This is a genomic window from Cellulophaga geojensis KL-A (genome assembly GCF_000568425.1).
Lineage (GTDB): Bacteria > Bacteroidota > Bacteroidia > Flavobacteriales > Flavobacteriaceae > Cellulophaga > Cellulophaga lytica.
Genome location: NZ_ARZX01000007.1, coordinates 1 through 57671, shown reverse-complemented (window position 1 = coordinate 57671; position 57671 = coordinate 1). Strand labels below are relative to the sequence as shown.

Below are 57671 nucleotides of genomic sequence, written 5' to 3'. Positions count from 1 at the left end.
TATTAGACATTACGTAGCTTTTTAAATTCCTATTTGTTAACTGTTACTTGTAAGCTTAGTTCTTTTAGTTGTTCATCATCAATTGCAGCAGGAGCATCTATCATAACATCTCTACCGCTATTGTTTTTAGGGAAAGCAATAAAGTCTCTAATTGTTTCTTGTCCTCCTAAAATAGACACCAATCTATCCAAACCAAAAGCTAAACCTCCGTGTGGTGGTGCTCCATATTGAAAAGCATCCATTAAAAAGCCAAATTGCTCTTTAGCTTCTTCTGGTGTAAAGCCCAAATGTTTAAACATTGTAGCTTGCGTTTCTTTATCGTGTATACGTATAGATCCTCCTCCAATTTCGTTTCCATTTAAAACCAAATCGTATGCATTGGCTTTTACAGCACCTGGATCTGTATCTAAAAGCTCTAATTGACCTGGTTTAGGAGATGTAAACGGGTGGTGCATTGCATGGTAATGCCCTGTTTCTTCATCTAACTCTAATAAAGGAAAGTCTATAACCCACAATGGTGCAAACTCATTTGGTTTACGTAAGCCCAAACGTTCTGCAAGTTCCATACGTAAAGCACTTAGTTGCGCTCTTACTTTATTTGTTGGCCCAGAAAGCACACAAACCAAGTCTCCTGGTTTAGCACCTGTTCGTTCTGCCCATTTAGCAAGATCTTCTTGGTCATAAAATTTATCTACAGAAGATTTAAAAGAACCATCATCATTGCAACGAGAATAAACCATACCTAAAGCACCAACTTGCGGACGCTTTACCCAGTCTATTAATTTATCTATTTCTTTTCTAGTGTACGCGTTACCACCTGGCACAGCAATACCAACAACTAACTCTGCATTATTAAAAACACTAAAATCTTTATGTTGTGCTATATCATTTAGCTCGCCAAATTCCATTCCAAATCTAATGTCTGGTTTATCATTACCATACAAGCGCATAGCATCATCAAACAACATTCTAGGAAACTTATCTACTTCTACACCATTAATCTCTTTTAAAAGGTGGCGTGTTAAGTTTTCAAAAATGTTTAAAATATCTTCTTGCTCAACAAAAGCCATTTCACAGTCAATTTGCGTAAACTCTGGCTGGCGATCTGCTCGCAAATCTTCATCTCTAAAACATTTTACAATCTGAAAATATTTATCCATACCACCTACCATAAGCAACTGCTTAAAGGTTTGTGGTGATTGTGGCAAAGCATAAAACTCACCCTCGTTCATACGACTAGGAACCACAAAATCTCTAGCACCTTCTGGTGTAGATTTTATTAAATAAGGTGTTTCTACCTCTATAAATCCATTATTTGACAAAAAATTACGCACTTCCATAGAAACCTTACTCCTAAAAATAAGATTGTTTTTTACAGGGTTTCTACGAATATCTAGGTAACGATATTTCATACGTAAATCTTCACCACCATCAGTTTCATCTTCAATTGTAAATGGTGGCACAATAGCCTTGTTTAAAATAGTTAATTCAGATACTAGAATTTCTATTTCTCCAGTAGGCATATTAGGGTTTTTAGAAGCCCTTTCTATTACCTTACCTTTAACTTGTATTACAAACTCACGCCCTAATTTTTGGGCACGCTCCATCATTTCTTTACTTGTACGTTCTTCATCAAAAACCAACTGAGTTATACCGTAACGGTCACGTAAATCTACCCATACAATAAAACCTTTATCTCTTGACTTTTGCACCCAACCAGAAAGTGTAACCTCTGTATTTATATGAGTTGCGTTTAATTCTCCACAATTGTGACTTCTATACATTTTTAATAGCTAAAGTTGAAAGTAGCAAAGGTATAAAAGTATCTCATTAACTTAAAAACTATATGTGATTTAAAAAAATAGTATGTAGTAAGAAAAAAACTATAAATAAAAACTTAAATTACATGTGTTAAAAACTAACATTTGTTAATTTTTTATTTGTTTATGTGACAAAAATGTCATTATCTTGTCATATAACTAATAAAACACTTAATTAAATGAAAAATTATTTATCAAGAAAACTACTTGGTTTAGTTTTCCTTGTTTCCCCTTTGTTTGCTATGGCGCAGGGTGAGATAAGTGGAACAGTAACAGACCAAAACAATGAACTTTTACCAGGAGTAAACATCATTATTAAAGGAACAACAACCGGAACAACCACAGATTTTGATGGTAATTACAGCATTACTGCAGAGAGTTTTCCTGCAACATTAATTTTTTCTTCTATAGGCTTTAATACCAAAGAAATTGTTGTTAACGCCGCAGGTAAAGTTAATATGACTTTACAAGAGGGTTTGGCTTTAGATGAAGTAGTATTAACAGGTAACAGATCTAAACCTAGGACTATTTTAGATTCTCCTGTGCCAATAGATAATATAGGCGTAGCAGAACTTACAAGTAGCGGAAAACCTACGGTAGATAGGATGCTTACTTTTAAAGTACCTTCATTTAATGCACAAACACAAGCAATTTCTGATGCAACAGCGCATTATGATCCAGCAGATTTACGTGGCTTAGGTCCTAGTAGAACTTTAGTTCTTGTTAACGGAAAACGTAAAAACCAAAGTGCACAGGTTTACTTAAACAGAACACCAGGTAAAGGTGAAGTTGGGGTAGATCTAAAAAGTATACCAACTGCTGCTATAGAAAGAGTAGAAGTATTAAGGGATGGTGCTTCTGCACAATATGGTTCTGATGCCATTGCCGGTGTAATTAATATGGTATTAAAGAAAAACGCCAAATACACAACAGTATCTGCCAGAACAGGTATTACGTCTCAAGGAGATGGCTTTAACTTTGCTGCAGATGCTAACACTGCTTTTAATTTTGGTGACGGCGGGTTTATAAACCTAACATTGGGTTACTATAACCAACAACTAACAAACAGAGCTGGTTCTCCTGGTATTGCAGATTTACCTGCAGATGCTAGACCAAATGAAATACAATGGGCTACTGAAAATCCTGAATTAGGAATGAAAGTTGGACAGCCAGATTTAGAAAAAGGAGATTTATTTGTTAACCTGGGACATCCATTAGGTGAAAATGCAGAACTGTACTCTTTTCATGGATACTCTACCAGAAAGGGACGTAGTTTTGCATATTACAGAGCTCCTTACTGGAGAAGAGGCGTTGCTGATTCTGAATTTTTAACAAGGTCTGAAGATTTTGTAGGTTACCAACCAAGTTTTGAAGCACAAATTGATGACCACATCAATGCCTTAGGTGTAAAGTTTGATATTACAGACACTTTTAATGCAGATGCAAGTGTTACTTATGGCTCTAACAGTGTAAATTATACTGTAAATAACTCTGTAAATCGTGACTATTTAGCTGATAACGGAACTTCACCTAGAACTTTTAAACCAGGTGGATATACATTGAGCAATGTTGTAATGAACCTAGATTTTGCTAATGCTTTTACAGAGCAATTAACATCTTCTTTTGGGGTAGAATACAAAAAGGAATATTATGAAGCAATTGAAGGAAACCCTTTATCATATTACAAAGGCGGGTCTGATTCTTTTGCTGGTATTAAGCCAGACGAAGCTGGAAAGTGGAACAGAGATAATATCGCTTTTTATGCCGGATTAGATTATGATATTACCGAAGATCTTTTATTAGGATTAGCTGGTAGATATGAAGACTTCTCAGATTTTGGAGACAACTTTTCTTGGAAAGTGTTTGGCCGCTATAAATTAGGAGACAAAGGTGCTATTAGAGGCTCATACAGTACTGGCTTTAGAGCCCCAACCTTACACCAACGTTACCTAACAAATAGCCAATACATTATTGTTGATGGTTCTCCAGAGCCTGTATTACAAGGAACACTTGCTAATAACAATTCTGCTGTACAAGCCTTAGGTGTACCTAGTTTATTTGCTGAAACTTCTAGAAATATTTCTGCTGGTTTTACGTATAAAATAAATCCTAAATTTTCTGCATCTATAGATTTTTACCAAATACACGTAGATGATAGAGTACTATTTTCTTCACAAATTGGTTATGATGGAGATGATGCAAGTACAAACCCTGTAGAACAAATTCTTATAGACAATAATGTGGTAGCTCTTCAGTTCTTTATTAATGCTGGCGACACAAAAACTACGGGAGCAGATTTTGTACTTAATTATAGAGGTATAGATATGGGACAAGGTAGATTTAATGTGAGTTTAGCTGCCAATGTTAACGAAACTACAATTGATGCTATTGAGACTCCTCAAGTTCTTGCAGATAATGGCTATAATATTTTTACAAGAGAAGAAAAAGGTTTAATTACAAATTCTAGACCTAGGTCTAAATTTATTTTAGGTATGGATTATGACACTGATAAATTTAACATTGGCTTAAATAATACTCTTTTTGGTAAGGTAACTGTTACTGCTCCAGAAACAGGAGGTATAGATCAAGATTTATCTTCTATGTTGGTTACAGACTTAAATTTAAGCTACAAAGTAACAGACAAACTTAGTTTTACTGGTACTATTAATAACTTATTTGATGTTTACCCAGACAAAACTTTAGCAACTACAAATACAGCTGAAGCTGGTGGAAGATTTCAGTACTCTTCTGAGGTACAACAAGGTGGACAATTTGGTACTAACTTTAGCTTAGGAATGAACTACAGTTTTTAAAAAAATTTAAACTTTAAATTTAAAAGCGGCCTATGAGCCGCTTTTTTTATCGTTGTATGTTAAGTATTAAAAATAATTAAATACCTGATTATCAGAGTTTTGTATCTTTAATGTAAATTTAATGTTAACTTAAAGCGTATTTATTGTAAAATAAAATGTATCTTTATATCGTTAATGTTAAGAAATTAAAAATTAAAACCTACATATCATGAAAAAAATAGCACTAGTATTCGCATTTATATTCTCAATAGCAATAGTTAACGCACAAAGTACAAAACCAGTTTTTGAAAAAGCAGATAACAAAGTAAAAGCAACTTATTTTCACTCTAACGGAGAGGTTGCACAAGTTGGACACTTTTTAAATGGTAAATTACACGGTGAGTGGACTATGTTTAATGAAGAAGGTAAAAAAATAGCAACGGGTAATTATACTGAAGGTAAAAAAACCGGAAAATGGTTTTTTTGGAATAAAACAGAATTAAACGAGGTAGATTACAAAAACAGTAAAATTGCCAATGTTACAAAATGGAATAACGAGGGAACATTAGTAGTAAACTAATTACTACTTAAATAAAACCCATTAAAAAACCCAGAGAATTTAAATTCTCTGGGTTTTTTATTTTTTGTTTACTTATTAAACAAATAAATGGCAATCTTTACAGTCTTTAATTTCCCCATAATACGTTTGTCTATACTTGTACAAGGTTTTTACAGGAATTCCTAAAACGTATTTCTTTACGTAGGTTACTTTAGCCGCAAGTTGCCCCATTCTTTTGGTGTATCGCTTTTCTACTTTGCTTTTTCTTTTGACTTGTATAATCTTCATAATTGAAATTGTTTACCAACAACATACATTTATACGAACCAAATGCAAGATAAAAGTGTTAATATTTTGTTATAACACAAAAATAAAGCCACTATAACGATATAGTAACAACTTAATTTACAAATACTTACTTTTATAAAATGAAAAACTAGCACCAAAACAAGGTGCTAGTTAAACAAACTAAAAAACGATATTTATAAACGTATGTAAATACCTTACTTTAAAATCCACATTTGTGAATTAATATTATCACCAGTAGTAAACTGTCTATTAATAGCTTCCTCTAAATTTTTAGGGTTATTAGTAGACTCACTTGTTGGGTACAACCATCTTTTTGGTATTCTAGCTTCGTTTAATGTTCCGCCTCCGTCTACATTAAACTCCGGATAACCAGTTCTACGCTGGTCATAAAACATTTGCCAACCAGTATTTAAAAACAACGCTATGTGTTTTTGAGTTGCAATACTCTCTATAGGGTTTGTAGCATTAAGTTGCACATTTGGGTTTGCCAAATAATCATCAGTATTTGTAATACCATAAAATTCCATAGACGCCTTAATACCCTCTGTATAATACGCAGAAGCATCACCAGAAATCCATCCTTTAGTTACAGCTTCTGCTAAAATAAATTGTAGCTCTGCATAACCAATTAACAAGCTAGACTCATTAACAGGGTCATTATAATACCTTGGAGCAATTCTAGATGCATTACCAGCTACTGCCTTTGCTGCGTTATCACTAAAAACAGCACTACCATATAAGCCTCCATAGGCATTAAAATCAGTTTTATCTAACGCAGAGGCACTTGGCATTTTTTCTGCAAAAACAAATAACCTTGGATCTTCTAAATTTTTCAACTTATTTACAAAAGACTCTTCTAAATAATATGCAGTTTGCAAGTTGTTGTTGTTAAAAAATGGGTAACGGTTGTTTTGTATGTTTACAAAAGTTAATGCACCGTTGTCATCATTAGAACTAAACAAAGGATATTTACTTGGGTTATCTACAACCTCTTTAAACCTACCCACAACGTTTAAAGATGCAACATCTGTTTTATTAGATAACATTAACAAAACTCTTAAGTAGTAAGAGTTAATTAACTTTTGCCATTGTAGTTTATCACCATTGTAAATTACATCACCCAAAATAAGTTCATCATTAGCAGCAAGCTCGTTAGAAGCCGATTTTAAATCTGTTAACACCTTTAAAAAAATTTCTTCTTGTGTGTCATATACAGGCGCATAAATTTGTTCATCTACGGCAATAGCCTGGCTGTAAGGAACATCACCAAAAACTAATGTAAGCTCTGTTATAAAGTACGAATTAAAAAACTTGCCCAAAATAGCATAAACCTCAGACTCTGCGTTCTGGCTCTCTTCTATCATTTTATGAACTTGCTTTATATTGTCATAATTAGCAAAAGAAGCTTGTTGCCAATTGTAGTATTGATTTTCATTAACACCGTCTGTAAATGCTAAATATCTACTTGCTAAAGCACTATTTAAACTAACAGTATTAAATGCTAGTGTTTGAATGTTAGTTAGCAATAAATCTGGACTAACTGCTGTTGCTCTGTTAGGATCATCTTGCAACTCTTCTATATCTGTACAACTTACTGTAAAGAAAATTGCACATAAAATGTATATACTAAATTTTTTCATTATGCTTTTATTTAAAATTTCACATTTAAGTTAAGTCCAATATTCCTAGTTGACGGAGCCTGTAATGCATCTACACCAGAATCTGGATCTACATTTGGCACATCAGAATTTAACCAAAGGTTACGTCCTATTAAAGACAAACTAAACTCATGTATAGGTGTGTTTGCTAATGCTTTTTTTGGAAAGTTATAGGTTAGTGTAACCTCTCTAAGCTTTACAAAAGACTCTTTATAATAGTGGTAATTTTTATTTTGACCATTACTAGTTGTCTGCATAAAGTTAATGTAGTTAACAGCAACGTCATTAGGAGCATACGTACGCGTATCACTAGTAATATTACCATTAACATCATAAGTTGCTGTGCCGCTTACAACCTTTACTCCCGGAGCTACATAAGAACTAACACCGTTATTAGCATCATCTCTAAACTGGTTTACTGTACCTTTGTGTTTACCGCCCCACCACATTTTTTGATTTGTAGTAGAGTAAATTAAACCTCCTATTCTACCATCAAACAAGAACGATAAATTAAGATTTTTATACTTAAATGTATTTGTAATACCGTACGTCCAGTCTGGATCATCATCACCAATATATCTCTGGTAAGGATCTGCAACAGGGAAACCATTTTCATAAATAACCTCTCCGTTAGCATTAGTCTGGTATACGTTAGCATAAATTTGATCTGTACGTTCACCAACTTTTATAAAGCCTTCTGTCTGCTCTCTATCTCCGTAAATTTCTTCTTGAAATCTTCTAAACCTACTAAAGTTTACAAGCATATCCCAACTAAAATTAGCTGTTTGTATGGGTTTAGCATCAAAAACAAACTCTAAGCCCTTGCGCTTGTACTCATCTCCATTAAGTAAAATACTCTCATACCCAGATCCTTCAGAAATTGGACTATAAATTAGGTTATTATAATCTTTAGCTTCAAAATAAGCAACATCTAAACCTAAACGATTATTAAACAACCTAACATTTGCACCAACCTCCCAAGTGTCTGATGTTTCTGGCTCTAAACCAGGAGAAAGCAAGCTAGATCCAAAAGATGCTGACGTATTACCGTTCCACGTTGTTCCCTTATCATAAGCTTGTATATAACTATAAGGATCGTCTCCTATTTTACCTTCTGACACTCTAGACCAAGAACCTCTTAATTTTGCAAAACTAATAGCCTGTGGCATATCAAAAAGGCTAGATAAAACTAAAGATCCAGATACAGATGGGTAAAAGAAAGAATTGTTTTCTTTTGGTAAAGTAGATACTTTATCATTTCTACCAGTTATAGATAAGTAAAATGCATTGTAAAAAGACATATCTACAAAACCATAAATACTCTTTATAGCTTCTTCTTGCTCTAAGTTAGATGCAATATAACTTGCTCCAGCATTATTAGCCAAATTGTAAAAACCAGGAATATTTAAACCATCTGTTTGCGTACTTGCAGTTGTAGATTTACGATAGTAATTAGAGTAAGCAACTTCACTTTTTAGTGTAAAATTATCTGAAAAGTTCTTTTCAAACTTTAAACCAAAATCTGTAATAATATCAAAATATCTACTATCTGCATTGGTAAAATTACCAAGAGATTTATTGCCATAACCCACATAACTTTTAGGCTCTTTATACGTTCTGTTTAAGCTGTAAACATTTATACCGCTTGTGCTTTTAACACTTAGTTCTGGCGTAATATTATACTCAAAGGCAACATTACCGTAAACATTATCTTTATCATAACCACGCTCATACTCATATGCCTGAAAGTAAGGATTGTTATAATATGACACATTAAAATGTCTTTGTTGGTACCCCTCTTGTCCCTCTCTCCAATAATTACGCAAATCTTTAACATCTACATCTACACCTGTCCACAAAACCAAATTGTACAAATAATTTGTTGGTCCGTAACCAACCTCAGGAAAATTATCTGTGTATTGCTTATTGTAAGTTAAGTTAGAGCTTACTTTAAAATTATCTGACGGGTTTAATGTACCACCAATTGTAAAAGAAGTGTTCCCCAAATCTGTATTAGGAACAATACCCTTTTGGTATACATTAGACACAGACATTCTATAACTAGCTTTATCATTACCCCAATTTACACTTACGTTATTGGTTTGTATAGAGCCTGTTTGAAAAAAATCTTTGATATTATCTTCACCTCTAGATGTAAACGGAATTGGAATTAAATTACCAGCAGCATCTGTAGGACTATTGTATTGCGTAGTTTCAAAAAAACCGCTTGCTGTACTTGGATCTAATTGATCTACTTTAGGACCCCAAATCCAGCCACCACCTTCAGAGCCACTACCTAAACCGTTAATATATGCGTATTGCCCTTGGTTACCGTTACCGTAAACTGTTTGCACATCTGGTACTTTAATAAAAGAAGGTTGAAAAAGCACTGAACTATTAACTGTTACAGTTAACCTTCCTTTTTCTCCTTTTTTACTTGTAATCATTATAGCACCATTTCTACCAGCAGAACCATAAAGAGCAGATGCAGTTGCACCTTTAAGCACGCTAATACTCTCTACATCATCAGAATTAATTTTCCAAATATCTGCAGAACGGTCTGGTATACCATCTATAACAACTAATGGTGTTGCGCCTCTTAAGCTAATTTCTGGATTCTGAAATAAGTCGGTAGAGTTTTTAATATTTAAACCAGCTACTTTACCCGTTAAAGAATTTACCAAGTTAGGCTCCTTTGCTTTTTCTAAAGAAGCTCCTTTAACTTCTTGTACAGCGTAACCCAATGCCTTTTTTTCTCTTTTTATACCCAAAGCCGTTACCACTACCTCTTCTAATGCCGCAGCATCTTCTAAAAGGGTAACATTAATTACTGTAGCATTTAAAACCGTAATTTGCTTTGTTTTAAACCCCATTGATGAAAATGTAAGCACATCTCCCTTTGCAGCATTAATGGTATAATTACCATCAAAATCTGTTGTTGTACCATTTGTAGTATTAGCAACTACAATGCTAACACCCATTAATGGTGTATTGCCCTCATCTACAACACTACCCGTAATAGTTTGTTGTCCGTAGCTAAAACAGCATACAAACAACATTACAATAAACGTAATTCTAAAATTCATTTTCTTTAATGTTAAGTTAAATTGGTTATTAGTTATTGTTTATGTACCAAGTATTTAGCACATTATTTGGAGTTTCTAATACTATTTTTAACATCTTGCCCGTATGCTTTTTAAGCGATAGCGTAGTCTCTTCACTAGTCAAACTCACTGTTACCTCCTTTGTGTAAGTATCTTTTTTTCCTTCTTTAAATTGATTTGTAGTAGAAGTGTAAATTGTTCCTTTTACATTTTTATCTGAATTATTTTTCCAACGGATAACAATTTTATCGCCTTCTTTAACAGCTGATAAACCATAAGCATCTACCTCGCCTATAAAAGGAGTACCATCTATTTCATAAGCAATATCTTTAGAAACATCAATATTTAAAAAACGAAGCATAGTTGGGTAAATGTCTGTAATTGCTAAGGTTTCATTTTTAAAATAACTGTTAGTGTTTTTCTCATTAGTTACAATCCAAGTAGCACGCTCCCTCTCTGTTTGCCCTCCATGATGGCGCCCATCTTTAGGACTACGACCATGGTCTGTTGTAACTACCAATAACCAATCTTCATTAAACTTAGCTTCACGTATTTTAATAGCATTCCATATTTTGCCAACCAAAGCATCTTCATATGTAATTGCATCATCTAGTTGCGGACTATCACCCAATCCGTGGCCAACATCATCTGTATACTCTAAATACACCCAAGACAAGTCTGGTGCATCAGTTTTTATATACCTAGCGGCCTCAACAGCCACATCATTATCAATTTTTTTAATGTATTGCTTGTAAGTATCATGCGGATAATTAGTGGTGTCTAATTCAAAACCATCAAAAGCATAATCTAGCTCTACATTTTTTGTTTCAGATTCACCCTCAATAAGTTTTGTTCTGTTATCTAGCCAAGTAGAAAAAATAGCTGTTTTTTTAGACGGATATTGATCTTTAAATACCTTAAAAATTGTTGGGTAATTGTAATTTGGTTTTTTAATACTGTTACCATATACATTGTGTTTATTAACCCAAGTACCTGTAAGTAGACTGTTATAACCTACTGCAGAAATTGTTGGTGTTTGTGAGTAACCTCCTTTTTTACCACCCACATATGCTTTAGTATAACTACCAGTATTGGCTATACTATCTAAAAAAGGAGTTGGAGCTTTTTGCAGCATATCTGTAGAAATACCATCTACTATAACAAACACTACTTTTTTATTATTTATAGGCTTGCTAGTTTGTTGAGTAAAACCTACCTGCACAACTAAGCACATAACAAATACTACATATTTAATTTTATTCCCCATTTTTTTAGATTGATTGGTTACACTAAAATCCGGGTCAAAAGTATTTTTATAAATTATAAATTGAATGAATGTTCAATTAATAAAACTTTAAATAAATGTTAACTTGCACAGGCAAAGCAAGGCTTGTAATTATCTTAAAATGTTACATTTGCCTAAATAAAAATCTTACATGGGAAGAAAAAGTGTATCTGTACAAAGACGAAAAGAAATTATAAAAGCATTTTACAAAGTTGCAAAAGACATAGGCTTAGAAAACACCTCTATTGCTAAGGTTGCAGAACATTTAAGCATAAGTAATGGCTTAATAATGCACTATTTTAAAACTAAAGATGAGCTATTAATTGGCTTAAATGAGTTTATATTAGAACAGCATTTAAACATTGTACAAAATGACGAAAATGGTGAAATTAACTCTAAACAAAAACTTCACAATCTAATAACATCACTTTTTTCTAGAAACTGGAACAAATATTTTGATGATGGAGTTTTTTATAGCTGCTACGCCCTAATTTACAGAAAAAAAGATTTTAATGATAGCTTTAAAAGCTACCTACAAGCGCTACACACGGTTTTACACAATAAATTAACAGAAGCAAAAGAGCACCAAATTATTTCCAACACAAACATTGATGAAATAACAGAAGTAATTTTTGCCTTAATAGATGGTGCTTACTATTATTTGGGACTTTTTAATGAAAAAACAGAAGATTACAAGCAAAAAGAGGCTATTTATATTAAGTATGCGTTAAATATACTAGAATTTAAAAACGAGTAAACGTTTACTTAACAACCTTAACAATAGCATAGAGCCCAATACAAGCCCATACAGCGTTAACTACAACATTAGGAAAGTCATTTAACGCAAAACCATTAATAATTAAGCAAACGGCACCTAATATATTTAAAATATGGTATACTTTAGATTTAGATGATAGTTTACCTATGCTTAGCAACAAGTAAGACACTACAAACAATAAGGCCCCGAGCCAACCTATTATAGAAAACATAGATTTGTAATTTTAAGACTGAAAAGATACAGGAAAAATTAAAACAACTACAAACTATAAAATTGCAGAAACTATATAAAAGCAAAAAACCTCAACTATTTCTAGTTGAGGTTTGTTTTGCTCCCCCTCTTGGGCTCGAACCAAGGACCCTCTGATTAACAGTCAGATGCTCTAACCAACTGAGCTAAGGAGGAATGTTAGCAGACATAACGTCTGTAAGCGGGTGCAAATATATAAGCTTTTTTAATATCTACAAAACAAAAAATAAAAATTTATATAAATTTCTTTATAATATTCCAGATGTCGTTTCCAAACACAATTGCCATAAGACCCATAAGTATTACAAAACCAATAATTTGTCCTTTTTCTAGTACTTTTTCACTAGGCGGGCGGCCAGAAATAATTTCATACAATAAAAACATTACGTGTCCACCATCTAATGCCGGAATAGGTAAAATGTTTAAAAAAGCTAACCATACAGAGAACATTGCCATAAAGTTCCAAATAAATGTCCAGTTCCACTGTTTTGGCATCATTTCTACAATACCAATAGGCCCTTTTACTTGTTTGTAAGCTCCTGTTTTAGTGTTAAAAATAACCTTAAACTGTCTAATTTGTTTTGTTAGTACTTCTATAGTTTTGTTAAATCCTTCTGGTATAGCTGCACCAAAACTATAGCTATCTGTAACAAATAAGTCTTCTCTGTTTAACACAACACCTATTGCTGCTTCCTCAGGAACGGTCATTTGCAATGTTTTTGGTTGCCCATTACGTAAAACCTCTAATTCTATTTCCTTTTCTGAAGACTTTTTAATCACACCAACAAACTCATTCCAGTACACTGTTTTTTGTCCGTTAACAGCAACAATTTCATCTCCTTTAAGAACACCTGCCTTTTCTGCTACCATACCAGACACTACACTATCTATAATAGCTTTTTGTCTGTAGCCTAAAAAGTTTCTCCCTTGTGTACTAAAAACAGCTTCTTTACCTTCTGCGCTTAATGGCACGCTAATTTCTTTACCGTCTCTTTTAACAGTAACCTCGTCTCCTAAAATAATATCTAATACGGCATCTGTAAACTTTTTACTTTTTTTACCATCTATAGCTAAAATTTTATCTCCTGTTTTTAATCCTAATTGTTCTCCTATAGAATCTATTAAAATCCCGTGTTTTAAACTATCTGCAGGTATATACGTATCTCCGTTATTAAATAACAACATTGTATATATAAACCAAGCTAAAAAAAAGTTTACAGTTACACCACCCAACATTATAATTAAACGTTGCCAAGCCGGCTTACTTCTAAACTCCCATGGTTGTGGTTCGCTTTTCATTTGCTCGGTGTCCATACTTTCGTCTATCATACCAGCAATTTTAACATAACCACCTAAAGGCAACCATCCTATACCATAAACAGTATCGCCTATCTTCTTTTTAAAAAGTGAAAACTTAACATCAAAAAACAAGTAAAATTTTTCAACTTTAGTTTTAAAATATTTGGCAGGAATAAAATGCCCCAGCTCATGCAAAATAACAAGTACTGATATAATTAAAATGAACTGTACTATCTGAATAAATAATTCCATTAAATCTCTTTTAGTTTTTAAAAACGAACAAAAGTACACTTTTAAGCGCTCTTACAAAAAGATATACCTATAACGGCATCATTTTTATGAATTATTTAATAAGCTAGGGTATTGATTTTTACCTATGCCTATTGTAAATTTGCATAAAAAATTATGGGAGCGTTTTTTAGCAAATTTAAAGTTTTTGGCATTGTTCTTTTAGTAATATCTGCCATAATAATTACCTTATTTTACAACGCTTTAAAACCAGAAGTTAAGCTGCCTATTTACCAGCCAGCAGATTTTAACACAGAACTTGTAGACTCTACACTTTTACACAAAAAAAAGTACCACACTGTTGCTAACTTTAAACTTACCAACCAAAACGGAAAAACTATTACCCAAGATAATTACGCAAACAAAATTTATGTAGCAGATTTCTTTTTTACCACCTGCCAAACCATTTGTCCTGTAATGACAAAAAATATGGTAAAAGTACAAGAGATTATAAAAAATGATGATGACGTAATGCTTTTATCTCATTCTGTTACTCCTGAAATAGACTCTGTTGCTCAGCTAAAAAAATATGCCCTTAAAAAAGGAGTTATTGACAGCAAATGGAATTTAGTGACAGGAGACAGAAAAGAAATTTATGATTTAGCCCGCAAATCCTATATGGCAGCTAAAACAGACCTTAATAATCCTTACAGTATGGTACACACAGAAAACTTTGTTTTAGTTGATAAAGAAAAACGTATACGTGGTACTTATGATGGCACAGACAGTAAAGAGATTGAGAAACTTATTGAAGACATTAAAATTTTAAAAGCATCATACAAAGACTAATTTTGATGTTAAAGAATATAAAAAAGTAATGTAGAGTTCTGTTATTTTGCTTTTTTCCATTACTTTTGCTCTTACTTAAAATCAATCTAAATAAAAATTGAGCATTACTGTAGCACAACTAAAAAAAGGGCAAAAAGGGGTTATTAAAGATTTCTCTGAAGACACCTTACCTATTAAACTCTTAGAAATGGGTTGCTTGCCTGGCAATGTTGTAGAGCTTATACAGATTGCCCCATTAAAAGACCCTATTTACATTAACGTAAATGGCTCACATATAGCGATAAGAAAATCTACAGCCAACTTAATTGAAGTAGATTTAATTGAATGAATGTAATTGAGTATGAGCAAAAATATTAATGTAGCCTTAATTGGAAATCCTAATACCGGAAAAACATCAGTCTTTAATCAGCTTACAGGATTAAAACAAAAAGTGGGTAATTACCCAGGTATAACTGTAGAAAAAAAAGAAGGTATTTGCAAATTACCTCGTGGTGTTAAGGCGCATATAATAGATTTACCTGGTACATACAGCTTAAACACAACATCTTTAGATGAGAGTGTTGTTGTAGAATTACTTTTAAATAAAAACGATAAAGATTTTCCTGATGTTGCTGTTGTTGTTACAGATGTAGAAAACCTAAAGCGTAACTTACTTTTATTTACTCAAATAAAAGACCTTAAAATACCTGCCATTTTAGTAATTAATATGGCAGACCGTATGACCAGAAAAGGAATTACGCTAAACATACCCTTATTAGAAGAAAAACTAAACACAAAAATTGCTCTTGTTAGCACAAGAAAAGGTATTGGTATAGACACCCTAAAAGAGCTTATTGCAGATTACAAAAACTTATCTGTTAAGCCAAATATAGACACTACATCTATTGCTCCAGATTATTTTAATAAACTTAGAGCTGCTTTTCCTAAGGAAGACGTTTATAAGCTTTGGTTGGTTATTACGCAAGATGTTAACTTTATGCCTATAGAGAAAAAACGCATAAAAGATGCAACTTTCTCTATAAAATCTAACACAGAACTTAAAAAGTTACAGCACAGAGAAACCGTTTTAAGATATCAATTTATAAATAATATTTTAAAAGAAACTTACACTGTAGACCTTACTGTTGCTAAAGGTTTTAGAGCAACTTTAGATAAAATTTTAACGCACAAAGTCTGGGGTTACGTAATATTCTTTTTAATATTATTAGTCATTTTCCAAGCCATTTATGAGTGGAGTAGCTACCCAATGGATTTTATAGATGAGTCTTTTGCGCAAATGAGCGAATGGACAAAAGCTAGCTTGCCGCCAGGTGCATTTACAAACTTACTTGCAGAAGGCATAATAGCGGGTATTGGAGGTGTAGTAATTTTTATACCACAAATTGCATTTTTATTCTTGTTTATATCCTTACTTGAAGAAAGTGGATATATGAGTAGAGTTGTATTTTTAATGGATAAACTTATGCGCCCATTTGGATTAAGTGGTAAAAGTGTTGTACCATTAATTTCTGGTACTGCCTGCGCTATACCTGCAGTTATGGCAACCAGAACAATAGAAAACTGGAAAGAACGCCTAATAACAATATTAGTAACACCTTTTACAACTTGCTCTGCCCGTTTACCGGTGTACTTAATTATAATTGCCCTTGTTATACCAGAAGGGAAATTTTTAGGACTTAGCTATCAAGCGCTAACACTTATGTTGTTATATTTACTAGGGTTTGGAATGTCTATTTTTTCTGCAATGGTTTTACACAAAATTTTAAAAATAAAAAGCAGAACATTTTTTGTTATAGAAATGCCAAATTATAAGCTTCCATTATTTAAAAATGTAGCTTATACGGTTTGGGAAAAAACTAAAAGCTTTGTGTATGGTGCTGGTAAAATTATTTTAGCCATATCAATTATTTTATGGGTATTGGGCTCTTATGGTATATCAGATAATTTTAAAAACGCAGAAGAGATTGTTAAAAACAGAATTAATACGGTTGGTTACTCTGAGTTTAACCAAAATCATATTAAAAATGAAATTGCCATTTATACTGGTGAACTTTATACCAATTACCCTACATTAAGTGGAGCAATTATTAAAGATTCTATTGCAATACGTACAAACGATTTAAAACTAAAAGCAGAGAACGAAGAAATAGCTAGTTTTAAATTAGAGCACTCTTTTATTGGTTACGCTGGCAAAGCTATAGAGCCTATTGTAAAGCCTTTGGGTTACGACTGGAAAATTGGTATTGCAGTAATAACTTCGTTTGCCGCTCGTGAGGTGTTTGTAGGTACACTTGCCACAATTTACAGTGTTGGTAATGATGAAGAAGAAACTATTAAAAACCGTATGGCTGCCGAGATTAACCCGTGGAATAACAAACCACTTTTTAACTTAGCATCTGGTATTTCTTTACTACTTTTTTATGCTTTTGCAATGCAATGTATGAGTACACTAGCTGTGGTTAAAAGAGAAACTAATAGTTGGAAATGGCCTGCTGCACAATTGGTATTTATGAGTGGTTTTGCTTATATAGTTGCTCTTATTGCATATCAAATTTTAAAATAAATTAAGCAAACCTGTAACTAAAACTACCATCTTTTTTTTCAATAATAAAAATTACCATAGCTTTTACATTTAGGTAACTTATAAAGTTTTTAGAGGTTTTTAATTGATGAATAAAGCTTTTATAAACTTCAGTTTTATACTCCCAAGCACAACGTAGCTCTAATGCTCTTTTATGTTCTTTAAACGAGTGATGCACTATAAACAAACGGTTTTGCAGGCAACTACGCTTGCCAGCACTTTGCTTACTGTAATAAAAGTTCACTATTTTCTCTGGAAACTCAAAACTAAAATTACTTCTTAACTCTTTAGGCACTAACGTTCCTTTTACATCAAAACGTAAATTTTTATCTCCAAAAAATTCAATATCATATTCCTGATCCTTGCCATTTGGATTTCTACTAACTCCAGTATTTGTATAAAATAGATATTCATCGCACCTGGCACATTGCCATAAAAACCATCTTCTTTTAAAATAATTTTTATCATCTGTAGGCAATCCTGTAATTGCAAGCTCTAAACTAGATAATGTTTTACACTTAAATAGAGACACTTTTTTATCGGTAGTGTTGTTTTGTATTTTTCCCCATTGCAAAGGTATTTCTGGAGCAAGTTTCTGCAACTCTTTACTGCGTGTATTAAATTCTAATGCGTTCATAAGAATATCTTTTAAGATGAAAACGCAATGTTAAAATTTGACCACAAGGAATAAACTTATATTGCTAAAGTTTCTCTAACCGCTAAAGCAATTGCTTTTGCTAATAAAGGCGGCACAGCGTTTCCTATTTGTACCATTTGTTTTCCTTTTGCTCCCTTAAAAATAAAATCGTCCGGAAAAGATTGCAACCTAGCCATTTCACGTACTGTAATAACTCTAGATTCTATTGGATGTATATTTACACCTCCGTGATTCTCTTTTATAGTACAGCTGGCCTCGTTCCAAGGACATTTTTTCCAAGAGTCCGAATAATTATCATACAAGCTTTTACCTTCAGGAACTTTAGCCAAGCGCTTTTTCATGGCATCACTATGCTTTGTTCTAACGTGGTTAAAAGCTGCATCATCTTTTAACGTAACCAAATCTTCTATAGCTTGCTTTGTGGTAATGTATTTATCTGGTGTAAGCAAAGGCTTTGGATGTAAATTTTTTTTACCAATTCTGTTTGCTATAAAAATTATACGCTCTCTTTTTTGCGGTACATAATAGTTAGCTGCATTTAGCACAGTAACATTTACTTGGTACCCTAAATTAGCTATATCTTCCTTTATCTTATCTTCTACCTTACCCTTTAGCATAGAACGCAAACCTTTTACGTTTTCTGCAACAATAAATTGTGGTTGCAACTCATCTATAATCTGAAGCATATCTTTATAAAGAGAGTTTCGCTCATCTTCTACAATACGGCTACCAGACATACTAAAACCCTGACAAGGAAATCCGCCAGACAAAACAGTTAATGGCTTACCATTAAGCGAACTTTTAACTGTGTTTATAAACTTGTCTTTAACGCTCCTTTCTGTAATATCACCTAATATGTGTGGATGTTCAAAATTTTCTCGGTAGGTCATACCAGCCTCCTTAAACCAATCTAATCCGCCAACTTGTGTAAACCCTGCCATTTCAAAACCTTTTGCCATACCACCTGCACCACAAAACAAATCTGCAGATGTAAGCTTAGTTTTTGAGGGATTCTCCCAATTTTCAGAAATATCTGCCCAGTTTACAACATCGGTCTTTATAGATTTAGTGTTTTTTTGGGGCAATTGTTTTTTAGGTTTAGCGTCTAAAACACCACTATTTTTAAATACAGTAACATCTTTAGGTTTTATATAATGTACACCAAAGGTTTTTGTAGATTTTAGCGCGCCAGAATGTATGTGTTTTCTAATTATTTTTTGAGAAACACCAAACTGCAACGCAACATCTTCAATACGTAAAAACTGCTCTTTAACCGCCATACATTAATTACTCTCCCAGTTCTGTAATCTTTTTTTCGTATAAATTTTTACTTTCTATAACCGCCACATTTAATTCTTGCATAATGTCCTCTACTCTACTTTCAATACTTTCCATTTGGCTGTTTATATTATCAAAAGAATTTAGTGCTGCAGCAACCTCTAATGCCTTTACCACTTCTACAGCATCACCGTGCAACAAACGCAACTTAGCAATTGCTTTAGAGGTATTAGCTAAAGTGCCGTTGTATTTTGTTTTAGCTTTATAAATAGCTTTTAAAAGTGTTTTTTTACTCTGCTCATCACTTAAGCTATTAGTTTGGGTCTCCATAGCTGTAAATAAATTAGAGGCTTTAGTTTTTAAATCCTCATATTCTTTATTTAGGTTTTCTACACGCTTGTTTACCTTTTCCCAGTCGCCATAAACCTTAGCAAACTCTTTATCTTCATTTTTAGCGTCTTCTAAAGCTCCTTTTAAAGCACTTAAAGATGTTAAACCTTTGGTTACGTTTTTATTTGCGGTAATTTTTTTCTTTTCAAAAGAAGCAACTTGCGACTTAAACTTCTCTTTTAATCTAATTAAATCTTCTGGACTTTTATTTTTCCAACAAGATGATAATGTTAGCAAAATAACTAACAAGGCAATACTGTTTTTCATATGTTAATTTAGTTAATGGTGGTGTAAAAATAGAAAAATTAAACCATTACTGTTTTGCCCGTTGGTAATCTACTAATTTTTGAGGTCCTTCTAACAAAACTCTAACAACGCGTAGAGTACCGTCTTCTGTGGTTGCAATTTGCCATTTTATTAAAGATATTTCTCCATTTTCAATCTCTATACCTGTAATACTTCTTGGGTGTACACAACTGCCGTCATTAAAAAAAGGAATATCTCCTGGCTCAGGAAATCTAGGTCTATGAGTGTGCCCAACAATGGTAAGCTTTTCATTATTTTGCAGTATCCAACGTTTAATTCGTTTTTCAACCTTTATTAATTCTTGGTGGTTTTTAGCCGGACTAGTAGGATCTGCAATTCCCCAAACTTGCAATGGTTTCCATAAAACACGTACCAAAAACCTACCTACGCGCCAAAAATTATAGTTCCACCAATCTGCCTGGTGTCCGTGTGTTAAAAATAGTTCTTGTTTGGTGTCTTTATGTTTTAAAACAATACCTTCATGGTAAGTAATACCAACAAACAAATCTTTATCCTTACCATCTATAGGCTCAAAATAACTAGATAAATATTTTTTTACATAATTAGGGTCTTTATACACCATATCATGGTTACCCCAAATCATAAATAAACGGTTTTGTAAATGGTACTGCCTTAACAACCCGTATATGTTTTTGTGAGCTGTAAAAATAGACTCAAAAGATGTGTTCTCCCAAAGTTCATCACCATCACCCAGCTCAAAATAACTAAAACCCTCTTTAAAATAATGCTGTAATGCGTGGTAGTAAATATTTCTGTTGTTGGCAAAATCGTCTGCAAAACTATTATCACCTCTGTGACAATCACTAAAAAGTATTAACTTAGAGCTATCATCAAAAGGGACAATTTTAGACTTTTTATACGCTCTGGTTAACCTAGTAAAAGAGGACATATTTTAATTTTTGTATAAATATCTAAAAAAGGGATTAATTAGGATTATAACAAACCTAATAAAAAGTAATAATTATTTTGTAATTTTGTATGCTATTCTTAGACTAAGTAGGGAAGATGAAAGTTGAAAACGAAATAGAGTTACCACTAAAAAGTCTTGTTAGTTTTGACAAGTTACTTAGACAGTACGATAAAATGGCTGTTAGTAACGACTTGTTCCTTGCTCAAAAAGCTAGGTTTATTTTAAACTACCAAAAGCCTTACCCAGAACTACGAGAAGGTTTTACAGATTTAACTTTACTAGAAAAACATAAAGATGTAATTAATGTTATTTTGCAAGATACTTTTTCTGAAGTATTAACCAAGAATGAGATTAAAGCTGCATCATTACCATATGCTAACGTAATTTTTAACTCTTCTGAGCGATTTAAAAAAATTATTGAAGACGCAGGTGAAGGTTTTGAACTTGAAATTAAAAACGTAGAAGAAAGATTAAATTATATTATGGCAAGTACCGTAATATTAAATTTTCACTACGGCTTTAATTTAGATTTTAGAAGACCTCTGTTTTATGAAATTCCGGATAAAAACGGAGTTATGAGACATTATAGAATTTTGTATAATGCAGATTTTATAGACATTACACCTAATAAAAACGCAAAGAAGTTAACACAAGCAGATGTAGATGAATTATTAGAAAACTTTGAGAACCTAGAACTGTGGAAAGAAAAAATTCCGCCAAACAGTTTTACATCTAAAGGCTTTGTAATTTCTAATATGTTTGATGTTACTGCTGAGCATTCTATTTCAGAAATAAAGTCTAGCCTTATTTCTAACGACAAAAGAGGCTCTGAGTTTTTTATGGAAGATTTTCAAAACACGTTTAAGTCGTTATTTGGCCTTCCTAATTTAAAAGTTGGTTTTTCTATACACAATACCAAAGAAGATACTTTTGAAAAAGTACACGGTATTGGCATAGACAGCTTTATACTTAATAAAAAAGCCAATGTAAATTGTAAAACAACACTTTGCAATGACTCTTACAAAACTATATTAAAAGATCATAATTACTTTGTAATTTCTGATCTAGACAAATACCTAAAAAAAGCACCAGATAATAGCTTGTACGCTACACTAGCAAAACAAAATATTAAAAGTGCTATAATTGCACCTATCTCTAGCGGAAAAGAATTACTTGGTGTATTAGAGCTTGCATCTACTAAAAGATACAACTTAAACAATGTAAACGCGCAAAAGCTGCAAGATGTAATGCCGTACATAGTAACTGCAGTATTACGCTCTAAGGCAGAAGAAGAAAACTTAATAGAAGCTGTTATACAGCAAGAATGTACTACTGTACACTCTTCTGTTTTGTGGAAATTTGAGAATGAAGCCATACGCTTTATAAGGGCAAATGCAGAAGGCTTAGAACCAACCTTTAAAGAAATTGTTTTTAAAGATGTGCACCCTCTTTACGGTCAAATAGACATTAAAGACTCATCTACTTTTAGAAACAGCTCAATACAAAAAGATTTATTAATACAGTTATCTGAAGTAAACAAGATACTTACCAAGGCTTGGGAACTAGATAAATTGCATATTTATGAAGAATTATTGTTTAGAAGCAATAGCTATATAGATGACGTAAAAGAAATACTAAATACCAATAGTGAGCAAACTATTTTAGAATTTATAAAAAAGGAAATTACACCTGTATTTAAGCATTTAAAAAATACAGAGCCTAAAATTGCTCATTTAATTTCTTCGTATGAAGAGGGTATAGACCCTAATACGGGGTCTTACTATGATCATAGAAAAAACTATGATGATAGTGTTATGAAAATAAATGAAAAACTTGCTCAGGTTTTAGACAAAAAACAGATTGAAGCACAAGAAATGTTTCCGCATTACTTTGAGCGCTACAAGACTGATGGTGTAGAACACAATATGTACATAGGAGCATCAATATCTGAAACTAAAGAATACAACCCATTTTACTTAAAAAACCTAAGGTTGTGGCAGTTACAGGTTATGTATGATATGGAAAATGAGTACTACAACCTAAAGCCTAAATTGCCTATAGATTTAGACGTTGCCTCTTTATTACTTGTATACAACGCATCATTATCTATTAGATTTAGAATGGATGAAAAGCGCTTTGATGTAGATGGCACATACAATGCCAGGTATGAGGTTATTAAAAAACGTATAGACAAATCTTACATTAAAGGAACCAATGAAAGATTAACTCAAAAAGGAAAGCTTTCTATTGTTTACTCACAGAAAAAAGATGAATTAGAGTACTTACGTTACATTCGTTTTTTACGTTCTAAAGGATATTTTTCTAAAAACATTGAGGTTTTAGAACTAGAAGGCTTACAAGGTGTTGCTGGTTTAAAAGCAATACGTGTAGAAATCTTATACAAAAAAGACAAGGAGTCTAAAGAAACTTATACTTATGACGATTTAATGCATGAGCTAAAACGTTAAAATATTACACAGCATAAAAAAAGGGAATATTAAAATTAATATTCCCTTTTTTTATGTGATTAAGAAACTTACAAAATAACAGCTTCTCTTGGACCGTAAAAATGCAATGCTAAAAAGAAAGATAAAACAGACACAATCATTCCAAACATAAATATAGCATAGGTCCAACGCAATAGCTTATATTTTCTGTCTAATACAAGCCCTAAAAAGTACAAATCTTTAGTTAAGGAAGAGTATACATAAGACTGGTCTTTTATTAGCTCTTTCATAGCCCACTCATAATCCTCTAATTTCATTTTATGAAAATTACCAAAAAACAATAAGTTTACCTTTTTATTGTCTACATCTTCTTTTGTAAACTGTCCGCTAGTAATATTTGGCCTAGTTGCAATAATAGACAGCACCATAGATATTACACTAAAAAACATAAACAAAGCCGTAGGCAATATTAAATATTTGTTTGATGGGCTATCTAGTTTTGGCATTAAATCTGCTAACACCAAAGAAATTATAATTGCATTTACAGATAATAAAATATTGGCTTTAGTATCTGCAATATCACTAAGCTTTAAATGGTTACGCATAGTAACCCTGTACATTGTTTGTACACCTCTTTCTGGACTTTTATCTTTAAACTCAGACTTATATTGAGCTTTTACTTTTTCTTTTTTAACTAGCTTTTTCATTTTTTTTCTAGCCTTAATTAGTTTAGCTAGGTTATCATCTTTGGTCTCTTGCCAATTTTTAATAGCATAATCTGTATAAAACCTATGCTTTGTCTGAAACATTCTAATATTAGTATCTCTCCATTCTGCAGGCGAGTAATCTATAAGCCCTAATAAAGATAGTTCTTCCCTAAGCATTTCGGTAGTTTCTAAATAACTCTCTTGCCCTAAGTGAGATCCATCTGCATCTCTAATTATCTCTTCACTCAGGCTTGTAGGCTCATACCCTTTTTTAGTAGCTAAAATTAAATTGCAAATATTTTCTATACGTTTTTCATCAAAAGATTTTTCTCTTAAAAACTCCCTAGCAATATCACAACTTCTTTCTTCATGTTCTTTGGCGCTCCTTGTATAACCTGCGTCATGAAACCACGCAGCTAAAAGTAAGTCCTCATGCTCTTTTACGTCTAACTTGTAAAAATCTAACAATTCTTGCGTACTTTTGACAACACGTTGGGTATGCCTTATATTGTGATATAAAAAACTAGAGCTTAACTCATTGGTTAACAAACTAATTACATAATCTTCGGTTTCCTGAATAATATTTGCCATTGTTTTTAATAAATAAGGTGCATCACAAATTACAAAATTTAATCTTTATGAATACTTCCATTAGAAAATATTGTTGGTCGTTATGTATTTTAATCCTTACTAATTGTGCTACACAAAAGGCAAAATACACAAATACAGAACAAGCCAAAGATACTACTACTAATAAAGATATAGAACATACGTTTTACTTAATTGGTGATGCAGGTAAATCTCCTATAAACGGAATGAACCCTGTGTTAAAATCATTTAAAAAAAGAATTGAAAAGGCCCCAAAAAATAGTACCGTTTTATTTTTAGGAGATAACATTTACCCTGCAGGAATGCCAGACCCTAAAGATTCTACACAAGCTTATTTAATTGCAAAAAGTCATTTAGATGCACAATTAAACACTTTAAAAAATTACAAAGGAAAACCATTATTTATACCTGGTAACCATGATTGGTATACAGAAGGTTTGGTTGGCTTAGAAAGAGAGCAAGATTACATACAAGAAGCCCTAGACAGCAAAGATGTTTTTTTTCCTGAAGATGGCTGCCCATTAGAAACTATAGAAGTAAATGAAAATCTTATAATTATAGCTATAGACACAGAATGGTACTTAACCAATTGGAATAAAAGGCCAGACATTAATGATAAGTGTGATATTAAAAGTAGAGAAAAGTTTTTAATAGAGCTAGAGAGTTTAATATCTAAAAACAAGCAAAAAACTACAGTTATTGCAATGCACCACCCAATGTTTAGCTATGGTTCTCATGGCGGACAATACTCTTTTAAAAAACACTTTTACCCTAAATCTGGTGTAGGCCCATTACCTATTGTTGGTACTTTTTTAAATTTACTTAGAAAAACTGCTGGTCCGTCTTCAGAAGATTTACAAGGCAAAAGATACAGAGAACTACGCAACCGCGTTGTTACACTTGCACAATACTCTAACAAAGTAATATTTGTTTCTGGGCATGAACACTCTTTACAATACATTGTAGAAGAAAACACTCCGCAAATTGTTAGTGGCGCTGGTGCAAAAAGTGGTGAAACTAGACTTATTAATGGCAGCAAATTTTCTACTGGAGAAAAAGGGTATGCAACATTAGAAATTTATAAAGATGGCTCTTCTAGAGTACGTTTTTATGGCTTAGACCAAGATAATAACGAAAAATTTCTTTTTACTTCCGAAGTTTTACCTGAAGACAAAAAACTATTTACAAAAAAATTACCCGATAGTTTTCCGGCAACAACAACAGCATCCATATACACACAAGAAGAAATTACCAAAACAGGATTTCACAATTTTGTTTGGGGAGATCGTTACCGTAAATACTACGGCACTCCTGTAACTGTACCCACATTAAGCTTAGACACAATTTATGGTGGCCTAACACCTGTAAGAGCCGGTGGCGGACACCAGTCTAAATCTTTACGTTTAGCAGATAAAGATGGCAAAGAATATGTTATGCGATCTATGCGTAAAAGTGCAGAATTATACTTACAATCTATGGCTTTTAAAGACCAATACGTAGTTGGTGAGTTTGAAGATACTGCTATAGAAAAATTACTTATGGATTTTTACACTGGGTCTCATCCTTACGCTCCATACATTGTATCTAAATTATCTGATGCTATAAATATTTATCATACAAATCCTAGATTGTACTACATCCCTAAACAAAAAGCTTTAGGAGATTTTAATGTAAATTATGGAGATGAATTATATATGTTTGAAGAACATGCTGGCGATAACCACGGAAATCTTAAAAGTTTTGGTTATGCTAATGAACTCAAAAGCACAGATAGTATGCTTGAAGATTTGCGTGATGATGAAAAATATGCCGTAGATGATAAAATGTACCTTAGAGCCCGACTTTTTGATATGGTTATTGGAGATTGGGACAGACATACAGACCAGTGGCGTTGGGCAGAAAACAAAGAAAAAAATAAAATAATTTACAAACCCGTTCCTAGAGACAGAGATCAAGTGTTTTCTAATATGGGAGACGGACCATTAATGAGTTTGGCTACCAGAATTGTACCCTCTTTGCGCTTAATGGAAGGGTTTAATGAAGAAATAAGAAGTGTACGCGGGTTTAACTCTTCACCTAAAACTTACGTGTTAGACATTGCCCTATTAAGCGAAACAAAATTAGAAGATTGGATTGCAGAAGCTACATACATACAACAAAATTTAACTGCAGATATAATAGATAAATCTTTTAAAGATTTCCCTGTAGAAATACAAGATGAGTCTTTACCAAAACTAAAAAAAATATTACTGTCTCGTATAGCCCACGTAAAAGAGTATGCTAAAGAATACCACCGAATTTTAAACAAATTTGCTGTAGTTTCTGGTACAGATAAAGATGATTGGTTTGAGATTAATCATCTAAATAAAAAAGAAGTACAAATAAAAGCCTACCGTAACATTAAGGGAGAAAAAGAAAAGCTATTTTTTGACAAAACTTTTAGTAGTGATGTTACTAAAGAAATATGGGTTTATGGCTTAGATGATGATGATTATTTTGAAGACTATGGAGCTAACCAAAGTCAAATTAAAATTAGAATTATTGGCGGACAAAACAATGATATTTACAACCTAACAAACGGCAAAAATACCATTATTTATGATTACAAGTCTAAAAAGAACACTTTTAAGGCAGATAACAATGCAAGAATTAAACTTACAAATGATTACAACACAAATGTGTATAACCCATTGGCAATACGCAATAGTGTAAACCAAATTATACCAACAATTGGTTTTAACCCAGATGACGGTGTTAAAATAGGCTTTACTAACACCTATACATACAACGGTTTTAGGCTAAATCCTTTTACAGAAAAACACACATTTAATGCTTCTTTTTACTTTGCAACGCAAGGTTTTGATTTTGGATATACTGGAGAATTTGCTAATATTTTTGGCAACTGGAATTTTGAAGTAGACACAAGGTTTACAAGCCCTAATTTTAGTGTTAACTTTTTTGGCTATGGCAACAATACTACAAATAGTGATGATGACCTTGGTATGGATTACAACAGGGTAAAACTAGAGCAAATTAAGGTTGCACCATCTGTTGTATTTAACGGACAATTAGGAGGTAAATTTAAAGCTGGTCTATTACTAGAAACAATAGAGGTAGAAGAAACAGAAGACAGGTTTATAAATACTTTTTATGTAGCAAATAATGAAGATGTACGCAACACATTTTTAGGTGCAGATGCAACTTACACTTATGAAAATAAGGATAACAATGCTTTTCCAACAATGGGTATGTCTACAATGATAAAAGCTGGTTACAAGCAGTCTCTAGTTAATGATAGTCAAAATTATGCATACATAATTCCTAGTCTTGCTTTTGATTATAAACTAGTACCAAACGGAAGGTTAGTTTTAGCTACAAAATGGAAAGCCCATTTTAACATAGGAGATGATTATGAGTTTTACCAAGGAGCAAGTATTGGTGGTATAGACGGATTAAGAGGTTACAGAAACCAACGTTTTACTGGTAAAAAAGCATATTACCAAAATACAGATATACGCTATAGTCTTAGAAAAATGAAAACCAATATTATACCATTATCATTAGGTGTATATTCTGGCTTTGATTATGGACGTATATGGTTGCCAACAGAGGATTCTGACGAGTGGAAAACATCATATGGTGGCGGTATCTTTTTAAATGGTGCAGATGTTATTTCTGCCAGAGTGGCCTTATTTTATGCAGACGAAGGACCAAGATTTACATTTGGACTAGGGTTTGGATTTTAAACCCTAGTTTAATGTATAAATATATAGGTTTCCGCCTGTTTTTTTATGATATTCATCTGCTAAATACAAGGTATTATTTGTAATAAAACAAACAGACTCTAACTGGGTTCTTACTCCCAAATCTATGGTTTTAACAGTACCCTGTGTAAAGTTGTCTGCTTTAAAATTTGTAAAACTCCAAAGCATACCATTACTAATAAGCACTATAGTTTTTTCATCTGGAGAGATTGCCGCAGATGTAATTCGGCTGGTACGTTCATCTGTACCCGCCATAAAACTACCAACTAACTCTGCCTTATACTTGCCTTTAGTTGCAGGAACTTTATAAATAAGTGCTTCACCAGTAAATGGTTTAGCTCTATTTTTAGTAATTATATAAAGGCTGTTTTTCCAATAAAAAAGAGATTCTGCATCATACAATAATTCCTTTTTCTTAGGAGAAAAATCTGTCTGTTCTGGATAACTAAACTCTATTTTTTCGGCTTCAATATCATCTCCCTTTTCATTATCAGGATTAGGTACTTTTAAAATTTCTAGATCATCTCTATCACTACTATTATTTCCAAAGTCTCCTATGTAAACATTGCCAGCTTTATCTTTACTTAGATCTTCCCAGTCGTGATTTTTGCCGTTTTTAACCTTAAGTGTTTTTAGCCAATTGCCTTTAGAGTCAATTTTATAAAGTTCATCTTTATTTCCCTTATCTTCAATAAGCCAAACACTATTTTGCGCTGTAGACACAAGCCCAGATACTTCTTTAAATTCTTCAGGTATATTTGCTATTACTTTTAATTGTCCGTAATTACTACAGCCAACTAAAAGCAATAAACAACTTAATCCTAAGTATTTTTTCATACACTATGCTCCTGGAAAATTTGCTTTTCTTTTCTCTAAAAATGCAGTAGTACCCTCTTTAAAATCTTCTGTTCCAAAGCAAGCACCAAAGGCTTCAATTTCTACATCATAACCATCTTTAGTAAAACCAGCATTAACTGCTTTAATAGCTGCAGAAATTGCTACAGAAGAATTGTTTGTAATTTTACCTATTAGTTTATGGCAAAGTGGCAATAATTCTTCTTGTGTTACCACATAATTTACCAACCCGTAGTCTAATGCTTTATCTGCAGAAATCATTCCTGCTGTCATTATTAATTCCATTGCTCTACCCTTACCAACTAATTGCGGTAAACGTTGTGTACCACCGTAACCAGGTATTACTCCTAAAGACACTTCTGGCAAGCCCATTTTTGCATTATCACTAGCTACTCTAAAATGGCAAGCCATAGACAGCTCTAATCCGCCACCTAATGCAAAACCATTTACAGCCGCAATTACAGGAGTTCCTAAGTTTTCTACTAAATTAAAAAGTTCATCTTGTCCTTTACGTGCTAATCTGGCTCCTTCTTCTTCAGAAAAATTAGCAAACTCAGAGATATCTGCACCAGCAACAAAAGCTTTATCACCACTACCCGTTAATATAATTGCTTTAACACTTTTATCTGCTTCTAAATTTGCAAAAGCTTTATGCAATTCTAAAATAGTAGCCTTGTTTAAAGCATTTAGCTTTTTTGGTCTGTTTATAGTTACAATTGCAGTGCTATTTTGCTGTTCTACTAAAATAGTTTCAAAATTCATATTTGTTAGTTTTAATTATTTTCTTTGGGAAAACGCACTACAAAAACTGTCCCTTTTTGTGGCTGAGAAGTAAATGTAATGTTCCCTTTATAGGTTTCTACAATATTTTTTACCATTCCTAATCCTAATCCCATACCACTAGTTTTAGTTGTAAACTTAGGCTCAAAAATTTTATCTTTAAATTCATCTGCAATACCCACACCGTTGTCTGCTACAGATATTTTCACAAAATCACCATCTGATGCTACAGTTACCAATACCTTAGGGTTTTCTACTTCTGGTAGTGCTTGCATTGCATTTTTAACCAAATTGGTAACCACACGCACCAACTGTGTCCGGTCTAATTTTGCCACAATACTCTCTTCTTCTGCTATAAAGTGAATATAACTTTCATTAAAGATATCTACAGCTAATTTAACAATTTTAACTACGTTTAACGTCTCGTTTTGTTGTGCTGGCATTTGCGCAAAATTAGAAAAAGCAGAGGCTATACTACTCATAGTATCTATTTGCTGAATTAACGTTTTAGAATACTCTGTAAGTTTCTCTTTTATGTCTGGGTCATTTGGGTTAAACTTACGCTCAAAACTCTGCACACTTAAACGCATAGGAGTAAGCGGGTTTTTTATTTCATGAGCCACTTGTTTTGCCATTTCTCTCCAGGCTTGCTCCCTTTCGCTTTTAGCTAATTTTACAGCACTTTGCTCTAACTCATCAATCATTCCGTTATAAGCATCTACTAAGCGCCCTATTTCTTCACTAGGATTATCTATTAATATTTTTGGATTTCTAATGCTTAAATCAGTTTTATTAAGCTTATCTGAAATTGTTTGTAAAGACCTTGTTATGTATTTAGATGTAAAGTAAGCCAACACAATAGCAATTATAAACATTACTATGTAAACCAAACCTAGTCTTAGCAAAAACTCTGGCAGCTCTTTATCTTCAAAAGAGGTATCCTCTACATACTCTAGCTTTAAAATACCAATATCTCTAAATTTTAAATCCTTTATAAAAGTGTAAGAGGATCTAAATATTTTCTCTTCGTTAGATATTTTTTCAATATGACTAACTTCTTCTACGTAACGCTGATTATCACTAGTTTTTAATTTTTGAAGAACAATAGCATCTAAACAAGTTGTTACAGATGTTTTATTAAGTAAAGGATGGGAGTCTATAATTAATTCTCCCTCTAGATCATAAATACTAAAATTTACATTCTGAATTTCTGCAATTTCAAAAATCTCATCCTTAAAAATTAAATGCAATTTTTCTGTAATACGCTCAAAAGAGGTTTTTCTTATTGTAAGATTAACACTTTCCTTTATCTGTGCTTCTTTACGCTCTAAACGGTCTTGGTTATATTCTTTAGATTGTTCTCTGTATTGATAAATAGTTACACCAGCAATTAGTATTGATGCCATAAGCACCAAAAACATCATGGTAATAAAAATACGCGACCTAAGTGATAATTTTTTAAACAAGAGTTTATTATTTACCCTCAAATATAGCAATTATTACGCCAAACTTAATTGCTTAAAACCTAGTATTAATTAGCTAGAGTATTGCTTTTTGTACCACACTTTTTGCCATTCTCTTTTTAAGATTAAAAATGCTACTTGGTCTGCTACTTCCACTGCATCTGTAACTTGTATTTGCTTTAGGGTTTGCTCTGGAATGTCTATAACATACAACAGGTTTAAGTACTCTGTAAAACGTTCTAAAAGCAGTTGGTAAATTTTTTCGCGTAGGGCAGTGGCAAGCTCTTCTGGAGAAATTGTTTTATTTTCTTGAAGCAGATTAAAGTCTATGTTAGCTAAACTAAAGTCTTTTTGTAATTGAGTTACCAAATTACCATATAGGTTTTGGCTCGTTACAGAGCTTAAAAGAGTTTTGGTATTTGGGTAGTTAAATGTCATCTCTTTTATGTACGCAAAAAAATAAAGTATGGTTTACACCCAAACCATACTTTATTACTTTTAACATTAAGCTTTAATTATTTTCTAATTTTTTGCTCCCAATCCCAGGCAGATTTCATAGCATCATCTAATGTAGACTCTGCTTTCCAGCCTAAAACGGTATTTGCCTTTGTAGTATCTGCGTAGGCAGTTGTAATATCTCCTGGTCTACGATCTACAATTTTATAATTTAATTTTTTACCAGACACACGCTCAAAGCTTTTTATTGCTTCTAAAACAGAACTTCCAGTACCTGTGCCTACGTTAAAAACTTCATAGTTTGCACTATTATTACCGCCAATTAAACGTTCTAAAGCTACTACGTGTGCCTTAGCTAAGTCTACAACGTGTATATAGTCTCTAATACAAGTGCCATCTGGCGTAGGATAATCTCCACCAAAAACAGACAATTGCTCTCTTAAACCAACACCTGTTTGTGTTATAAAAGGCACTAAATTTTGTGGCACTCCTATTGGTAATTCTCCAATTTCTGCACTTGGGTGTGCACCCATTGGGTTAAAGTAGCGCAATGCTATTGCATTTAATGCCGGTACAACTTTACACGTGTCTCTAATAATTTCTTCGCCCATTTGCTTGGTATTGCCGTAAGGAGACTCTGCTTCTTTTACTGGTGCATTTTCTGTAATTGGCATAATGTCTGCTTGCCCATATACAGTACATGAAGAACTAAAAATAAAATTAGCTTTTTGCAAAGCAGACAACTCTTGTAGTAAATACACCAATGTTCCTATATTGTTTTCATAATACAATAATGGTTTTTCTACACTTTCCCCTACAGCTTTAGAAGCTGCAAAATGTATAACACCAGCAATATTAGAGTGACGTTTAAAAAAATCTTGAACTTTAGACTTTTCTTTAAGATCAAATTTTTCAAAAGTTGGCTTTGTGCCAGTTATAGCCACAATACCATCCAATACTTTTTCTGAAGAATTAGATAAATCATCAATAATTACGACTTCAAAGCCTTTATTTTGTAATTCTACCACAGTGTGCGAACCAATAAAACCTAATCCGCCTGTTACTAATATTTTCATCTATTTCTATATTTGGTTAGTTATTTAAAAACTCTAAAACTGCGTCTGTAATGTAGGTTATTTGCTCATCATCTAACTCTGTATGCATTGGTAAAGAAATAACTTCTTTTACCAGTTGGTTTGTAACAGGAAAATCAGACTCATTATACCTGCTATCTTTATATGCCTTTTGCAAGTGTAAAGGAATTGGATAGTACACACCACACGGAATATCTTTAGATTGTAAATGCTTTACAAGTGCATCTCTGTCGTTGTTTTTTATTTGTAAAGTATATTGATGAAATACGTGACAATCACAAACACAAGTGTCTGCCGAACAACACACATCCATTTTTGGCGTAATAATATCTTTATGGTTAGCCAAAGCCATAGAATATTTTAATGCAGCTGCTCTACGCTTTTGGTTATAAGTATCTAAATTAGGTAGTTTAGCTCTTAAAACTGCCGCCTGTATAGAGTCTAACCTAGAGTTTACTCCTACCACATCATGGTGGTAACGCTCATACATTCCGTGATTTACAACGCCTCTTAATGTGTGCGCTAATGCATCATCATTTGTAAAAATAGCTCCACCATCTCCGTAAGCTCCTAAATTTTTTGAAGGAAAGAACGATGTTGCAGAAACATGACCCATTGTGCCCGCTTTTTTCTTGCTTCCGTCTTTAGAAATATAACTTGCACCTATTGCTTGTGCATTGTCTTCTATAACAAATAAATTATGCTTTTCTGCAATTTCTAAAATGGCATCCATATTTGCACATTGTCCAAATAAATGTACAGGAACTATAGCTTTAGTTTTTGGTGTTATAGCCTTTTCTATAGCAGCTGGGTTTATGTTAAACGTATCTGGCTCAACATCTACCAAAACAGGCGTTAATTGTAATAATGCAATAACCTCAACAGTAGCTGCAAAGGTAAAATCTGCAGTAATAACCTCATCTCCAGGCTGTAAACCAAGACCCATCATTGCAATTTGCAAAGCATCTGTACCATTTGCGCAAGGTATCATATGCTTAACACCCAAATACTCTTCCATTTCTTTTTGTAGTGCGTGTACCTCTGGACCGTTAATAAATGCTGATGTTTCTAATATCTGAGCTATAGAAGTGTTTACTTGCTCTTTTATATCTTGGTATTGACCTTTAAGGTCTACCATCTGAATTTTTTTCATTGCCTTAATTTGAAAGGTAAATTTACAAAAATACCAATGGGCAACAATGAAATTAATGAAAGAAACGTATTTTTACGACAAATAAACATTAGGTGCATCTTTTATATAACATTGTAGTACACATTGCCGCTCTTTTGGTTAAAATAATTGCAAATTTTAACCCTAAAATAAAACTCTTTGTGCAGGGCCGTAAAAATATTTACAACACCCTAAGCAAAAACATTTCTGTAAAAGATGATGTTATTTGGGTACACACAGCCTCTTTAGGTGAGTATGAACAAGGTTTGCCTGTTATAGAAAAACTTAAAAAAAATTACCCTACCTACAAGTTTGTTGTTACATTTTTTTCTCCTTCTGGCTACCAAGTCAAAAAAGATGACAACATTGCTAATGCTATTGTTTATATGCCATTAGACACTTTAAAAAATGCTAAAAAGTTTATAAAAGCTGTAAATCCTAAGCTTGCCGTTTTTGTAAAATATGAGATATGGCCTAACCACCTTAAAATTTTAAAAGAAAAACAAATACCAACTCTTTTAGTTTCTGCCTACTTTAAAAAAGAACAACTATTTTTTAAATGGTATGGTAGTTTTATGCGCAAAAGCTTAACTGCATTTACACATTTTTTTGTGCAAGACTCTAACTCTAAAAACTTACTTAAAAGTATTGGTTATAACAATTGTACTGTTAGTGGTGATACAAGGTTTGACCGCGTATCTAAAATACTAGAGCAAAACAATGAGTTAGATTTTATGACCAACTTTACACAAAACAAAACTTGCGTAGTAGCTGGTAGTACTTGGCCTAAAGGACATTTATTTTTAATAGATTACATAAATAATACCTCTGCAAAAAATATAAAATTTGTTATTGCTCCGCATAATATTATTACAGACCAAATAGAAGAGTTAAAAAATAGCATACACAAAAAAGTAGTTTTATTTTCAGAAATAAACAATAATGATATTTCTGATTTTGATGTTTTAATTATTGATACTATTGGAATTTTAACCAAAGTATACAGTTACGCTCAAATAGCTTATGTTGGTGGTGGTTTTACAAAAGGCGGGTTACACAACACTTTAGAACCTGCCGTGTTTGGAGTTCCTATACTAATTGGCCCAATTTACAAAGGCTTTAAAGAAGCTGAAGATTTAGTAGAACTAAAAGGAGTTTTACCCGCCGCAAACCAAAACGAGTTTACGAGTGTTTTAGATCTGTTACTTTCTAAAAAAGAACACTACAATAGCACTGCAGAAATAAATAAAAATTACGTTGCTCAAAATATTGGAGCTACAAACAAAATAGCAAGTTACATTGGTACTTTACTTGTAAACAAGTAATACAACAGTTTTTACAACTCACATAACAACTTGATTTACAGTGACTAAAATTGTTAAAGTCGATTTTAATTTGTAAATTACTAGAAACTATTGAGATTATGAAAGAATTAACTGTTGGCACAAAGGTCTTAAATAGTTTCCTAGGCGCAATGGTTGTTGTACTTATTGCAATATTAATTGCCGTTGTAGGATGCTTAATTTTGGCTGCCGTAGGCGTCTTGTAAAAAGGACAAAAGCACTTTCCCCACGTCTTGTTTTTGAATTTAGCTTTAAAACGCTATAGATTATATAAAAAGCCCTTCATTTCTGAAGGGCTTTTTCGTTGAAAAAGTAGAGAACTAAAAAACTTTAACAACTAACTTAAAAAACATAACAATTAAAAAAACTAATTCCAACCACCGCCTAAAGCGTGGTATATGTTTACATGCGCTAGCAACTGCTCTTTTTTGGTTTCTACAAGTTCTATTTTTGCCTCTAAAGCATCACGCTGTGTTAATAACACCTCCATATAATCTGCTCTAGCAGATCTAAATAGCTTGTTAGAAATTGTAATAGACTCTGTTAACGCATTTACTTCTTGCTGTTTAACATCAAAACTTTTTTTAAGATTTTTTATATTAGACAATTGGTTTGTAGTTTCTATATAACCATTTAAAATAGCCTTCTCATACTCGTATACCGCTTTAATTTGCCTCTTATTTGCATTTTTATATGCTGCCTTAATAGCATTACGGTTTATAAGTGGTGCAACCACATCACCAACAACATTATAAAGTACAGACTCTGGCGTTTTTGTTAAAAACTTAGGTTTAAAAGCCTCTAACCCCACACCTGCTTTAATACCTATTGATGGATAAAAATTGGCTTTGGCTACTTTTATATTTAATTTATTAGCAGCCAACTCATACTCTGCACGCTTAATATCTGGTCTATTTTGTAGTAACTGGCTTGGTATACCTGCGTGTACTGGAGTAGTAGTAATTTCTACAAAATCTGTTGTGGTTCTTTTAATATGTTTAGGATAAGAACCCATTAAAAAACAAATTTTATTTTCTGCCTCAGTAATCTGTTGTTGTATTTGGTATCTAGAACTTTGGTTTTTTAAAACCTCAGCTTCAAAACGCTTTACACCTAACTCTGTTGCCCTAGCAGCTTGTTTTTGCAGTTTAACAATTTCTAGCACATTTTTTTGAATAGCTATATTCTGGTCTATTATTTTAAGCTGATTATCTAGAGCTAAAAGCTCATAATAAGAAGATGCAATTTCTGAAACCAAATTGGTAACCATAAAGTTTTTACCTTCTTCACTTGCTAAATACTCTAACACAGCAGCTTTTTTAGAGTTCCTTAGTTTTTTCCAAACATCTAACTCCCATGACGCAACTGCTGCTACCTGATAATTAGGTAAAGGCTCTGGAAATTCTTCTCCCTCTTTAATATCTGTAGTAGCATCATTAGCACCTTGACTGGTATAACGCCCAACTTTTTCTATCTCTGCTCCTGCCTGTATGTTTACAAATGGTAAATACTCACCTTTACGAACCATAATTTCATTTTTAGCCACCTGTACTTCTTGTAGCATAATATTTAATTCTTGGTTATTAACTAAGGCCGTATCTATAATTGCTTTTAAATGAGGATCAGAAAAATACTGATCCCATTTCATAACAGCAGAATTTACAGTGTCTGTAGTTGCGTTATTATATACAGTTGGCACTGTTGTATTTTCATTTTTTATTTCTCTTGTAGGAACACAAGAATAAAAAGCAAACACACAAATAACACAAACTAGATAGGCTTTTTTATGCCTAAGCACAGTTTTATATTTATTTATTATCTTCATTTTTAGCTATTAATTTTTTCAAAAGTTGATTTATTTTCTCCATACGAGCCTTCATTCCGCTTTTACTTTCACTAGCTCGCATAAACTCTTCAGAAGCAGGCACTGTATCTTCATCTTTAATAAGACTACGCCCATCTGCCATTTTTGCAAAAATGTAATACAAACCAGGTATTATTAATACACCAAATAAAGTCCCTAAAAGCATTCCTCCTAAAGAAGAACCGCCTATAGTTTTATTTCCTATTGCTCCTGCTCCTGTAGCAATAATTAGTGGTATTAACCCTGCAATAAATGCAAAGGATGTCATTAAAATAGGTCTAAAACGTGCTTTTGCACCTTCTATAGCTGCTTCTAGTATTGTAGAACCTTGATTTCTTTTTTGAACCGCAAACTCCACAATTAACACTCCGTTTTTACCTAACAAACCAACCAACATAATCATACCAATTTGTGCGTAAACATCATTAGAAAGTCCCATCATTTTTAATAAAAAGAACGAACCAAAAATACCTACAGGTAATGATAGTATTACGGCTAAAGGCAGTAAAAAGCTTTCATACTGTGCTGCCAACACTAAGTATACAAACACTAATACAATTGCAAAAATGTAGATAGACTCGTTACCTCTGCGTGCCTCATCATAAGACAAACCTTCCCACGCAACATCATAACCATGTGGTAAAGATTCTTTTACTACTTCTTGTATTGCTTTTATAGCATCGCCACTAGTATAACCAGGAGCCGGCAGCCCCCTAATTGCAGCAGAATTGTATAAATTGTACCTAGTAATTTCATTAGGACCAAGTGCTTTTTCAATCTTCATAAAAGCAGAATACGGTACCATTTTACCTTCTTCACTCTTTACAAAAAGCTTTTCTAAATCAGACGGCAAACCTCTGTACTCTGGTGCTGCTTGGGTATATACTTTAAAAAATCTTCCAAAACGTATAAATCCTTGCTCATAAGTACTACCAATTAAAATGTTTAAGTTTTCCATAGCCGCACCAATAGACACCCCTTTTTGCATAGCTGCTTTATTGTCTATTTTAAGTTTATATTGCGGATAATTAGCTGCATAAAAAGTAAACAAGCCACTTAACTCCTTACGCTTTCCTAAAGCTTCCATAAAGTTGTTGTTTATTTTCTCGAACTCATGATAGTCTGTACCATTGGTTTTATCTAACAAACGCATAGAAAAACCACCAGAAGAACCGAAACCAGGGACTGCAGGCGGCTCAAAATACTCTATAACTGCACCTAAATTTTTGGTTTCTTCCTCTAGTTCTTCCATTATTTCATGAACAGAATGGTGGCGCTCTGACCAAGGTTTTAAGTTTATTAAACACGTACCAGCATTAGAACCACGACCCTCTGTCATTATTTCATAACCTGCTAATGATGAAACAGATTGTACACCCTCTGTTTCTTCACATATGGCTTGTAGTTTTCTGGCAACTTCATTTGTGCGTTCTAATGTAGAGCCTGGAGGAGTTTGTATAATGGCATAAATCATCCCTTGATCTTCATTAGGTATAAAACCAGCAGGCAAAATTTTACTGGTATAAACGATACCTGCGCAAAATATTGCCAAGACGCCAAAAGTTAAAATTCTACGAGCTACAATTTTATTTAAAATTTTTACATAGCTACCTGTAAGTCGTTCAAAGCCTCTGTTAAACCAATCTATAAACTTATCTACTGCCGATTTTTTTCTTTTACCATCATTGTGCTTTAATAACATTGCACAAAGTACTGGCGTTAATGTTAAAGCAACTAATGCAGAAATAACTATTGAACCAGCCATTGTTATAGAAAACTGACGGTAAAACACACCAACCGGACCTGCCATAAAAGAAATAGGAACAAAAACCGAAACCATTACCAATGTAATTGCTATAATAGCACCACCAATTTCTCCAACAACACTTTTAACAGCCTTGTAAGGTGTTAAATGTTCTTCTTCCATTTTTGCGTGTACGGCTTCTACCACAACTATAGCATCATCTACCACAATACCAATTGCCAATACCAGTGCAAATAGGGTTATTAAGTTTATAGACAACCCAAATAGTTGCATAATAAAAAATGCACCAATAAGTGATACTGGCACGGCTATAATTGGAATTAAAGTTGACCTCCAATCTCCCAAAAACAAGAACACTACAATAGCTACAAGAATAAATGCATCTCTAAGCGTATGTAATACTTGTTCTATAGATGCATCTAAAAAATTAGAAACATCATAACTAATTTTATAGTCTATACCAGGAGGTAAATCTTCTTTAAGCTCTTTCAGTTTATCTTTAACTGCGTCTATTACATCACTCCCGTTACTACCAAAGGTTTGCTTTAATACAATAGATGCAGATGGCTTACCATCTAAATTAGAGTAGATATCAAAAAACTCACTTCCTAACTCTACATCAGCAATGTCTTTTAGCGTTAAAATTTCTCCTTCTTCATTAGCCTTAATAATGATGTCTTTGTATTGATCTGGCTCACTATACCTATTTTGGTATACCAATGTATATTCTAACGCTTGTGATTTTTTACCAGAACTTCTACCAATTCTACCTGGTCTGGCCAAAATACTTTGGTCTTCCATTGCTTTTAAAACCTCCTCTGCAGAAACATTGTATGCACGCATACGATCTGGTTTTAGCCAAACACGCATAGCGTACTTACGGCTACCTAAAATTTTAGCACTTGCAATACCATCTATACGTTGTATTTCGGGTACCATTTTGGTATAGGCATAATTGTATAAAAACTTTTCGTCTGTATGTTTTTTATTACTGTACAAGTTAACGTACATAAGCATACTAGGTTGTACGGGAGTAATAATTACACCTTCACGCTGTACCAATTCTGGCAACAAAGGCATTACTTGATCTACACGTGTTTTTATTTTAACAACAGCCTCATTGGGGTCTGTACCAGGCTCAAAAATTACACGTAAAGTTCCTTCACCGGCACTTGTAGCATCAGAAGCTATATATCGCATACCTTGTACACCGTTTATAGAAGTCTCTAAAGGTATTAAGGTAGATTTTACCAACACATCTGCACTGGCACCAGGGTAAGCAATAAAAATATTTACAGTTGTAGGTGCTATTTGCGGAAACTGGGATATAGGCAATTGGTTTATTGCTAACAGTCCTGTAAAAATAATAATTACAGAAATTACAATAGCCAACACAGGCCTTTTTATAAATTTACTAAACATATTTTTATAGTTCTATTTTGTAATTATTCTGCATACAGGTCTAGTTCTTTTAGTACCGTATTTGGTTCTAAAAACTTGGTATGTATTTTTTCGTTATTTTTTACCATACGCAACCCTTCTAGCAGTATTTTATCTTTAGTAGAAAGGCCTTTGCTAACAATAAATAAGTTAGGTAAGGTAGCTTCAATTTCTATTTCTCTTTGCTTAACCTCACTATTAGCATCTATAACATACACGTAAGTTTTATCTAAAATTTCAAAAGTTGCTTTTTGTGGTATTAGTAAGGCGTCATCATATGGAACAGACATAAGTACACTACCAGTTTCACCGTGTCTTAATATTTTATCTGGATTAGGAAAGGTTGCTCTAAACGCAATGTTACCAGTTTGGTTATTAAACTCACCCTCTATAGTTTCTACAATACCTGTTTGGTTAAACATTTTATTGTTTGCCATAACCAACTCTACTTGTTTAGCTCTTGCTTTACCCGTATTTGTAATGTAGTCTAAATACTCTGCCTCTGGCACATTAAAGTATACCCACATTTTACTGTTATCTGACAGTGTGGTTAATTTTTCTCCTTCATCTAAAAGACTACCTTCTCTAGCTTCTAAATGATCTACAATACCATCAAAAGGAGCTCTAATATCTGTAAAACTTAAATGGGTTTGTGTTAAAAACACCTCTGCTTTAGCTTTATCATATTCTGCTTTAGACATTGCTAATTCATTTGCAGAAACCACATTACTATCTGCTAGTAGTTTTGTGTTTTTGTATTCTATTTCTGCTACTTCAGCTTCAGCTTTTGCTTTTTGCAAATCTGCCTGATACACGTTTGGCATTATATTAAAAAGCTTTTGACCTTTTTTTACAAACTGCCCCTCATCTATAGAAATATGTTTTAAATACCCTTTTTCTAAAGCACGTATTTCTATATGCCTAATAGAGTGTATTTGGCATACGTAGTCTTTTTTAATAATGGTGTCTTTTTTAACAGGATTGGTAACAAGAAATTTAGATTCCTCTTTTTTTTCTTCTTTTTTAGACTCACAGCTGGCAAAACAAAGCACAAGCAATAGGCCTATGAGTGTAGAAGTTCTCCTCATAATACGATTGATTTTTTAAAATAATTGATTGTTAATACGTGTGGCAAAAACGCACAGAAAACTATACGTATATTACCGCTATGTCCTTAGACAAAATAAATAATGGTGTGGTGTGTAAGCAGTATTAGTAAGTGGCTACTGCTTTATTGGTTTTCTATATAAGTAGTACTTGGTACTTTATATAAATTTTTAAAACACTCCCTAAATTGGTGTGTAATAAATAATGTGTTTTAGTAAGTAGTGTAGATGGTAAACCTAAAATTTGAGCAGAAAAAAAGGCAACTTTAAAATTGCCATTGTTATTACTTAATTTTTTAGGCGTAACATTTTCTGTTACTTCTTCTTCATTTGCCTCTGTTAGCTCTGTTGCAAAATGACTGTGTTTATTTAGTACAGACAAACCTACATTTTCTATTTGCTTAGTAACAGAATCTGTATTGGTTGTTTGCTGTAAAGCACCACTATTTTCTAATGAAACATTAGCGTATAAGCTACCCAACATTGTAAAACACAATGCTAATAAAAGAGCAGTCTTATTTTTTAGTGATACTGTCATACAGAATGCAAAATAATGCGACAGATATTTACTGGACAAAATTTTACTGTTAATAAACGTTAAAGGTTTATTTATTTTTAAATAGGCACATCACAACCATTTAAAAATTGATTGATTATTTTTATGATTATAAATGGATTTATTTAACACAGACATACAAAAAAATATACTTCCTTTTGATGGCGAAGTGTATTATTACGGAGCAATAATGCCAACCAGTAAAGCTCAAGAGTACTATAATTATTTATTTAACAATATACGATGGGAGAATGATAAAGCTGTTATTTTTGGAAAAACCATAACTACTAAACGCAAAGTAGCTTGGTATGCAACCAACCCATTTAGTTACACCTACTCTAAAATTACCAAAACAGCCCTACCGTGGACAAAAGAGCTACTAGAACTAAAAAAAATAGTAGAGGAAAAAACCGGAGAAACATTTAACTCTTGCTTGTTAAACTTATACCACTCAGGAGAAGAAGGTATGGCTTGGCATAGTGATGGAGAAAAAGACTTAAAAGAAAACGGAGCAATAGGGTCTTTAAGTTTTGGCGCAGAGCGCAAGTTTAGTTTTAAACATAAAGAGAACAAGCAAAAAATAGATATTAATTTAGACAGAGGAAGTTTATTGGTAATGACAGGTACCACACAAAAACACTGGCTACACAGGCTGCCACCAACAAAAAAGGTTAATGCACCCAGAATAAATTTAACGTTTAGAACAATAGAGAATTAGCATAAAAAAAGCCTTTCAGTTTCCTGAAAGGCTTTTTGTTTGTACAGGCGGAGAGACTCGAACTCTCACACCTCGCGGCACTAGATCCTAAGTCTAGCGTGTCTACCAATTCCACCACGCCTGCATTTTCAACTAGCAATTTTGCCAATTGGGTTGCAAATATAATGCAAAAAATCAATTTTGAAATACTTAATTATAAAAACTTCTTTTTTTTGTACATTTATACTTTATCAAAAACATATTATGCAAGACGTAAAAAGCTTTATAGATAGTAATAAAGACAGATTATTAAATGAACTTATAGAACTTCTAAAAATACCATCTGTTAGTGCAGACCCTGCTTATGCGCATGATGTACTTACAACTGCAGATGCTGTTAAAGATGCTTTAGTAAAAGCAGGTTGTGATACCGTAGAAATTTGTGAAACTCAAGGTTTCCCTATTGTTTACGGAGAAAAAATAATAAATAAAGATTTACCAACGGTATTAGTTTATGGTCATTATGACGTGCAACCAGCAGACCCAATTAACCTATGGGACTCACCACCTTACGAGCCTGTAATCAAAAAAACAGACCTTCACCCAGAAGGTGCAATTTTTGCTCGTGGTGCTTGTGATGACAAAGGGCAAATGTACATGCACGTAAAAGCCTTAGAATTTATGGTAAGTACCAACCAACTACCTTGTAACGTAAAGTTCATGATAGAAGGTGAAGAAGAAGTTGGTAGCGTTAGCCTATCTACATTTGTAAAAGAAAACAGAGAAAAACTTAAAAACGATGTTATTTTAATTAGTGACACCGGTATGATTGCCAAAGACGTACCATCTATAACAACAGGCTTAAGAGGTTTAAGCTATGTAGAAGTAGAAGTTACAGGCCCTAACAGAGATTTACACTCTGGTTTATACGGTGGCGCTGTTGCCAACCCAATAAACATACTAACAAAAATGATTTCGTCTTTACATGACGAGAACAACCATATTACCATTCCTGGTTTTTATGACAACGTAGAAGAATTATCTGCAGAAGAACGCGCAGAAATGGCAAAAGCTCCTTTTAGTTTAGAAAACTATAAAAAAGCATTAGATATAAATGCTGTTTACGGAGAAAAAGGATACACCACTAACGAGCGTAACTCTATACGCCCTACTCTAGACGTAAATGGTATTTGGGGTGGTTACACTGGCGAAGGTGCAAAAACCGTAATAGCAAGCAAAGCTTACGCAAAAATATCTATGCGTTTGGTACCAAACCAAGACTGGGAAAACATAACAGAATTGTTCTCTAAACACTTTACAAGCATAGCACCACAAGGTGTAACAGTAAAAGTAAACCCACATCATGGCGGACAAGGTTACGTAACACCTATAGACAGTGTTGGTTATAAAGCAGCATCTAAGGCATACGAAACTACTTTTGGCAAAACACCAATACCACAACGTAGCGGTGGTAGTATACCAATTGTTTCTTTATTTGAGCAAGAGCTACAAAGCAAAACCATATTAATGGGCTTTGGGTTAGATAGTGACGCAATACACTCACCTAATGAGCATTTTGGAATTTGGAACTACCTAAAAGGTATAGAAACTATTCCTTATTTCTACAAGAATTTTACAGATATGAGTTCTTAATATCACATACATAACACAATTTAAAAGTTCGTTTTTTAATTAAAACGGACTTTTTTTATGCAAGCAATTATATTAGGGCGTTCCTACGGGCAGGCTATACGCTACAAGTCCTCGCTACGCTGTGGGCTTTTCACTACTATCCTTAACGCAAAAAAATGTTAGCACCTTGCAAATAAACCATAATGCGCTCATTTTAAAACATTCACAAAAAATAATTTAACTCTACACTTGTAGAATTCATTTTTTTGTTCTACGTTTGTAGAGAACATTCTAAATATGTAGAATTATGCAGTTGTCAAAATCAGAAGAAGAATTAATGAACCACCTCTGGAAATTAGAAAAAGCATTTTTAAAAGATTTACTAGATCAGTATTCAGATCCTAAACCTGCAACCACTACTGTGGCTACAATGTTAAAACGTATGGCAGACAAGAATTTTATAGCCTACAATCTATACGGTAAATCCAGAGAATATTATCCGCTCGTAAAAAAGAAAGCCTATTTCTCTAAACACGTAAACGGCTTAATAAAAAACTTTTTTAATGATAGTGCATCGCAATTTGCATCGTTCTTTACTAAAGAAACCAACCTAACAAAAGAAGAGTTGGCACATTTAAGAGAGTTAATAGACCAAGAACTAAAAAATAAATAGTTATGCTTATGTACCTATTAAAATCTACAGCTTGTTTAGCAACTTTATTCCTTTTTTACAAACTATTTTTAGAAGGGCAAAATATGCACAAGTTTAAACGTTTTTACTTACTAGCTGCTTTAGTTTTAAGTTTTGGTATACCACTAATAACGTTTACAACATACATACAAGTACCAATAGCAATTTATAAAACACCATTGGAGTATGGCAACATAAACACTACAGAAACTATTGTAGAACCTACCAATTACTGGTCCTACCTAATTTGGAGTATTTACGGCTTGGGGGTTTTAATTTTTAGCATAAAATTTATTAAAAATAGCACTAACCTATTTTTAAAAATAAAGCAAAATCCTAAGCAAAGACTGGAGAACCATACTAATGTACTGTTAACTGAGAAAACTACACCCCATACTTTTTTAAGTTATATATTTTTAAATAAAAAAGCCCATCAACAAAAACAAATACCAAAAGAAGTGTTGCTGCATGAAATTACACATGCAAAGCAAAAACACTCTATAGACGTATTACTTATAGAGGTTTTACAAGTTGTATTCTGGTTTAATCCGCTTATCTATTTTATAAAACACGCTATTAAATTAAATCACGAATTTTTAGCAGATCAAGCTGTCCTAAATCAGGGTGCGGACACTGTTAGCTACAGAAAAATTTTACTCGCATTTTCATCAAATGTAACAGAGCCATATATGGCAAATTCAATTAATTATTCATCAATCAAAAAACGATTTACAGTTATGAAAAAAAGAACCTCAAAACGGTCGGTTGTATTAAGAAGCTTGCTACTTATTCCTTTAGCAGCATTGCTTTTTTACAGTTTTAGCAACCAAAAAACAGAAGAAATTTTAGTAGACACTCAAGCCTCACACGCGAATAAAAATGCAGGTAAAGGTGCCTCAGAGAAAATGATGCAAGAATATCGTACATTTTTCAAAAAATACAACAATGCAAAGAAGAAAGTAATAGATATGACGTACTATCAGCGTATAATTGCCATTTATGATCTAATGACCAATGAACAACGTGCAACCGTTACAGACCATAAAACAATTCTAAAATTCCCTAGCGTAGATTTAAAAAATACTACAAAAAAAGCACCAACGCAATCGGAGTTTAATTCTTGGAAAAACAAAGAAAACTTTGCTATTTGGATAGATAATAAACACGTTCCTAATTCTGTATTAAACAAGTATTCGGCATCAGATATTGTACATTTTAACAATAGCTACGTATACAAAAATGCACGTAGCGCAAAGTTTCCGCAAGAACACCAAGTAAATTTATTTACCAAACAAGGCTTTACTAATACGTATGTTAAGGCAGATGTAAATACATATAATAGCATACTACAAAAGTATAATAGTGAGTTACATTCATTTAAAAAAAATAGCGAAATTTCTAACGATGATTTAGAAATAAAAAATGTTCAATTAAAAAAACTTTATGCTGAGTTTAGTAAAGAAGAAATAAAAAAATATAATATTGTTTTCCCTGAAAGTATCCCTGTTAAAAATTCTGAACACTTAGGTTTAGTTATAAAAGAAGAAAAACAAGATCCTTTAGAAACCTATAAAAAAGAGTACAACACATATGTAACCTTAACTAAACAAGAACCACATTATATACATAGATCAGAAGCTGAGAAAAAGAAAATTGATGATCTTTTTACGCTTTTAGGTAGCATCTACTTTAGCTTAAGCAAAGAAGATAGAGCTAAAGTAAAAAGAGTAAAAGCACCTATTTTACCATACGTTATACTAATTAGAAATGGCAAAACAGAATACAAAAAAAGAAGCGAGTTAACGGCAGAGGATAAAAAATTATTACCACCTCCACCACCATTACCTCCATCAAATAACAAACAAGACTCTAAAGAACTTGCAAAAGCCAGAGCTGCTTTTAAAAAAGATGCCTATGAATATGGTTCTGCTGTTGGTGAATACAGAAAAGAAGGTAAAGGAACCAGAGAAGAATTAAATAAGTTGTATAAGAAAACAATGAAAAGCTATGAGAAATGTAGCGCTTTAATTAAAAAAGAAAAAGGAGCAGCCCCATTACCACCACCGCCACCTCCTGCTCCACCAATAAAGGACTAATTATTCATAATAATGTCTTAAAAAGTAATAAAAAGCCTCATTTAGAGGCTTTTTTTGTAACAAATCATTGCAAAATGCGTTCTTATAGGTACATCAATCATCAAAAAAAAGAACACTTATGATTAAACGTTTTTTTATACTCTGCTCCGGAGCAGACACTGCTATACTAGAAACTTGCTCTAACGGTGAGCAAAACAAATACGCTGGTATTGGCGCAACTGTATTTTTTACTGCTGTTATGGCTTTTATAGCCAGTGCATATGCATTGTATACTGTTTTTGATAATGTTTACTACGCTGTTTTTTTTGGACTTGTTTGGGGCTTACTTATTTTTAATTTAGACCGCTTTATTGTTTCTACCATTAAAAAAAGAGACAATTTTAAAAGTGAATTGTTACAGGCCACACCCCGTATTGTTTTAGCTGTTATAATAGCCATTGTTATTTCCAAACCTTTAGAAATGAAGATTTTTGAAAAAGAAATCAATCAGGTTTTATTAGAACAAAAGAATGATTTAACGCTTGCAAACAAGGAACAAATTGCATTACAGTACAGTCCTAAAAAGGAAGTCATTCATCAATCTATAGAAAAATTAAAACAAGAAATTACAACTAAAGAAGCAGAAACAAATGCGCTTTACAACACTTATATTGCCGAGGCAGAAGGAAGGGAAGGTACTAAACTGCTAGGTAAAGGACCAGTTTATGAAGAAAAAAGACAAAAACATGATGCTGCCTTACAAGAATTACAAAAGCTAAAAGAAAACAATGCCGCAAAAATTACTACGCTAGAAGAGCAAGCAGTGGCATTAGATACAGCATATGCTGCCTCTGTTAAAGACTCACAACCCATTATTGATGGTTTTGATGGTTTAATGGCTCGTATAACGGCTTTAAACAAGCTACCTTGGCTACCATCATTCTTTATATTTTTATTGTTTTTAGCTATAGAAACATCTCCTATAATTGCAAAATTATTAGCTCCTAAAGGAATGTACGATTTTAAGTTAGAGGAAGAAGAAAGTATTGTTAAAACCTGGGTTACACAGAAAGTAGAACAGCGTAACACTTTAATGCAAACAGATGCGGCAATAAATAAAAAAGTATATGAAGATATTGAACAAGAAAACGAAATTTACAATTATAAAAAACAACAAGCAGAAAAGTTGTTAAAACAACAAACTGACGCTTTCCATAACATACAAGCTAAAAACTTGTAATAAAAAAAAGAGGCTAGTTTTGCTAAACTAACCTCTTTATATTTTAAAGTACAATTACTTAATTAGCAAAGTACACGTATATTGCTACCACTATTAAACAAATAACAATACCTATTTGGTTTACGTATTTGTAAGGCTTAATTTCTACTTGCTCTGTATATTTTTGCTCAAAAGCAGTTTCTCTTGGTTTTATTTTACCAATAGCCAACATTATTAAAGAGTTTACTACACATAAAATAGCCATTACGTGTAAAAAGTGTGGGTATGCATCTGCTTCTACTACAGCTAATGCATCTGCACTAGTAACTCCTGCTGCTTCTGCTTTCTCTAAAGCAGAGCTTACAAAATATGGTTTCATTAAAAACTGACTTATAATATACAGTAAAGATCCAGATATAATACCAACCTTTGCTGCAATAGCTGGTACTCTTTTAGTTAAAAAGCCAATTATTATAACAGAAAAAATTGGAATACTATAAATACCGTTTACTTCTTGTAAATAACCAAATAAACTACCCGCATTTGCTATAAAAGGCGCAATAAACATTGCCGCTAAAGCCAATACAATACCAAATATTTTACCGTTTTTAACAACTTTAGTTTCACTAGCTTCTGGGTTTATATGTTGTTTGTAGATGTCTAAGCCAAATAAGGTTACAGAACTGTTTAAAACACTATTAAATGAACTTAAAATTGCACCAAACAATACTGCTGCAAAAAAGCCAACTAAATAATCTGGCAATACTTTACCAACTAGTAGAGGGTATGCGCTAGAAGAATCTATTTTACCTTCAAAAATATGAAACGCTATTATACCAGGTAAAACTAAAATTAACGGTCCTAATATTTTTATAAAAGAAGCTAGTAATAGCCCTTTTTGTCCTTCTGCTAAGTTTTTGGCTCCTAAGGCTCTTTGTATAATTTGTTGGTTTGTTCCCCAATAAAAAAGGTTAACCAACATCATCCCTGTAAAAATTGTAGAAAAAGGAACTGAGTCTGTTTTAGTACCCATAGAGTTAAATTTCTCTGGATTTTCTGTAGTTAAAATAGATAAGCCATCTATTATACTACCATCTCCTATATACATTAAACCAAAAACAGGAATTAAAATACCACCAATTAACAATCCTATTGCATTAATAGAATCTGATACCACAACGGCTTTTAAGCCTCCAAATACAGCGTAAATACCGCCAATAATACCAATACCCCAAACACATAACCATATAGATGCAGTGTGACTAATTCCTAGGTTTTCTGGCACATTAAACATTCCGCTTATGGCAACAGAACCAGAGTATAAAATTACGGGTAATAATACAACTACGTAACCTGTTAAAAACAAACCAGATGTTATTGTTTTTGTAGTAACATCAAAACGTTCTGCTAAAAACTGCGGTACGGTTGTTAAACCACCTTTTAAATACCTTGGTAATAAAAAAATAGCAGTAATAACTATTGCTATTGCTGCTAACGTTTCCCAAGCCATAACAGACAAACCATCTGTATAAGCATCAGAATTTAAACCTACTAGTTGCTCTGTAGAAAGGTTTGTTAGTAAAAGAGACCCTGCAATAACACCTGCAGTTAAACTCCTTCCTCCTAAAAAATATCCATCAGAAGAGTTTTCATTAGTTTTTCTTGTAGCCAAATAAGATATAACGGCCACCAAAACTGTAAAGCCCACAAAGGACAGTAATGTTAATAACATAGTGCTAAATAAGTTTGGTTTAAGCTTATAAATATATTGGAATAATTTGTGTATAAAAAATAACACAGACATCATTTATATATCTTTTGTTATAAATTTAACCGAAAACGATGTAGTTTAACTTAAACTTTAATGTAATTACCAAACTATTGCTATTTTAGAAATACTTTTTTTTAAAAGCACGTAACAATTAATAATAGTAAACGTTACTATAAAGTAATCTTAAGAAAATAAATGATGAAGAAAATTGCATTACTACTTATGTTATGTCTTGGTTTTACCGCCACAGCACAAAAAATGCAAGTAACCTATAAGTTTAGCGAAAAATATGCAGACAGATACAAATACTCTAATTTACTAACAATTGATAATGATGGTGCAGATGGTACCATACTTGTACGCTCTTACTACACTGGTTTAATATTAAAACCAAAAGGGTATTATATAGAACACTACAATAAGAATTTAGATTTGGTAAGCGAGTTTAATTACAAGCTTAAAGATAAAGACTTTGTAAACGGTTTTATAAGCAATGGGCAATTATATCTTATATTTTTAGAATATAACTCTGGTAAACAAGCTTATGATTATATAGTACACCAAAGCCCTTTAGATAATTTTGCATTTACTCAAAAAACAATTTTATCTGTACCTTCTAAAGAAGTAGATAATCCGTTAGATAAAAACTATTATAACCGTAATTTTTCATCGGGTTTTACAACTTCTGTATTGTTTAATAAACGTAAAGATGCTTTTGTAGTTAGCGCTCACTTTAAAAAGGCAAAAGATAATCAGCATTTTATATATGTTTTTAATAACAATCTAGATTTACTAATTACACACGATTTTTCTGCGGAAGTAGAAACTAAAAACTATGCTTTTGAAAGCGTAGAAATAACAAAAAACAAAAAAGAGGTATTTTTAGTTGCCAAAGCTTATTTTAAAAAGAGGCGTTTTTCTGCCTTAGAGCGTAAATTTCAATACGAACTTTTAAAGGTTTCTGAAGAAGAAAGGGTTATGAAAACTTTTGATGAACCTGGTAAGTTTTTAGAAGCTTTAAAACCCATACTTACAGACGAAAAATTTGTATGTGTAGGCTTTTATGCCAATAGAAAAGATAACAGATACAACGGTTTAAGTTACTTTAGGTTAGATGAAGGTTCTTTAGATGTAAAAGACAAAAAATTTATTCCGTTTTCTGCACAATTTATGGCAGACAAATTTGGTAAAGAAGAAGATAATAAAGAGGTAAAAAACTTAGTATTTAAAAATGCAGAAATTGCTAGTGACGGCTCTATACTTTTTAACGCAGAAGAATATTTTGTAACCTCTGGTTACCAAAGTAATCCTGGTGGTGGGTCTAGAGTTAGAATTAGTAGGTACCATTATAATGATATGGTTGGTGCTAAACTTAGTGATGATGGCGACCTTATTTGGGTACGTAACATTAATAAGTCTGAAGTAACTCAGGGTGATGGCGCATACGCATCATACAGTACATTTACAAAAGGAGACAATACTTACTTTTTTATAAGCACAGCGGCAGAAAATCCGCAATTAATAAATAATGAGCGTTTGGTATTTAGACAAGGTTTAAGTAGAAACAGAAACATATTTTTAATTAAGTTAGATGCTAAAGGCTTTATGACCTATGAAAAAATAATAGATAGTAAAACAGCAAGGTTACCTTTAATGGTTTCTAAACCATTAACCAATAAAAATAATATTTTGTTTTACGCTAAACGTGGCACAAAAAAGCAGTTGGTAGAAGTTGCTTTTTAGAAAAACAAAACTTATAAATTACAATCCTCTTGTTTTTAGCAAGGGGATTTTTTGTTCTACAAATTCAATTAAAATGGGGTTTTTCCATATATTTGGAAAATATCCTATGAGTAAAAAAGAATATATAAAAGGTCGTGGTGCACAGCAAAATTCTCATAACAAGTTTCTAAAACATATTTATGAAACACGTGATGACTTTTTAGAGTTTTGTCGTTTAGAGGGTGAGGAAGCAGATAATAACCGCACCCAATATATTCCTATTTTTCCCAAAACAATAGTAAACAAAGTTACCAGTCCAGATATTAGTATGGCTTTTTCTATGAATCCGTACCAAGGTTGTGAGCACGGTTGTATTTATTGCTATGCAAGAAACTCTCACGAATATTGGGGCTACAGTGCTGGTTTAGATTTTGAACGTAAAATTTTAATTAAAAAAGATGCTCCAAAACTACTAGAACAAAAACTAAAAAGTAAAAACTGGGTAGCAAACACCATAATACTATCTGGCAATACAGATTGTTACCAACCTGCAGAAAAAGAGTTTAAAATTACACGTGCTTGTTTAGAGGTTTTTTATAAATACAGGCATCCCGTAGGTATAATTACCAAAAACGCATTAATACTTAGGGATTTAGATATTTTAAAAAAATTAGCTAAACATAATTTAGTTGGGGTAAATGTATCTGTAACCTCACTATCTGAAGAAACTAGAAGAATACTAGAACCAAGAACCGTAAGCATTAAAAAAAGACTAGAAACCATAAAAATATTATCAGAAAACAACATTCCTGTAAATGCAATGCTAGCTCCAATAATTCCAGGTATAAATAGTCATGAAATATTACAATTGGCCAAAGCTGTAGCAGATAACGGAGCACTATCTTTTGCTTTTACAGTTGTACGTTTAAATGGAGCTATTGGTCAAATTTTTACAGATTGGATACACAAAACACTACCAGGCAAGGCAGAAAAAGTACTACACCAAATAGAAGCTTGCCACGGAGGTAACTTAAACGATAGTAGATTTGGAATACGTAGTAAAGGAAACGGAGTTGTTGCTGAACAAATACATAGTTTGGTAAAAATAGCCAAACACAAATATTTTAAAAACAAAACATTTCCTAAGCTGAACAACACATTATATGAACAACACAAAAACGGACAGTTTACCTTGTTTTAATTAGCCTCTAGGTTTAACTATTATTTTTTTTACCAATAAAAACCCAACAAAAACTGTAGTTAAAGCAACTATTAATTGCATACCATTAAAAACATAATAAGTGTCATAAAGATTAAAACTCATTGTATTATCCGCAAAAATATTAGCCAATATTAAAGCTAAAAAAACTACAAGGGTACTTTTAAATTTCATATTTAAATATTTTGTATTTAGGAAAAATACTACAAATATAAATACAAAACAACAAATTGTTTAAATTGAACAAACCTTTATATTAAACAATACTATTTTAAAAAATTCATTTTATTGAAAGTTTTATACCGTATTTTCGTCTAACAATACAATAATATTAAAAGATAAAATAGTTATGCAAATACATATATGGTCAGATATTAGATGCCCGTTTTGTTACATTGGTAAACGTAACTTTACAGCTGCATTAGATAAATTTCCGCACAAAGATAAAATTACTGTAGAGTGGAAAAGTTTTGAGTTAGATCCTAACTTAAAAACGCAAACAGATATTAATGCTATAGACCACTTTATGCAAAGCAAAGGTGTAGACGAGGTTAATGCTAAAGGTATGTTTAACAGAGTTACAGAAATGGCTAGTGGTGTTGGTCTTAACTTTAAAATTGAAGACATTGTTACCGCAAATTCTTTAAACGCACACCGTTTATTGCAATATGCAAAAACAGTAGGTTTTGCTGATAGTACCAAAGAGGCGTTGTTAAAAGCACATTTAGAAGATGGTAAAAATATAGATGATATAGCGTTTTTAGTAAATACAGCTATCTCTGTTGGTATGGACAAAGCTGCTGTTGAAGAAATCTACAAAACAGATGCTTTTACATACGAGGTTAGGCAAGACGAAATGGAGGCCAAAAACCTTGGTATTAGTGGCGTTCCTTTTTTTGTTTTAAATAACAAGTACGGAGTTTCTGGCGCACAACCAGTAGAAGCTTTTACTGAAGCTTTAGAACAAGCTTGGGAAAAACACCAAAAAGAGTCGCTTACTGTTTTACCAACAACAGGCGGAGAGTCTTGTGATGTAAATGGCAATTGTTGTTAATTTTTAATTACAAACAAATAAAAAGGCGCTATTAGCATTTACTAATAGCGCCTTTAATATTTTAAAACACTTTTATTTCAGTTCCCATCCTTTTCTGTAGTCACGAGAAACCCACTCGTTAGCCATATCAAAATTTGTAACCTTCATATTAGCAGCGTCCCATTTTATGGTACGTCTACCAGGGTAGTTATAAGGATCCCAATCTCCTACTTTTTTACCCGCTTTTAATGTTTTATACTGGTATGCTTTAATAGCTAAATTACCCATAAGAACACCCTCGGTTAATGGTCCGGCTTTAGTTACAAAATCTGATGATGCTACTGTACCATTTAAGCAACCCTCTACCCAGTTATTCTGGTGCCCTGCAGAACCACCCTTTATTCTTGGTAATGTTTCTTTTGGCTTGTTAAACATACTATTAACATCTGCTGGCAACAATCTAGGGTTTGCAGAATACACATCTGTTACAATAATGCCTTTTGTACCGTGAAAAACTACGCCACCATCTCCGTTTCCTAATTTTTCGCCATCTGCCAATTCACTAGGAATATCTGGCATAATTCCACCATCATACCAATTTAAGTCTATACTTCCTTGGTTGGGCGCATCTACTTTTAAACGCACTACAGATGAAGGCGGACAAGAGCTAGAGTAATCTGCCTCTACAAAATCTCCTACCCAAGTAGTTGTACAACTAGCTTCTGCTTCTGTTGGTGATCCTAAACCTAAAACACTATACGGAGTTTCCATAATATGGCAGCCCATATCACCTAATGCACCTGTTCCAAAGTCCCACCAACCACGCCATTTAAATGGCAAATAAGCAGGGTTATAATCTCTCATTGCTGCTGGCCCTAACCACAAATCCCAATCTAACTCTTTAGGAATTGGGTGTCCGCCTGCTGGTGTTTTTACACCTTGTGGCCAAACAGGTCTGTTGGTCCAACAATCTACTTTAGTAACATCTCCAATTACCCCAGCATCTATCCACTCTTTAGCTGTTCTACTACCAGGGCTAGATGCTCCTTGGTTACCCATTTGGGTAATAATTCCGTTTTCTTTAGCTACTTTAGTCATTAACCTTACCTCTTCAATATTGTGCGCCAGAGGTTTTTCTACATACGCGTGTTTTTTTGCACGCATAAAAGGTAATGCTATGGTAGCGTGTGTATGGTCTGGTGTTGCCACCATAATAGCATCAATTTCATTTAAATGCTTATCATACACATCTCTAAAATCTTTATATCTTTTTGCTTTAGGATGTAATTTATGACTGGCAGCAACTCCTCTTTGGTCTACATCACAAAGGGTAACAAACTTAACTTTACCCGTATCTGTTAGTTCTTTAATAACAGATGATCCTCTTCCTCCTACTCCAAATGCTCCTATGTACAATGTATCACTAGGAGGCACGTGGTTTTTACCAAGTACAAAACTTGGAACAATAGAAAATGCAGCGGAAGATGCAGCCACATTTTTTATAAATTTTCTTCTTTCCATAAATTAAGGTTGCTTATAGTTTACTGGTTGAAGATACATAAAAAAAGCCAGCAACTGTTTTGCTAAAAATGTTAAAAGAAGGACTATAACGTTGTAGTAAAACTTATTATAGTTTACCTTTCCATTCGTTATAAAACTGCTCTAAAAATGCAATCATATACAAATGTCTTTGCTCTGCTAGCTTTGCACCACTTTTGGTATTCATTTTATCTTTTAAGAGCAATAATTTTTCATAAAAATGATTAATTGTTGGTGCTGTAGATTTTTTATATTCCTCTTTGGTCATATTTAAATTAGGAGCAATTTCAGGGTTATACATTTCCCTGTTTTTAAATCCGCCATAATTAAAAGCACGCGCAATACCAATTGCACCAATAGCATCTAACCTATCTGCATCTTGCACCACTTGTAGTTCTAAAGAGGTAAAAGGTTTTGCTGTAGTTGCATCATCAACCTTTAAACTACTTTTAAAAGAAATGTTTTCTATAATTTTTACAACGTGATCTATAATTTTTTCATCAACCTGTATAGATCTTAAAAAATCTGTTGCCATTTTAGGGCCAACAGTTTCATCGCCATTATAAAATTTAGCATCGGCTATATCATGTAGTAGTGCCCCAAGAGCAACTACCAATTGGTTTACAGCTTCATCTTTAGCCAAAAGCATTGTGTTGTTATACACACGTTCTATATGAAACCAATCATGGCCACCTTCTGCACCTTCTAAAGTTTTTTTTACAAAGACTTTAGTTTGTGCTATTATATCTGAATTTATCATTTAAAAGAAGTTACGCCAGCGGTTACTGTTTGTTCTACTTGAGCAATTATATCATCTGCATTACCTTTTATTTCTACAGGTGCGTGTACGTCTATTGTAAAATGACTGCCTAAGCCATATGGGTATTTCCCATATTTTAAAAGTTTCCAAGAATTGTTAATGCTTATAGGAACAATTAAGGCTGATGGTGCATTTTTCATAAGAATTTTAAGTCCCATTGGCTGAAACCGTTTAGGATGCCCTGTTCTACTTCTGGTACCTTCTGGAAAAATTACAGCACTACGATTGTGTTTTTCTATGTATTTACCAAGTTTTGCAATTTCTGTAAGTGCTTGCCTAGCATCTTTGCGGTCTATTAAAACAGAACCTCCGTGCCTTAAATTATAAGATACACTTGGTATGCCTTTACCCAACTCTTTTTTGCTTACAAACTTTGGATGATTTTTTCTAAAGAACCAAATAAGTGGCGGAATATCGTTCATACTCTGGTGGTTTGCTACAAATATAATAGGCCTATCTGTAGGTATTTTGGTCTCTTTTTTAAACGAATAACGCGTACCTAAAAAGTGTGTACTACGCATTAAAAACCAGTTTAAAAGACTAACGCTTTTTTTATGAGCAGTGTAGCCAAATACATTGTAACAAACCCATTGTATAGGATGAAAAACGACTAATGAAAGTCCAAAAAATAAAAAATACAATGCCGTTAACGGATATGATATAAGTTTTTGCATGCTACAAAAATAAAAAAACCGCTCCTTGTTTAGAGCGGTTTTTTAAGATAATTTAATGTCCCGTCCTAACATAGCGATACACTAA

General features: G+C 32.9%; 46 protein-coding genes and 2 tRNA genes (1 of these 48 running past the window's edge). 18 read left to right on the top strand and 30 right to left on the bottom strand.

What is annotated here, in order from left to right:
• Both KLA_RS07310 and aspS read right to left on the bottom strand, forming a co-directional pair.
• Window positions 1-10, bottom strand: partial view of a chloride channel protein gene (locus tag KLA_RS07310; RefSeq protein WP_034644748.1) — the 5' portion only. The gene continues 1778 nt to the left of window position 1, outside the view; 10 of the gene's 1788 nt are visible here — the first part of the coding sequence; the start codon lies at window positions 8-10; its stop codon lies beyond the left edge, outside the window.
• A 19-nt stretch (window positions 11-29) separates the two neighbouring features.
• The gene (gene aspS, locus KLA_RS07305; protein ID WP_034644747.1) at window positions 30-1784 is read right to left on the bottom strand and encodes an aspartate--tRNA ligase; all 1755 of its coding nucleotides are present in this window, start codon (window positions 1782-1784) and stop codon (window positions 30-32) included.
• 215 nt (window positions 1785-1999) lie between these two features.
• Between aspS and KLA_RS07300 the strand changes: the two genes are divergently transcribed.
• Together KLA_RS07300 and KLA_RS07295 are read left to right on the top strand one after the other, a co-directional pair.
• Entirely contained in the window at window positions 2000-4633 is a 2634-nt protein-coding gene (locus KLA_RS07300) for a TonB-dependent receptor (protein ID WP_034644745.1), read from the top strand.
• 208 nt (window positions 4634-4841) lie between these two features.
• Window positions 4842-5192, top strand: coding sequence for a toxin-antitoxin system YwqK family antitoxin (locus KLA_RS07295; RefSeq protein WP_013621211.1), 351 nt, complete (start codon window positions 4842-4844; stop codon window positions 5190-5192).
• A gap of 75 nt (window positions 5193-5267) precedes the next feature.
• Here KLA_RS07295 and KLA_RS07290 read toward each other — a convergent pair whose 3' ends face one another.
• The 4 genes from KLA_RS07290 to KLA_RS07275 all read right to left on the bottom strand — a co-directional run bounded on the left by KLA_RS07290 (window position 5268) and on the right by KLA_RS07275 (window position 11509).
• Window positions 5268-5459, bottom strand: a complete 192-nt coding sequence (locus tag KLA_RS07290) for a hypothetical protein (protein WP_034644744.1) — start codon at window positions 5457-5459, stop codon at window positions 5268-5270.
• Window positions 5460-5674: 215 nt separating this feature from the next.
• On the bottom strand, window positions 5675-7120 hold the full coding sequence (locus KLA_RS07285) for a SusD/RagB family nutrient-binding outer membrane lipoprotein (RefSeq protein WP_034644742.1): 1446 nt from the start codon (window positions 7118-7120) through the stop codon (window positions 5675-5677).
• Between the two features lie 11 nt (window positions 7121-7131).
• Window positions 7132-10224: a SusC/RagA family TonB-linked outer membrane protein gene (locus KLA_RS07280; protein ID WP_034644740.1), complete on the bottom strand. Its 3093-nt coding sequence runs from the start codon at window positions 10222-10224 to the stop codon at window positions 7132-7134.
• 28 nt (window positions 10225-10252) lie between these two features.
• Window positions 10253-11509, bottom strand: a complete 1257-nt coding sequence (locus KLA_RS07275) for an alkaline phosphatase family protein (RefSeq protein ID WP_051456060.1) — start codon at window positions 11507-11509, stop codon at window positions 10253-10255.
• A gap of 169 nt (window positions 11510-11678) precedes the next feature.
• Here KLA_RS07275 and KLA_RS07270 point away from each other — a divergent pair, with 169 nt between their 5' ends.
• A complete protein-coding gene (locus KLA_RS07270; protein WP_034644739.1) occupies window positions 11679-12284 on the top strand; it encodes a TetR family transcriptional regulator in 606 nt (201 codons plus the stop codon).
• A gap of 4 nt (window positions 12285-12288) precedes the next feature.
• On the opposite strand, the gene KLA_RS07265 is transcribed toward KLA_RS07270, so the two are convergent.
• The 3 genes from KLA_RS07265 to rseP all read right to left on the bottom strand — a co-directional run bounded on the left by KLA_RS07265 (window position 12289) and on the right by rseP (window position 14105).
• Window positions 12289-12516 (bottom strand): CBU_0592 family membrane protein, encoded by a 228-nt coding sequence (locus KLA_RS07265; RefSeq protein WP_013621206.1) that lies wholly within the window; start codon window positions 12514-12516, stop codon window positions 12289-12291.
• Between the two features lie 120 nt (window positions 12517-12636).
• A tRNA-Asn gene (locus KLA_RS07260) sits at window positions 12637-12710 on the bottom strand.
• 78 nt (window positions 12711-12788) lie between these two features.
• Entirely contained in the window at window positions 12789-14105 is a 1317-nt protein-coding gene (gene rseP / locus KLA_RS07255; protein WP_034644738.1) for an RIP metalloprotease RseP, read from the bottom strand.
• Window positions 14106-14258: 153 nt separating this feature from the next.
• Here rseP and KLA_RS07250 point away from each other — a divergent pair, with 153 nt between their 5' ends.
• From KLA_RS07250 to feoB, 3 genes are all read left to right on the top strand, one after another.
• Window positions 14259-14930, top strand: coding sequence for an SCO family protein (locus KLA_RS07250; protein WP_013621204.1), 672 nt, complete (start codon window positions 14259-14261; stop codon window positions 14928-14930).
• 97 nt (window positions 14931-15027) lie between these two features.
• Entirely contained in the window at window positions 15028-15258 is a 231-nt protein-coding gene (locus KLA_RS07245; RefSeq protein ID WP_013621203.1) for a ferrous iron transport protein A, read from the top strand.
• A 12-nt stretch (window positions 15259-15270) separates the two neighbouring features.
• On the top strand, window positions 15271-17493 hold the full coding sequence (gene feoB, locus KLA_RS07240) for a ferrous iron transport protein B (RefSeq protein ID WP_013621202.1): 2223 nt from the start codon (window positions 15271-15273) through the stop codon (window positions 17491-17493).
• Between the two features lies 1 nt (window position 17494).
• Here feoB and KLA_RS07235 read toward each other — a convergent pair whose 3' ends face one another.
• The 4 genes from KLA_RS07235 to KLA_RS07220 are packed head-to-tail and all read right to left on the bottom strand — an operon-like array spanning window position 17495 to window position 21053.
• The gene (locus KLA_RS07235) at window positions 17495-18148 is read right to left on the bottom strand and encodes a hypothetical protein (protein WP_034644737.1); all 654 of its coding nucleotides are present in this window, start codon (window positions 18146-18148) and stop codon (window positions 17495-17497) included.
• Between the two features lie 56 nt (window positions 18149-18204).
• On the bottom strand, window positions 18205-19449 hold the full coding sequence (locus KLA_RS07230) for a DNA cytosine methyltransferase (RefSeq protein ID WP_034644735.1): 1245 nt from the start codon (window positions 19447-19449) through the stop codon (window positions 18205-18207).
• Window positions 19450-19456: 7 nt separating this feature from the next.
• Entirely contained in the window at window positions 19457-20104 is a 648-nt protein-coding gene (locus KLA_RS07225) for a hypothetical protein (protein ID WP_034644734.1), read from the bottom strand.
• Window positions 20105-20150: 46 nt separating this feature from the next.
• Complete coding sequence (locus tag KLA_RS07220; protein WP_034644733.1) at window positions 20151-21053, bottom strand: metallophosphoesterase; 903 nt, start codon at window positions 21051-21053, stop codon at window positions 20151-20153.
• Window positions 21054-21169: 116 nt separating this feature from the next.
• Between KLA_RS07220 and KLA_RS07215 the strand changes: the two genes are divergently transcribed.
• The gene (locus KLA_RS07215; protein WP_013621197.1) at window positions 21170-23542 is read left to right on the top strand and encodes a GAF domain-containing protein; all 2373 of its coding nucleotides are present in this window, start codon (window positions 21170-21172) and stop codon (window positions 23540-23542) included.
• A gap of 68 nt (window positions 23543-23610) precedes the next feature.
• Here KLA_RS07215 and KLA_RS07210 read toward each other — a convergent pair whose 3' ends face one another.
• The gene (locus KLA_RS07210; protein WP_013621196.1) at window positions 23611-24819 is read right to left on the bottom strand and encodes a Pycsar system effector family protein; all 1209 of its coding nucleotides are present in this window, start codon (window positions 24817-24819) and stop codon (window positions 23611-23613) included.
• A gap of 47 nt (window positions 24820-24866) precedes the next feature.
• Between KLA_RS07210 and KLA_RS07205 the strand changes: the two genes are divergently transcribed.
• Window positions 24867-28583 carry a metallophosphoesterase gene (locus tag KLA_RS07205; RefSeq protein ID WP_034644732.1) on the top strand — a complete coding sequence of 1239 codons (3717 nt, stop codon included), beginning with the start codon at window positions 24867-24869 and terminating at the stop codon, window positions 28581-28583.
• 3 nt (window positions 28584-28586) lie between these two features.
• Here KLA_RS07205 and KLA_RS07200 read toward each other — a convergent pair whose 3' ends face one another.
• From KLA_RS07200 to KLA_RS07175, 6 genes are all read right to left on the bottom strand, one after another.
• Complete coding sequence (locus tag KLA_RS07200; protein ID WP_034644731.1) at window positions 28587-29438, bottom strand: hypothetical protein; 852 nt, start codon at window positions 29436-29438, stop codon at window positions 28587-28589.
• 3 nt (window positions 29439-29441) lie between these two features.
• Window positions 29442-30218 carry an enoyl-CoA hydratase/isomerase family protein gene (locus KLA_RS07195; RefSeq protein WP_013621193.1) on the bottom strand — a complete coding sequence of 259 codons (777 nt, stop codon included), beginning with the start codon at window positions 30216-30218 and terminating at the stop codon, window positions 29442-29444.
• Between the two features lie 11 nt (window positions 30219-30229).
• Window positions 30230-31660 carry a sensor histidine kinase gene (locus tag KLA_RS07190; RefSeq protein WP_013621192.1) on the bottom strand — a complete coding sequence of 477 codons (1431 nt, stop codon included), beginning with the start codon at window positions 31658-31660 and terminating at the stop codon, window positions 30230-30232.
• Between the two features lie 111 nt (window positions 31661-31771).
• Window positions 31772-32137, bottom strand: coding sequence for a hypothetical protein (locus KLA_RS07185; RefSeq protein ID WP_013621191.1), 366 nt, complete (start codon window positions 32135-32137; stop codon window positions 31772-31774).
• 77 nt (window positions 32138-32214) lie between these two features.
• The gene (gene galE / locus KLA_RS07180) at window positions 32215-33231 is read right to left on the bottom strand and encodes a UDP-glucose 4-epimerase GalE (protein ID WP_013621190.1); all 1017 of its coding nucleotides are present in this window, start codon (window positions 33229-33231) and stop codon (window positions 32215-32217) included.
• A 16-nt stretch (window positions 33232-33247) separates the two neighbouring features.
• Window positions 33248-34402 carry a DegT/DnrJ/EryC1/StrS family aminotransferase gene (locus KLA_RS07175; protein ID WP_034644729.1) on the bottom strand — a complete coding sequence of 385 codons (1155 nt, stop codon included), beginning with the start codon at window positions 34400-34402 and terminating at the stop codon, window positions 33248-33250.
• 92 nt (window positions 34403-34494) lie between these two features.
• Between KLA_RS07175 and KLA_RS07170 the strand changes: the two genes are divergently transcribed.
• Both KLA_RS07170 and KLA_RS18480 read left to right on the top strand, forming a co-directional pair.
• Window positions 34495-35745, top strand: a complete 1251-nt coding sequence (locus tag KLA_RS07170; RefSeq protein WP_034644728.1) for a 3-deoxy-D-manno-octulosonic acid transferase — start codon at window positions 34495-34497, stop codon at window positions 35743-35745.
• A gap of 98 nt (window positions 35746-35843) precedes the next feature.
• Complete coding sequence (locus KLA_RS18480) at window positions 35844-35969, top strand: hypothetical protein (RefSeq protein WP_013621187.1); 126 nt, start codon at window positions 35844-35846, stop codon at window positions 35967-35969.
• Between the two features lie 161 nt (window positions 35970-36130).
• On the opposite strand, the gene KLA_RS07165 is transcribed toward KLA_RS18480, so the two are convergent.
• The 4 genes from KLA_RS07165 to KLA_RS07150 form a co-directional block, all read right to left on the bottom strand.
• Window positions 36131-37588 (bottom strand): TolC family protein, encoded by a 1458-nt coding sequence (locus KLA_RS07165; RefSeq protein WP_152536831.1) that lies wholly within the window; start codon window positions 37586-37588, stop codon window positions 36131-36133.
• Window positions 37572-40814, bottom strand: coding sequence for an efflux RND transporter permease subunit (locus KLA_RS07160; protein WP_034644727.1), 3243 nt, complete (start codon window positions 40812-40814; stop codon window positions 37572-37574). The genes KLA_RS07165 and KLA_RS07160 overlap by 17 nt, the downstream gene beginning before the upstream one ends.
• A 23-nt stretch (window positions 40815-40837) precedes the next feature.
• A complete protein-coding gene (locus KLA_RS07155) occupies window positions 40838-41920 on the bottom strand; it encodes an efflux RND transporter periplasmic adaptor subunit (protein ID WP_034644725.1) in 1083 nt (360 codons plus the stop codon).
• A 154-nt stretch (window positions 41921-42074) separates the two neighbouring features.
• The gene (locus tag KLA_RS07150) at window positions 42075-42476 is read right to left on the bottom strand and encodes a hypothetical protein (protein WP_152536830.1); all 402 of its coding nucleotides are present in this window, start codon (window positions 42474-42476) and stop codon (window positions 42075-42077) included.
• Between the two features lie 133 nt (window positions 42477-42609).
• Here KLA_RS07150 and KLA_RS07145 point away from each other — a divergent pair, with 133 nt between their 5' ends.
• On the top strand, window positions 42610-43212 hold the full coding sequence (locus KLA_RS07145; protein ID WP_034644723.1) for an alpha-ketoglutarate-dependent dioxygenase AlkB family protein: 603 nt from the start codon (window positions 42610-42612) through the stop codon (window positions 43210-43212).
• Between the two features lie 42 nt (window positions 43213-43254).
• Here KLA_RS07145 and KLA_RS07140 read toward each other — a convergent pair.
• A tRNA-Leu gene (locus tag KLA_RS07140) sits at window positions 43255-43336 on the bottom strand.
• 119 nt (window positions 43337-43455) lie between these two features.
• On the opposite strand from KLA_RS07140, the gene KLA_RS07135 reads away from it, so the two are divergent.
• The 4 genes from KLA_RS07135 (at window position 43456) to KLA_RS07120 (ending at window position 48829) form a co-directional block, all read left to right on the top strand.
• Window positions 43456-44844 carry a dipeptidase gene (locus KLA_RS07135; protein ID WP_013621181.1) on the top strand — a complete coding sequence of 463 codons (1389 nt, stop codon included), beginning with the start codon at window positions 43456-43458 and terminating at the stop codon, window positions 44842-44844.
• Between the two features lie 286 nt (window positions 44845-45130).
• Window positions 45131-45496, top strand: a complete 366-nt coding sequence (locus KLA_RS07130) for a BlaI/MecI/CopY family transcriptional regulator (RefSeq protein ID WP_034644721.1) — start codon at window positions 45131-45133, stop codon at window positions 45494-45496.
• 2 nt (window positions 45497-45498) lie between these two features.
• A complete protein-coding gene (locus KLA_RS17535; RefSeq protein WP_051456059.1) occupies window positions 45499-47610 on the top strand; it encodes a M56 family metallopeptidase in 2112 nt (703 codons plus the stop codon).
• A gap of 118 nt (window positions 47611-47728) precedes the next feature.
• Entirely contained in the window at window positions 47729-48829 is a 1101-nt protein-coding gene (locus KLA_RS07120) for a DUF4407 domain-containing protein (RefSeq protein WP_013621178.1), read from the top strand.
• A 58-nt stretch (window positions 48830-48887) separates the two neighbouring features.
• Here KLA_RS07120 and KLA_RS07115 read toward each other — a convergent pair whose 3' ends face one another.
• Window positions 48888-50540, bottom strand: coding sequence for a solute:sodium symporter family transporter (locus KLA_RS07115; RefSeq protein ID WP_034644866.1), 1653 nt, complete (start codon window positions 50538-50540; stop codon window positions 48888-48890).
• A 234-nt stretch (window positions 50541-50774) separates the two neighbouring features.
• Here KLA_RS07115 and KLA_RS07110 point away from each other — a divergent pair, with 234 nt between their 5' ends.
• Both KLA_RS07110 and KLA_RS07105 read left to right on the top strand, forming a co-directional pair.
• On the top strand, window positions 50775-52322 hold the full coding sequence (locus KLA_RS07110; RefSeq protein WP_316931898.1) for a hypothetical protein: 1548 nt from the start codon (window positions 50775-50777) through the stop codon (window positions 52320-52322).
• A gap of 106 nt (window positions 52323-52428) precedes the next feature.
• Window positions 52429-53502, top strand: coding sequence for a PA0069 family radical SAM protein (locus KLA_RS07105; RefSeq protein WP_034644865.1), 1074 nt, complete (start codon window positions 52429-52431; stop codon window positions 53500-53502).
• On the opposite strand, the gene KLA_RS07100 is transcribed toward KLA_RS07105, so the two are convergent.
• Window positions 53503-53694 carry a hypothetical protein gene (locus KLA_RS07100; protein ID WP_013621174.1) on the bottom strand — a complete coding sequence of 64 codons (192 nt, stop codon included), beginning with the start codon at window positions 53692-53694 and terminating at the stop codon, window positions 53503-53505.
• Between the two features lie 175 nt (window positions 53695-53869).
• On the opposite strand from KLA_RS07100, the gene KLA_RS07095 reads away from it, so the two are divergent.
• Entirely contained in the window at window positions 53870-54574 is a 705-nt protein-coding gene (locus KLA_RS07095; protein ID WP_034644719.1) for a DsbA family protein, read from the top strand.
• Between the two features lie 72 nt (window positions 54575-54646).
• Here KLA_RS07095 and KLA_RS07090 read toward each other — a convergent pair whose 3' ends face one another.
• The 3 genes from KLA_RS07090 to KLA_RS07080 all read right to left on the bottom strand — a co-directional run bounded on the left by KLA_RS07090 (window position 54647) and on the right by KLA_RS07080 (window position 57586).
• Entirely contained in the window at window positions 54647-56074 is a 1428-nt protein-coding gene (locus KLA_RS07090) for a Gfo/Idh/MocA family protein (protein ID WP_013621172.1), read from the bottom strand.
• A gap of 106 nt (window positions 56075-56180) precedes the next feature.
• Window positions 56181-56852 carry an HD domain-containing protein gene (locus tag KLA_RS07085; RefSeq protein WP_034644718.1) on the bottom strand — a complete coding sequence of 224 codons (672 nt, stop codon included), beginning with the start codon at window positions 56850-56852 and terminating at the stop codon, window positions 56181-56183.
• Window positions 56849-57586, bottom strand: a complete 738-nt coding sequence (locus tag KLA_RS07080) for a lysophospholipid acyltransferase family protein (protein WP_013621170.1) — start codon at window positions 57584-57586, stop codon at window positions 56849-56851. Before KLA_RS07080 ends, KLA_RS07085 begins: the two co-directional genes overlap by 4 nt.
• Window positions 57587-57671: the final 85 nt, after the last annotated feature.

What these genes read in the sequence shown, in the direction of transcription:
- KLA_RS07120 (WP_013621178.1), top strand. Translation starts at nt 47,729, where the DNA reads ATGATTAAACGTTTTTTTATACTCTGCTCCGGAGCAGACACTGCTATA.
- KLA_RS07100 (WP_013621174.1), bottom strand. Translation starts at nt 53,694, where the DNA reads ATGAAATTTAAAAGTACCCTTGTAGTTTTTTTAGCTTTAATATTGGCT.
- KLA_RS07150 (WP_152536830.1), bottom strand. Translation starts at nt 42,476, where the DNA reads ATGACAGTATCACTAAAAAATAAGACTGCTCTTTTATTAGCATTGTGT.
- KLA_RS07090 (WP_013621172.1), bottom strand. Translation starts at nt 56,074, where the DNA reads ATGGAAAGAAGAAAATTTATAAAAAATGTGGCTGCATCTTCCGCTGCA.
- KLA_RS07185 (WP_013621191.1), bottom strand. Translation starts at nt 32,137, where the DNA reads ATGACATTTAACTACCCAAATACCAAAACTCTTTTAAGCTCTGTAACG.
- KLA_RS07095 (WP_034644719.1), top strand. Translation starts at nt 53,870, where the DNA reads ATGCAAATACATATATGGTCAGATATTAGATGCCCGTTTTGTTACATT.
- KLA_RS07160 (WP_034644727.1), bottom strand. Translation starts at nt 40,814, where the DNA reads ATGTTTAGTAAATTTATAAAAAGGCCTGTGTTGGCTATTGTAATTTCT.
- KLA_RS07295 (WP_013621211.1), top strand. Translation starts at nt 4,842, where the DNA reads ATGAAAAAAATAGCACTAGTATTCGCATTTATATTCTCAATAGCAATA.
- KLA_RS17535 (WP_051456059.1), top strand. Translation starts at nt 45,499, where the DNA reads ATGCTTATGTACCTATTAAAATCTACAGCTTGTTTAGCAACTTTATTC.
- KLA_RS07175 (WP_034644729.1), bottom strand. Translation starts at nt 34,402, where the DNA reads ATGAAAAAAATTCAGATGGTAGACCTTAAAGGTCAATACCAAGATATA.
- KLA_RS07165 (WP_152536831.1), bottom strand. Translation starts at nt 37,588, where the DNA reads ATGAAGATAATAAATAAATATAAAACTGTGCTTAGGCATAAAAAAGCC.
- KLA_RS07300 (WP_034644745.1), top strand. Translation starts at nt 2,000, where the DNA reads ATGAAAAATTATTTATCAAGAAAACTACTTGGTTTAGTTTTCCTTGTT.
- KLA_RS07250 (WP_013621204.1), top strand. Translation starts at nt 14,259, where the DNA reads ATGGGAGCGTTTTTTAGCAAATTTAAAGTTTTTGGCATTGTTCTTTTA.
- KLA_RS07265 (WP_013621206.1), bottom strand. Translation starts at nt 12,516, where the DNA reads ATGTTTTCTATAATAGGTTGGCTCGGGGCCTTATTGTTTGTAGTGTCT.
- KLA_RS07275 (WP_051456060.1), bottom strand. Translation starts at nt 11,509, where the DNA reads ATGGGGAATAAAATTAAATATGTAGTATTTGTTATGTGCTTAGTTGTG.
- KLA_RS18480 (WP_013621187.1), top strand. Translation starts at nt 35,844, where the DNA reads ATGAAAGAATTAACTGTTGGCACAAAGGTCTTAAATAGTTTCCTAGGC.
- KLA_RS07235 (WP_034644737.1), bottom strand. Translation starts at nt 18,148, where the DNA reads ATGAACGCATTAGAATTTAATACACGCAGTAAAGAGTTGCAGAAACTT.
- KLA_RS07115 (WP_034644866.1), bottom strand. Translation starts at nt 50,540, where the DNA reads ATGTTATTAACATTACTGTCCTTTGTGGGCTTTACAGTTTTGGTGGCC.
- KLA_RS07290 (WP_034644744.1), bottom strand. Translation starts at nt 5,459, where the DNA reads ATGAAGATTATACAAGTCAAAAGAAAAAGCAAAGTAGAAAAGCGATAC.
- KLA_RS07110 (WP_316931898.1), top strand. Translation starts at nt 50,775, where the DNA reads ATGATGAAGAAAATTGCATTACTACTTATGTTATGTCTTGGTTTTACC.
- KLA_RS07135 (WP_013621181.1), top strand. Translation starts at nt 43,456, where the DNA reads ATGCAAGACGTAAAAAGCTTTATAGATAGTAATAAAGACAGATTATTA.
- aspS (WP_034644747.1), bottom strand. Translation starts at nt 1,784, where the DNA reads ATGTATAGAAGTCACAATTGTGGAGAATTAAACGCAACTCATATAAAT.
- KLA_RS07205 (WP_034644732.1), top strand. Translation starts at nt 24,867, where the DNA reads ATGAATACTTCCATTAGAAAATATTGTTGGTCGTTATGTATTTTAATC.
- KLA_RS07285 (WP_034644742.1), bottom strand. Translation starts at nt 7,120, where the DNA reads ATGAAAAAATTTAGTATATACATTTTATGTGCAATTTTCTTTACAGTA.
- KLA_RS07225 (WP_034644734.1), bottom strand. Translation starts at nt 20,104, where the DNA reads ATGAAAAACAGTATTGCCTTGTTAGTTATTTTGCTAACATTATCATCT.
- galE (WP_013621190.1), bottom strand. Translation starts at nt 33,231, where the DNA reads ATGAAAATATTAGTAACAGGCGGATTAGGTTTTATTGGTTCGCACACT.
- KLA_RS07130 (WP_034644721.1), top strand. Translation starts at nt 45,131, where the DNA reads ATGCAGTTGTCAAAATCAGAAGAAGAATTAATGAACCACCTCTGGAAA.
- KLA_RS07195 (WP_013621193.1), bottom strand. Translation starts at nt 30,218, where the DNA reads ATGAATTTTGAAACTATTTTAGTAGAACAGCAAAATAGCACTGCAATT.
- KLA_RS07080 (WP_013621170.1), bottom strand. Translation starts at nt 57,586, where the DNA reads ATGCAAAAACTTATATCATATCCGTTAACGGCATTGTATTTTTTATTT.
- KLA_RS07105 (WP_034644865.1), top strand. Translation starts at nt 52,429, where the DNA reads ATGAGTAAAAAAGAATATATAAAAGGTCGTGGTGCACAGCAAAATTCT.
- rseP (WP_034644738.1), bottom strand. Translation starts at nt 14,105, where the DNA reads ATGGAATTATTTATTCAGATAGTACAGTTCATTTTAATTATATCAGTA.
- KLA_RS07155 (WP_034644725.1), bottom strand. Translation starts at nt 41,920, where the DNA reads ATGAGGAGAACTTCTACACTCATAGGCCTATTGCTTGTGCTTTGTTTT.
- KLA_RS07210 (WP_013621196.1), bottom strand. Translation starts at nt 24,819, where the DNA reads ATGGCAAATATTATTCAGGAAACCGAAGATTATGTAATTAGTTTGTTA.
- KLA_RS07085 (WP_034644718.1), bottom strand. Translation starts at nt 56,852, where the DNA reads ATGATAAATTCAGATATAATAGCACAAACTAAAGTCTTTGTAAAAAAA.
- KLA_RS07270 (WP_034644739.1), top strand. Translation starts at nt 11,679, where the DNA reads ATGGGAAGAAAAAGTGTATCTGTACAAAGACGAAAAGAAATTATAAAA.
- KLA_RS07215 (WP_013621197.1), top strand. Translation starts at nt 21,170, where the DNA reads ATGAAAGTTGAAAACGAAATAGAGTTACCACTAAAAAGTCTTGTTAGT.
- KLA_RS07230 (WP_034644735.1), bottom strand. Translation starts at nt 19,449, where the DNA reads ATGGCGGTTAAAGAGCAGTTTTTACGTATTGAAGATGTTGCGTTGCAG.
- KLA_RS07220 (WP_034644733.1), bottom strand. Translation starts at nt 21,053, where the DNA reads ATGTCCTCTTTTACTAGGTTAACCAGAGCGTATAAAAAGTCTAAAATT.
- KLA_RS07190 (WP_013621192.1), bottom strand. Translation starts at nt 31,660, where the DNA reads ATGATGTTTTTGGTGCTTATGGCATCAATACTAATTGCTGGTGTAACT.
- feoB (WP_013621202.1), top strand. Translation starts at nt 15,271, where the DNA reads ATGAGCAAAAATATTAATGTAGCCTTAATTGGAAATCCTAATACCGGA.
- KLA_RS07145 (WP_034644723.1), top strand. Translation starts at nt 42,610, where the DNA reads ATGGATTTATTTAACACAGACATACAAAAAAATATACTTCCTTTTGAT.
- KLA_RS07200 (WP_034644731.1), bottom strand. Translation starts at nt 29,438, where the DNA reads ATGAAAAAATACTTAGGATTAAGTTGTTTATTGCTTTTAGTTGGCTGT.
- KLA_RS07280 (WP_034644740.1), bottom strand. Translation starts at nt 10,224, where the DNA reads ATGAATTTTAGAATTACGTTTATTGTAATGTTGTTTGTATGCTGTTTT.